Origin of the sequence: Streptomyces sp. NPDC050743 (assembly GCF_044456925.1) — a bacterium.
GTDB lineage: Bacteria > Actinomycetota > Actinomycetes > Streptomycetales > Streptomycetaceae > Streptomyces.
The window spans coordinates 55,706-102,028 of the sequence record NZ_JBITGJ010000027.1; the positions used below are offsets into that span (position 1 = coordinate 55,706).

At 71.3% G+C, this 46,323-nt stretch carries 48 protein-coding genes, 1 tRNA gene, 1 pseudogene and 1 riboswitch (1 of these 51 running past the window's edge); of the genes and pseudogenes, 23 read left to right on the top strand and 27 right to left on the bottom strand.

Going from position 1 to position 46,323, the window contains the following annotated elements; genetic code table 11:
• Nucleotides 1–522, top strand: partial view of a hypothetical protein gene (locus ACIBJF_RS24975; protein ID WP_399176810.1) — the 3' portion only. It extends 48 nt beyond the left edge of the window; only the last 522 of its 570 coding nucleotides appear in the window; its start codon lies beyond the left edge, outside the window; the stop codon is at nt 520–522.
• A gap of 12 nt (nt 523–534) precedes the next feature.
• On the opposite strand, the gene ACIBJF_RS24980 is transcribed toward ACIBJF_RS24975, so the two are convergent.
• The 3 genes from ACIBJF_RS24980 to ACIBJF_RS24990 form a co-directional block, all read right to left on the bottom strand.
• Nucleotides 535–1,659, bottom strand: coding sequence for an NADH:flavin oxidoreductase (locus ACIBJF_RS24980; protein ID WP_399176812.1), 1,125 nt, complete (start codon nt 1,657–1,659; stop codon nt 535–537).
• A gap of 114 nt (nt 1,660–1,773) precedes the next feature.
• A complete protein-coding gene (locus ACIBJF_RS24985; protein WP_399176814.1) occupies nt 1,774–1,986 on the bottom strand; it encodes a hypothetical protein in 213 nt (70 codons plus the stop codon).
• A complete protein-coding gene (locus tag ACIBJF_RS24990; protein ID WP_399176816.1) occupies nt 1,983–2,216 on the bottom strand; it encodes a hypothetical protein in 234 nt (77 codons plus the stop codon). The genes ACIBJF_RS24985 and ACIBJF_RS24990 overlap by 4 nt, the downstream gene beginning before the upstream one ends.
• A 115-nt stretch (nt 2,217–2,331) precedes the next feature.
• On the opposite strand from ACIBJF_RS24990, the gene ACIBJF_RS24995 reads away from it, so the two are divergent.
• Nucleotides 2,332–3,171 (top strand): Scr1 family TA system antitoxin-like transcriptional regulator, encoded by an 840-nt coding sequence (locus ACIBJF_RS24995; protein ID WP_399176818.1) that lies wholly within the window; start codon nt 2,332–2,334, stop codon nt 3,169–3,171.
• Entirely contained in the window at nt 3,155–3,367 is a 213-nt protein-coding gene (locus tag ACIBJF_RS25000) for a DUF397 domain-containing protein (protein ID WP_365327218.1), read from the top strand. The genes ACIBJF_RS24995 and ACIBJF_RS25000 overlap by 17 nt, the downstream gene beginning before the upstream one ends.
• 91 nt (nt 3,368–3,458) lie before the next feature.
• Here the strand turns inward: ACIBJF_RS25000 and groL are convergent, their stop codons facing one another.
• The 4 genes from groL to thrC all read right to left on the bottom strand — a co-directional run bounded on the left by groL (nt 3,459) and on the right by thrC (nt 7,691).
• Nucleotides 3,459–5,081 carry a chaperonin GroEL gene (groL, locus tag ACIBJF_RS25005; RefSeq protein WP_399176821.1) on the bottom strand — a complete coding sequence of 541 codons (1,623 nt, stop codon included), beginning with the start codon at nt 5,079–5,081 and terminating at the stop codon, nt 3,459–3,461.
• A gap of 325 nt (nt 5,082–5,406) precedes the next feature.
• Nucleotides 5,407–5,613, bottom strand: coding sequence for a cold-shock protein (locus ACIBJF_RS25010; protein ID WP_019057200.1), 207 nt, complete (start codon nt 5,611–5,613; stop codon nt 5,407–5,409).
• Nucleotides 5,614–6,044: 431 nt separating this feature from the next.
• On the bottom strand, nt 6,045–6,320 hold the full coding sequence (locus tag ACIBJF_RS25015) for a MoaD/ThiS family protein (RefSeq protein WP_399176823.1): 276 nt from the start codon (nt 6,318–6,320) through the stop codon (nt 6,045–6,047).
• A gap of 87 nt (nt 6,321–6,407) precedes the next feature.
• On the bottom strand, nt 6,408–7,691 hold the full coding sequence (thrC, locus tag ACIBJF_RS25020) for a threonine synthase (protein ID WP_399176825.1): 1,284 nt from the start codon (nt 7,689–7,691) through the stop codon (nt 6,408–6,410).
• 17 nt (nt 7,692–7,708) lie between these two features.
• A riboswitch (SAM riboswitch) is annotated at nt 7,709–7,849 on the bottom strand.
• Nucleotides 7,850–7,978: 129 nt separating this feature from the next.
• On the opposite strand from thrC, the gene ACIBJF_RS25025 reads away from it, so the two are divergent.
• Nucleotides 7,979–8,923 (top strand): glucosyl-3-phosphoglycerate synthase, encoded by a 945-nt coding sequence (locus tag ACIBJF_RS25025; protein WP_399176827.1) that lies wholly within the window; start codon nt 7,979–7,981, stop codon nt 8,921–8,923.
• A 74-nt stretch (nt 8,924–8,997) separates the two neighbouring features.
• Nucleotides 8,998–10,494, top strand: coding sequence for a trehalose-6-phosphate synthase (locus ACIBJF_RS25030; protein WP_399176829.1), 1,497 nt, complete (start codon nt 8,998–9,000; stop codon nt 10,492–10,494).
• On the opposite strand, the gene otsB is transcribed toward ACIBJF_RS25030, so the two are convergent.
• From otsB to ACIBJF_RS25045, 3 genes are all read right to left on the bottom strand, one after another.
• Nucleotides 10,482–11,315: a trehalose-phosphatase gene (gene otsB / locus ACIBJF_RS25035; protein ID WP_399176830.1), complete on the bottom strand. Its 834-nt coding sequence runs from the start codon at nt 11,313–11,315 to the stop codon at nt 10,482–10,484. The two genes, ACIBJF_RS25030 and otsB, sit on opposite strands and share 13 nt — an antisense overlap.
• 140 nt (nt 11,316–11,455) lie before the next feature.
• Entirely contained in the window at nt 11,456–11,680 is a 225-nt protein-coding gene (locus ACIBJF_RS25040) for a DUF3263 domain-containing protein (protein ID WP_399176833.1), read from the bottom strand.
• 34 nt (nt 11,681–11,714) lie between these two features.
• Entirely contained in the window at nt 11,715–12,977 is a 1,263-nt protein-coding gene (locus tag ACIBJF_RS25045; RefSeq protein WP_399176835.1) for an extracellular solute-binding protein, read from the bottom strand.
• A gap of 142 nt (nt 12,978–13,119) precedes the next feature.
• On the opposite strand from ACIBJF_RS25045, the gene ACIBJF_RS25050 reads away from it, so the two are divergent.
• From ACIBJF_RS25050 to ACIBJF_RS25065, 4 genes are all read left to right on the top strand, one after another.
• Nucleotides 13,120–14,112 (top strand): ROK family protein, encoded by a 993-nt coding sequence (locus ACIBJF_RS25050; protein ID WP_399176887.1) that lies wholly within the window; start codon nt 13,120–13,122, stop codon nt 14,110–14,112.
• A complete protein-coding gene (gene nagA / locus ACIBJF_RS25055) occupies nt 14,112–15,257 on the top strand; it encodes an N-acetylglucosamine-6-phosphate deacetylase (protein WP_399176836.1) in 1,146 nt (381 codons plus the stop codon). Before ACIBJF_RS25050 ends, nagA begins: the two co-directional genes overlap by 1 nt.
• Before the next feature lie 122 nt (nt 15,258–15,379).
• A complete protein-coding gene (locus ACIBJF_RS25060) occupies nt 15,380–16,297 on the top strand; it encodes a 1-phosphofructokinase family hexose kinase (protein WP_399176838.1) in 918 nt (305 codons plus the stop codon).
• A 135-nt stretch (nt 16,298–16,432) separates the two neighbouring features.
• Nucleotides 16,433–16,780, top strand: a complete 348-nt coding sequence (locus ACIBJF_RS25065; RefSeq protein WP_365327203.1) for a peptidase inhibitor family I36 protein — start codon at nt 16,433–16,435, stop codon at nt 16,778–16,780.
• Nucleotides 16,781–16,877: 97 nt separating this feature from the next.
• Here the strand turns inward: ACIBJF_RS25065 and ACIBJF_RS25070 are convergent, their stop codons facing one another.
• Nucleotides 16,878–17,786: a CBM35 domain-containing protein gene (locus ACIBJF_RS25070; RefSeq protein WP_399176840.1), complete on the bottom strand. Its 909-nt coding sequence runs from the start codon at nt 17,784–17,786 to the stop codon at nt 16,878–16,880.
• A 116-nt stretch (nt 17,787–17,902) separates the two neighbouring features.
• Nucleotides 17,903–19,558 (bottom strand): diguanylate cyclase CdgB, encoded by a 1,656-nt coding sequence (cdgB, locus tag ACIBJF_RS25075; protein ID WP_399176843.1) that lies wholly within the window; start codon nt 19,556–19,558, stop codon nt 17,903–17,905.
• A gap of 334 nt (nt 19,559–19,892) precedes the next feature.
• Between cdgB and ACIBJF_RS25080 the strand changes: the two genes are divergently transcribed.
• On the top strand, nt 19,893–20,465 hold the full coding sequence (locus ACIBJF_RS25080) for a flavin reductase family protein (protein ID WP_399176844.1): 573 nt from the start codon (nt 19,893–19,895) through the stop codon (nt 20,463–20,465).
• Between the two features lie 49 nt (nt 20,466–20,514).
• Nucleotides 20,515–20,979 carry a GNAT family N-acetyltransferase gene (locus tag ACIBJF_RS25085; RefSeq protein ID WP_399176846.1) on the top strand — a complete coding sequence of 155 codons (465 nt, stop codon included), beginning with the start codon at nt 20,515–20,517 and terminating at the stop codon, nt 20,977–20,979.
• A gap of 15 nt (nt 20,980–20,994) precedes the next feature.
• On the opposite strand, the gene ACIBJF_RS25090 is transcribed toward ACIBJF_RS25085, so the two are convergent.
• Both ACIBJF_RS25090 and arfB read right to left on the bottom strand, forming a co-directional pair.
• Complete coding sequence (locus tag ACIBJF_RS25090) at nt 20,995–21,855, bottom strand: sigma-70 family RNA polymerase sigma factor (protein ID WP_399176847.1); 861 nt, start codon at nt 21,853–21,855, stop codon at nt 20,995–20,997.
• Between the two features lie 146 nt (nt 21,856–22,001).
• Nucleotides 22,002–22,439: an alternative ribosome rescue aminoacyl-tRNA hydrolase ArfB gene (gene arfB / locus ACIBJF_RS25095; RefSeq protein WP_365327193.1), complete on the bottom strand. Its 438-nt coding sequence runs from the start codon at nt 22,437–22,439 to the stop codon at nt 22,002–22,004.
• A gap of 170 nt (nt 22,440–22,609) precedes the next feature.
• Between arfB and ACIBJF_RS25100 the strand changes: the two genes are divergently transcribed.
• From ACIBJF_RS25100 to ACIBJF_RS25110, 3 genes are all read left to right on the top strand, one after another.
• Nucleotides 22,610–23,185 (top strand): TerD family protein, encoded by a 576-nt coding sequence (locus ACIBJF_RS25100; protein ID WP_153543370.1) that lies wholly within the window; start codon nt 22,610–22,612, stop codon nt 23,183–23,185.
• Nucleotides 23,186–23,358: 173 nt separating this feature from the next.
• Entirely contained in the window at nt 23,359–24,315 is a 957-nt protein-coding gene (locus tag ACIBJF_RS25105; protein ID WP_399176850.1) for a GNAT family N-acetyltransferase, read from the top strand.
• Between the two features lie 7 nt (nt 24,316–24,322).
• A complete protein-coding gene (locus ACIBJF_RS25110; RefSeq protein WP_399176852.1) occupies nt 24,323–24,799 on the top strand; it encodes a hypothetical protein in 477 nt (158 codons plus the stop codon).
• A 9-nt stretch (nt 24,800–24,808) separates the two neighbouring features.
• Here ACIBJF_RS25110 and ACIBJF_RS25115 read toward each other — a convergent pair whose 3' ends face one another.
• A complete protein-coding gene (locus ACIBJF_RS25115) occupies nt 24,809–26,200 on the bottom strand; it encodes a M1 family metallopeptidase (RefSeq protein WP_399176853.1) in 1,392 nt (463 codons plus the stop codon).
• 77 nt (nt 26,201–26,277) lie between these two features.
• Between ACIBJF_RS25115 and ACIBJF_RS25120 the strand changes: the two genes are divergently transcribed.
• Nucleotides 26,278–26,778, top strand: coding sequence for a hypothetical protein (locus tag ACIBJF_RS25120; protein ID WP_399176855.1), 501 nt, complete (start codon nt 26,278–26,280; stop codon nt 26,776–26,778).
• Between the two features lie 3 nt (nt 26,779–26,781).
• On the opposite strand, the gene ACIBJF_RS25125 is transcribed toward ACIBJF_RS25120, so the two are convergent.
• Entirely contained in the window at nt 26,782–27,471 is a 690-nt protein-coding gene (locus ACIBJF_RS25125; RefSeq protein ID WP_399176856.1) for a pentapeptide repeat-containing protein, read from the bottom strand.
• 162 nt (nt 27,472–27,633) lie between these two features.
• Here ACIBJF_RS25125 and ACIBJF_RS25130 point away from each other — a divergent pair, with 162 nt between their 5' ends.
• The 3 genes and pseudogenes from ACIBJF_RS25130 (at nt 27,634) to ACIBJF_RS25140 (ending at nt 31,416) form a co-directional block, all read left to right on the top strand.
• Complete coding sequence (locus tag ACIBJF_RS25130) at nt 27,634–28,794, top strand: NAD(P)-binding protein (protein ID WP_399176889.1); 1,161 nt, start codon at nt 27,634–27,636, stop codon at nt 28,792–28,794.
• Nucleotides 28,795–28,842: 48 nt separating this feature from the next.
• A pseudogene (locus tag ACIBJF_RS25135) lies at nt 28,843–29,812 on the top strand (zinc-binding dehydrogenase).
• An 89-nt stretch (nt 29,813–29,901) separates the two neighbouring features.
• Complete coding sequence (locus ACIBJF_RS25140) at nt 29,902–31,416, top strand: MFS transporter (RefSeq protein WP_399176858.1); 1,515 nt, start codon at nt 29,902–29,904, stop codon at nt 31,414–31,416.
• On the opposite strand, the gene ACIBJF_RS25145 is transcribed toward ACIBJF_RS25140, so the two are convergent.
• Genes ACIBJF_RS25145 through ACIBJF_RS25155 form a run of 3 tightly spaced genes read right to left on the bottom strand, consistent with a single transcriptional unit; the run spans nt 31,405 to nt 33,985 of the window.
• Nucleotides 31,405–31,884, bottom strand: a complete 480-nt coding sequence (locus tag ACIBJF_RS25145; protein ID WP_399176860.1) for a GNAT family N-acetyltransferase — start codon at nt 31,882–31,884, stop codon at nt 31,405–31,407. The genes ACIBJF_RS25140 and ACIBJF_RS25145 overlap by 12 nt on opposite strands.
• A 30-nt stretch (nt 31,885–31,914) precedes the next feature.
• Complete coding sequence (locus ACIBJF_RS25150; RefSeq protein ID WP_399176862.1) at nt 31,915–33,321, bottom strand: NAD(P)/FAD-dependent oxidoreductase; 1,407 nt, start codon at nt 33,319–33,321, stop codon at nt 31,915–31,917.
• A 10-nt stretch (nt 33,322–33,331) separates the two neighbouring features.
• Entirely contained in the window at nt 33,332–33,985 is a 654-nt protein-coding gene (locus tag ACIBJF_RS25155; RefSeq protein WP_399176864.1) for a rhomboid-like protein, read from the bottom strand.
• Between ACIBJF_RS25155 and ACIBJF_RS25160 the strand changes: the two genes are divergently transcribed.
• A complete protein-coding gene (locus tag ACIBJF_RS25160) occupies nt 33,984–34,898 on the top strand; it encodes an aminoglycoside phosphotransferase family protein (RefSeq protein ID WP_365327171.1) in 915 nt (304 codons plus the stop codon). The genes ACIBJF_RS25155 and ACIBJF_RS25160 overlap by 2 nt on opposite strands.
• Nucleotides 34,899–34,940: 42 nt before the next feature.
• On the opposite strand, the gene ACIBJF_RS25165 is transcribed toward ACIBJF_RS25160, so the two are convergent.
• Nucleotides 34,941–35,017 (bottom strand) — tRNA-Thr (locus ACIBJF_RS25165).
• 206 nt (nt 35,018–35,223) lie between these two features.
• Here ACIBJF_RS25165 and msiK point away from each other — a divergent pair.
• From msiK to ACIBJF_RS25180, 3 genes are all read left to right on the top strand, one after another.
• On the top strand, nt 35,224–36,360 hold the full coding sequence (gene msiK / locus ACIBJF_RS25170) for a diacetylchitobiose ABC transporter ATP-binding protein MsiK (protein ID WP_351805349.1): 1,137 nt from the start codon (nt 35,224–35,226) through the stop codon (nt 36,358–36,360).
• A gap of 227 nt (nt 36,361–36,587) precedes the next feature.
• Entirely contained in the window at nt 36,588–37,049 is a 462-nt protein-coding gene (locus ACIBJF_RS25175; protein WP_399176866.1) for a hypothetical protein, read from the top strand.
• A gap of 107 nt (nt 37,050–37,156) precedes the next feature.
• Nucleotides 37,157–37,888, top strand: a complete 732-nt coding sequence (locus ACIBJF_RS25180) for a nucleotidyltransferase family protein (protein ID WP_351805345.1) — start codon at nt 37,157–37,159, stop codon at nt 37,886–37,888.
• Nucleotides 37,889–37,978: 90 nt separating this feature from the next.
• On the opposite strand, the gene ACIBJF_RS25185 is transcribed toward ACIBJF_RS25180, so the two are convergent.
• From ACIBJF_RS25185 to ACIBJF_RS25215, 7 genes are all read right to left on the bottom strand, one after another.
• The gene (locus tag ACIBJF_RS25185) at nt 37,979–39,679 is read right to left on the bottom strand and encodes a DoxX family membrane protein (RefSeq protein WP_399176868.1); all 1,701 of its coding nucleotides are present in this window, start codon (nt 39,677–39,679) and stop codon (nt 37,979–37,981) included.
• 137 nt (nt 39,680–39,816) lie between these two features.
• Complete coding sequence (gene rlmB, locus ACIBJF_RS25190; RefSeq protein WP_399176870.1) at nt 39,817–40,758, bottom strand: 23S rRNA (guanosine(2251)-2'-O)-methyltransferase RlmB; 942 nt, start codon at nt 40,756–40,758, stop codon at nt 39,817–39,819.
• Between the two features lie 93 nt (nt 40,759–40,851).
• Nucleotides 40,852–42,252: a cysteine--tRNA ligase gene (gene cysS / locus ACIBJF_RS25195; RefSeq protein WP_399176872.1), complete on the bottom strand. Its 1,401-nt coding sequence runs from the start codon at nt 42,250–42,252 to the stop codon at nt 40,852–40,854.
• Nucleotides 42,253–42,312: 60 nt separating this feature from the next.
• Nucleotides 42,313–42,717, bottom strand: a complete 405-nt coding sequence (locus ACIBJF_RS25200) for a PPOX class F420-dependent oxidoreductase (RefSeq protein WP_399176874.1) — start codon at nt 42,715–42,717, stop codon at nt 42,313–42,315.
• Nucleotides 42,718–42,808: 91 nt separating this feature from the next.
• Nucleotides 42,809–43,327 carry a 2-C-methyl-D-erythritol 2,4-cyclodiphosphate synthase gene (ispF, locus tag ACIBJF_RS25205; protein ID WP_399176876.1) on the bottom strand — a complete coding sequence of 173 codons (519 nt, stop codon included), beginning with the start codon at nt 43,325–43,327 and terminating at the stop codon, nt 42,809–42,811.
• Entirely contained in the window at nt 43,317–44,069 is a 753-nt protein-coding gene (ispD, locus tag ACIBJF_RS25210; protein ID WP_351805333.1) for a 2-C-methyl-D-erythritol 4-phosphate cytidylyltransferase, read from the bottom strand. The genes ispF and ispD overlap by 11 nt, the downstream gene beginning before the upstream one ends.
• 322 nt (nt 44,070–44,391) lie before the next feature.
• Nucleotides 44,392–44,874 carry a CarD family transcriptional regulator gene (locus ACIBJF_RS25215; RefSeq protein WP_003953493.1) on the bottom strand — a complete coding sequence of 161 codons (483 nt, stop codon included), beginning with the start codon at nt 44,872–44,874 and terminating at the stop codon, nt 44,392–44,394.
• Between the two features lie 616 nt (nt 44,875–45,490).
• On the opposite strand from ACIBJF_RS25215, the gene ACIBJF_RS25220 reads away from it, so the two are divergent.
• A complete protein-coding gene (locus ACIBJF_RS25220; RefSeq protein ID WP_399176877.1) occupies nt 45,491–46,168 on the top strand; it encodes a DUF461 domain-containing protein in 678 nt (225 codons plus the stop codon).
• Nucleotides 46,169–46,323: the final 155 nt, after the last annotated feature.

Sequence of the window (46,323 nt, forward strand, 5' to 3'; positions counted from 1 at the left end):
GGGGAGCACGGGGAGGCGTTGACCGCCGACACCCCGGACGCCCGGCTGCACGAGGTCAAGGCGGATCTGCGTCGGGCGCTCGACCTCGTGGAGGAGAGCGTCGGGAGCGGCGCGCCCAGCACCCGGTGTCCCGAACATCCGCAGGGGCCCGTCGACGAGAGCGCGCCCGATCTGTGTCTGCTCTGTGAGACCCGGCGCCGGGCCGCCCGCCGGTCGGAGTTCCAGGGCGCGAGGTCCGAACCCGCACCCGTCGCCACCGCGCCCTCCCGTTACGGGGTCCGAGGCGACCGGCCTCAGCCGCAGCAGCGGTGGCTGCCGGAGGCGTGGAACGGGCAGGAGTGGCAGTTGTGCGGGACGCCGAGGAGGGATCGGCGGGAGGCGGAGGCGTATCTCGCCGCCCAGCGGCGCGGGTCGCGGCCCGCGATGGCCTACCGGCTCGTGCACGAGTTCACCGACTACGAGGTGCTACGGGTGTGGGGCACACCCGTGCACGTCGACATCGAGCCCATGGGCAACCTGTAGGCCTCAGGCGTTTCAGCTGAGCGTCTTCAGCGAGGCCGCGTCGTACGGCTTCAGCTCGTCGAAGCGGTCGGCGAGCACCTTGGCCGCCCACTCCGGGTCCTGGAGCAGCGCGCGGCCGACGGCGACCATGTCGAACTCGTCGGCTTCCAGGCGGTCGAGGAGGTTGTCGATGCCCTTGACCTCGGAGCCCTGCCCCTGGAAGGCGCCCAGGAACTCGCCGTCGAGGCCGACCGAACCGACGGTGATGACCTGCTTGCCGGTCAGCTTCTTCGTCCAGCCGGCCAGGTTCAGGTCCGAACCGTCGAACTCCGGCAGCCAGTAGCGGCGGGTGGAGGCGTGGAAGACGTCGACGCCGGCCGCTGCCAGGGGAGTGAGGATCGCCTCCAGCTCCTCGGGGGTCTCGGCCAGACGGGCGGTGTAGTCCTGCTGCTTCCACTGCGAGTAGCGGAAGATGATCGGGAACTCGGGGGAGACCGCCTCGCGGACCGCCGCCACGATCTCCGCGGAGAACTGGGTGCGGGCCACCGGGTCGCCGCCGTAGGCGTCGGTGCGGCGGTTGGTGCCCTCCCACAGGAACTGGTCGAGGAGGTAACCGTGAGCGCCGTGGAGCTCCACGCCGTCGAAGCCGATGCGCTCGGCGTCCGCGGCGGCCCGGGCGAACGCGGCGATGACGTCGTCGAGGTCCTTCTGGGTCATGGCCTTGCCGGTGGGCTCGGCGTCCGCCGTCACCAGGCCGGACGGGCCCACCGCGGGGGCGTCCGGGTACGGGGCGTCGCCGTCCTTGCGGACCATGCCGATGTGCCACAGCTGCGGGACGATCGTGCCGCCGGCCGCGTGCACGTCCTCGGCGACCTTCGCCCAGCCCGCCAGCCGCTCCTCGCCGTGGAACCGGGGCACGCGCGCGCTGTTGCCGGCCGACTCGTGGCCCACGTACGTGCCCTCGGTGACGATCAGACCGACCCCGGCGGCGGCCCGGCGGGAGTAGTACGAGCGCACGTCCTCGCCGGGGATGCCGTCCGGGGAGAACATGCGCGTCATCGGCGCCATCACGATCCGGTTGGGGACGGTGAGACCGTTGAGGGCGATCGGACGGGACAGGACCTGGGCCGCGCGGGAGGCGGGCGTCGTGGCGGTCACGTGGGGGGCTCCTCTGAGTGACTGGATTAACCGGACGGTATGTGTGCACGCATTGTTGCAGCTCCTTAAGTAATCGCCTATGCACCGCCCCACATTCCGCACCGAAGGAAGCCTTTACGTGACGCCGCTCACACTGTTCCGGTTCAGTCGCCGCACCCGCTCCCGCAGCACCTCGTCCGGCGGCGCCTCCCCCAGCTCCCCCGGCGGACAGTCCCACTCCCGGCCACCGCCGATGGGCCGGAGCTGGACATACCCGCCCACGCGCCCCATGACCTCGCCGATCCGCCCGCTGCGCAGGTCCACGGCGTACACGGGTGCACGGCTCACGCGGCACCGCCCTGCGCGCGAACGGCCGCCGCCAGCCTCGAGGCGACGCCGATGTTGCAGCGGCCCAGGTCGACCAAGGCGTACGGATGCCCGTGGGCGCCGGTCACCGGGTCGATCCGCAGCGACGGCAGGACGATCCCGACGCCGCGCAGGGCTTCGCGCAGCCGCTCCACCGCTTCCTCGGCACTCCGGGCGGGCCGCTCGTCCGCCGCCGTTTCCTTCGTCTCCATTGCGCCAATTCCTCCACGCTGAGTGTTCGCGTTCACCACACAGCGTGGCCGTCAGCGCTCTAACCTGGCCAGAGAGGGCGCCCCAACAACCTCTGCTGTCAGACCAGGAGTTGCCATGGCAGGACCGAAGAACCTCGATCCGTCGTCATCGCCGCGCGCCTTGCTGGGCGCGGAGTTACGGCACGCCCGGGAGCGGAAGGGGCTGAGCCAGGAGCAGTTGGGCCAACGGCTGTTCGTGAGCGGGTCGTTCATCGGGCAGCTGGAGGCGGGGACGCGGCGGATGCAGCCGGAGTTCGCGCGGATGCTGGACGAGGTGCTGGAGACGGAGGATTTCTTCCAGCGGAACTGTGCGGCGGCCGCCAAGTCGAAGTACCCCGAGCATTTTGCGGAGGCGGCGGAGGCCGAGGCTGTCGCCACGTCGATCAGGCAGTACGCACCGCTGCTCATCCCAGGTCTGCTCCAGGAGCCGGCGTACGCACGAGCCGTGTGCCGGGCTTACCAGCCGACGGCACCGGACGCCGAGATCGACAAGCTGGTGACTGCCCGGATCGAGCGTGCCCGCATCCTCGACGATCCAACAGACCCGTTGTTGTGGGCCGTGATTGACGAGGCGGCCCTGCGTCGGGTGACGGGTGGGCGTGCGGTGATGGCGGAAGCTCTCCGTCACATCGCCGACTTGGCCCGCCGGGGGCGTGTCATCGTGCAGGTACTGCCGTTCGGCGCGGGGGCGCACGCGGCGATGGAGGGATCCATCAAGCTGATGGACTTCGAGGACGCTCCTCCACTGGTGTACTTCGAGGGAGTCGGCACTGGACGGCTGGAGGATGACCCGACCTTCGTCCGGCACCAGCGGTTCACATACGAACTCCTCACGGCCTGCGCTCTCTCTCCGGAGAACTCCCTGGCCCTCATCGAGGCGATGGCGCAGGATTACGCGCATGAGGACCATCCCTGAGTACGACCTGGACGCGGCAATCTGGCACAAGTCCAGCTACAGCGGCGGCAGCGGCGGAGACTGCCTGGAAGTCACCCACGCCTTCCCCACCCTCGTCCCCGTCCGCGACTCCAAAACCCCCCGCGGCCCGAAGCTCGTGTTCCGGCCCACGGCCTGGTCCGCTTTCGTCGATCACCTCAAGCGGCCCCACAGCTGAGTACTACGCCGACTGAAAACGCCCGAGGGCGGCACCCCCAGCCGGAAGCTGGAAGTGCCGCCCTCGGAACGGACAGGTGATCCGGGGAGGATCAGAAGTCCATGTCACCGCCCGGCATGCCGCCGCCGGCCGGCGCGGCGGCCTTCTCCGGCTTGTCGGCGATGACGGCCTCGGTGGTCAGGAACAGCGCGGCGATGGAGGCGGCGTTCTGCAGCGCAGAGCGGGTCACCTTCGCCGGGTCGATGATGCCCTCGGCGACCAGGTCGACGTATTCGCCGGTCGCGGCGTTCAGGCCGTGGCCCGGGGTCAGGCCGCGGACCTTCTCCACCACGACGCCGCCCTCGAGGCCGGCGTTGACGGCGATCTGCTTCAGCGGGGCCTCGAGCGCGATGCGGACGGCGTTGGCGCCGGTCGCCTCGTCACCCTCGAGCTCCAGCTTCTCGAAGACCTGGGAGGCCTGCAGCAGGGCCACGCCACCACCGGCGACGATGCCCTCCTCGACGGCCGCCTTGGCGTTGCGGACGGCGTCCTCGATGCGGTGCTTGCGCTCCTTGAGCTCCACCTCGGTGGCGGCACCGGCCTTGATGACCGCGACACCGCCGGCGAGCTTCGCCAGGCGCTCCTGCAGCTTCTCGCGGTCGTAGTCCGAGTCGCTGTTCTCGATCTCGGCGCGGATCTGGTTGACGCGGCCGTTGACCTGCTCGGAGGAGCCGGCACCGTCGACGATGGTGGTCTCGTCCTTGGTGATGACGACCTTGCGGGCGCGGCCCAGGAGGTCCAGGGTCGCGTTCTCCAGCTTGAGGCCGACCTCCTCGGAGATGACCTCGCCGCCCGTGAGGATGGCGATGTCGCCGAGCATGGCCTTGCGGCGGTCACCGAAGCCCGGGGCCTTGACGGCGACGGACTTGAAGGTGCCGCGGATCTTGTTGACGACCAGGGTCGACAGGGCCTCGCCCTCGACGTCCTCGGCGATGATCAGCAGCGGCTTGCCCGACTGCATGACCTTCTCCAGGAGCGGGAGCAGGTCCTTGACGGAGCTGATCTTGGAGTTGGCGATGAGGATGTACGGGTCCTCGAGCGACGCCTCCATGCGCTCCATGTCCGTCGCGAAGTAGGCGGAGATGTAGCCCTTGTCGAAGCGCATGCCCTCGGTGAGCTCCAGCTCCAGACCGAAGGTGTTGCTCTCCTCGACGGTGATGACGCCTTCCTTGCCGACCTTGTCCATGGCCTCGGCGATCAGCTCGCCGATCTGGGTGTCGGCGGCGGAGATGGACGCGGTGGAGGCGATCTGCTCCTTGGTCTCGACGTCCTTCGCCTGCTCCAGCAGGGCGGCGGAGACGGCCTCGACAGCCTTCTCGATACCGCGCTTCAGGGCCATCGGGTTGGCGCCGGCGGCGACGTTGCGCAGGCCTTCCTTGACCAGGGCCTGGGCGAGCACGGTCGCGGTGGTCGTACCGTCACCGGCGACGTCGTCCGTCTTCTTGGCGACTTCCTTGACCAGCTCGGCGCCGATCTTCTCGTACGGGTCCTCGAGCTCGATCTCCTTGGCGATGGAGACACCATCGTTGGTGATCGTGGGGGCGCCCCACTTCTTCTCGAGGACGACGTTGCGGCCCTTGGGGCCGAGCGTCACCTTCACGGCGTCCGCGAGCTGGTTCATGCCGCGCTCGAGGCCGCGCCGCGCCTCCTCGTCGAACGCGATGATCTTGGCCATGTGAAGTGGTCCCTCCAGGACTGGGGGTGATTCCTTCGGACCGCGCCCGCGCCCGCGACGGACGGCTCGCCGGCCTTGTGGTTCCTTGCCCCACCCGGCCTGCGGGCCTCACCGACCCGGTCCTTCACTGTCACTCTCACCTTCAGAGTGCTAACGCCAATGATTAGCACTCGGCATGGTCGAGTGCAAGCGCCTACGGCGTACGGCGCCCCCGTCAGCCGCCCGCGGACACGGGGACCCGGGCATGACGAAGGGCCCGCACCCCGAGCGAGGTGCGAGCCCTTCGAAGACGAACGAAAAACGTCGCTGCCAGTCGACGCGTGCTTCAGCTGGTCGCCAGCCGGACCATGTCCGCCTGCGGGCCCTTCTGGCCCTGCGAGATCTCGAAGTCGACCCGCTGCCCCTCTTCCAGGGTGCGGTAACCGTCCATCTGGATCGCGCTGTAGTGGACGAAAACATCCGCACCACCGTCGACCGCGATGAAGCCGTACCCCTTCTCCGCGTTGAACCACTTGACGGTGCCCTGAGCCATGCCTAACTCCCCTATTACTGGCCCTTGCACAGATCCACACTTCGCGGACCCGGGTCAGACCTCACCCCCCATCGGTCGGGGGCGTGCGCCGGAACGCGTCGACCGCGGCTGAATGTATCTGTCCAACTGCCGTCTGCAACAGGTCAATCGGACGAGAATTCTGGACGGGAACGGTCCGGAATGTGCGGAGAATTCGCCTGACTTCAGGGCAAGTCGGGCTCCAGAAACCCCCACAAAAGCCGCATATAACCCGCACACTTTGGCTACTTCTTGTCGGGCGTGCGGCATGAATACAGGGCCCCCGACCGGTGGTCCGAGGGCGCGTTCCCCAACTCTACCGCGCTCAATCACGCAGAATTGCCTCCTCCGCTTCTCTCACGGAGGAGGCAATTCGATGAACAGTACGTAACTGAAGTTACCCAAGGTAACGATCAGCCGCCGGCGACGGCCGGAATGATGGAGACGCCGACGCCGTCGGGGGTCGCCGTCTCCAGTCCCTGCTCGAAGCGGACGTCGTCGTCGTTGACGTAGACGTTGACGAACCGGCGCAGCTTGCCCTGGTCGTCCAGGACGCGCGCGGCGATGCCGGTGTGGTTCTTCTCCAGGTCGGCGATGACCTCGGCGAGGGTCGCGCCCTCGGCGGCGACCTCGGCCTGACCGCCGGTGTAGGTGCGCAGGATGGTGGGGATGCGGACGGTGACGCTCATGCTTGTGACCTCCGGTGAAGGTGGGCGCCCGGAAGGGGCGCGGGGCACTGCGCGACCAGCCCCCGCGGCCCGCAGACGAACAACGACTCAGACGAGACCGGCGTCTCGGAAGGACTCCAGGGTGGGCCGAATGGTGGCGGTCAGCCCGGTACCGGCCACCGCGTCCAGCGTCTTCAGGCCGTCGCCGGTGTTGAGGACCACCGTGGTCTTCGCCGGGTCCAGGACGCCGTCCTTGAGCAGCTTGCGGGTGACGCCGACGGTCACACCGCCCGCCGTCTCCGCGAAGATGCCCTCGGTGCGGGCCAGCAGCTTGATGGCGTCGACGACTTCCTCGTCCGTCACGTCCTCCACGGCACCGCCGGTACGGCGCGCGATGTCCAGGACGTACGGCCCGTCGGCCGGGTTGCCGATGGCGAGGGACTTGGCGATGGTGTTCGGCTTCTGGGGCCGGACGACGTCGTGCCCCGCCTTGAAGGCGGTGGACACCGGCGAGCAGCCCTCGGCCTGCGCACCGAAGATCTTGTACGGCTTGTCCTCGACCAGACCGAGCTTGATCAGCTCCTGCAGACCCTTGTCGATCTTCGTGAGCTGGGAGCCGGAGGCGATCGGGACCACGATCTGGTCGGGCAGCCGCCAGCCGAGCTGCTCGCAGATCTCGTACGCGAGGGTCTTGGAGCCCTCCGCGTAGTACGGCCGCAGGTTGACGTTGACGAAGCCCCAGCCCTCGCCGGCCGGGTCGCCGATCAGCTCGGAGCAGAAGCGGTTCACGTCGTCGTAGTTGCCCTCGATGCCGACCAGCTCGCCGCCGTAGACCGCGGCCATGACGACCTTGCCCTGCTCCAGGTCGTGCGGGATGAACACGCAGGAGCGGAAGCCGGCGCGGGCCGCGGCGGCGCCGACGGCACCGGCGAGGTTGCCGGTGGAGGAGCAGGACAGGGTGGTGAAGCCGAAGGCGCGGGCGGCCTCCAGGGCCTGGGCGACCACGCGGTCCTTGAAGGAGTGGGTCGGGTTGCCGGAGTCGTCCTTGACGAACAGGCCGCCGGTGACGCCGAGTTCGGCGGCGAGGTTGTCGGCCTTGACGAGCTTGGTCCAGCCCGGGTTCAGGTTCGGCTTGTCGGCCACGTCGGCCGGGACGGGCAGCAGCGGCGCGTACCGCCAGATGTTCGCGGGGCCGGACTCGATGCGGCGGCGCAGCTCTTCGGTGTCGTAGGCGGAGAAGTCGTAGGCGATCTCCAGCGGGCCGAAACACTCCTCGCAGGCGAACACCGGGCCGAGGGGGACGCGGTGACCGCACTCGCGACAGCTCAGGGCCGCGGCGGGACCGAGGTCGACGGTGGAATCGGTGGAGCTTGCAACTGTCTGCACAGCCATGGAGGCGAGGCCCTTTCTCCTCATCTTCCTCACGACGCATCTCGCCGTGAGACGGATTTGGCACCTTCCCTGGCCGGGAGCCTCGCGTGAACGAGTTCGACTCAGGGGGGTTGCCGGGGCTTCATCGGGCCGTGTCCCTCTGCCCCTCTGGATGAGCGGTATGCAGTTGTGAGCGCGCGGTCGACCCCGACATGCGATGGTCACCGACGTTGTTCAAGACTGTAACCGAAGGCCAGGACAGTTGAGATAGTCGTCCGAACCGCGAGACACGTGAGGAGCCGCTGACTGTGCTGGAAGAAGTCGAGCGCTGGCTGGCCACCCGTTCCTGGTCGGTGACCGATCGCCCGCTGCACAAGATCCTGGCGGCCAAGCAGCGCACGGGCCAGTCGGTCTCCGTCGTGCTGCCCGCGCTCAACGAGGAGGAGACGGTCGGCGACATCGTCGCGGTCATCCGGCACGACCTCGTGGAGCGGGTCCCGCTCGTCGACGAGATCGTGGTGGTCGACTCCGGCTCCACCGACCGCACCTCGGAGGTCGCCGCCGCCGCGGGCGCGCGGGTCGTCCACCGGGACGAGATCCTGCCCCGCATCCCCGCCGTCCCCGGAAAGGGCGAGGTGCTGTGGCGCTCGCTGCTGGTGACCGGCGGCGACATCGTCTGCTTCATCGACGCGGACCTGAGGGAGTTCTCCTCCGACTTCGTCTCCGGGATCGTCGGCCCGCTGCTCACCGACCCAGGGGTGGACCTGGTCAAGGGCATGTACGACCGCCCGCTCGCCGGGACCGCCGGCCAGGGCGGCCGGGTCACCGAGCTGATGGCCCGCCCGCTGCTGAACATGCACTGGCCGCAGCTGGCCGGATTCGTGCAGCCGCTGGGCGGCGAGTACGCGGCCCGGCGCTCGCTGCTGGAGCAGCTGCCGTTCCCGGTCGGGTACGGCGTGGAGCTGGGCATGCTGGTGGACGCCCTGCACCTGGTCGGTCTCGACGCGCTGGCCCAGGTGGACGTGGGCGTGCGCAAGCACCGCCACCAGGACGGGCAGGCGCTGGGCCGGATGGCCGCGGCGATCTACCGCACGGCCCAGCTCCGGCTGGCCCGCGGCCATCTGATCCGCCCCACCCTCACCCAGTTCGAGCGCGGCGAGGACGGCTTCGAGCCGCGCACCTACTCGGTGGACACCGAGGAACGGCCGCCGATGGTGGAAATCGCGGAATATGCCGAGCGCAAGGTGGCGTGAACCGGTCGTATACGGCGGCGTGCCGGGCGTGGCCGTACGTTTGAGCGTTTCCGGGCCGGGCTAGGTTGAGGACCATGGCTTCCACGCAGGGTGCTGCCGAGAAGGCTCGGGTGCTGGTCGCGTCCAATCGCGGCCCGGTTTCGTACGCGGTGGACGAGAAGGGCTCGCTGCACGCCAAGCGGGGCGGCGGCGGGCTGGTGTCGGGGCTGTCGGCCATCGGGTCGGGCGCGGACTCGCTGTGGGTGTGCTCGGCGCTCGGCGACGGGGACCGTGCGGCCGTACGGCGCGCGGGCGACGGGCTGCTGCCGGACGAGGACACCGGCGGGCAGCGGGTGCGGATGCTCGACATCGACGCGAGCGTGCACTCCGACGCCTACAACGGCATCGCCAACTCGGTACTGTGGTTCGTCCACCACATGCTGTACCAGACCCCGCTGGAGCCGGTCTTCGACGCGGAGTTCCGGCGGCAGTGGGCGTCGTACGAGGCCTACAACCGGGCGTTCGCCGAGGCGCTGGCCGAGGCGGCGGCCGAGGGGGCGACGGTCCTGGTGCAGGACTACCACCTGTGCCTGGTGCCCGGGATGCTCCGCGGGCTCCGCCCCGACCTGCGGATCGGCCATTTCTCGCACACCCCGTGGGCGCCCCCCGACTACTTCGAGCTGCTCCCGGGGGACATCCGCGAGCGGCTGATGGCGGGCATGCTCGGGGCGGACCGGGTGGCGTTCCTGACCCGGCGGTGGGCGACGGCCTTCCAGAGGTGCGCGGAGGGGCTGGACGCCGAGCGCTACCTGGTGGCCTGGCCCTCGGGCTCCGCCCGGCACGTCGAGCACCTGCGCGAGGGACGTCGTCGTACGTACATCGGCGTGCACTCCCTCGGCGCCGACGCCGACTTCCTGCGGGCCCGCGCGCACCAGCCGGACGTGGAGGAGCGGATGGCGGCGCTGCGGGAGGAGATCGGCGAGGGCCGCAGGACCGTCGTCCGCGTCGACCGCACGGAGCTGTCCAAGAACATCGTGCGCGGACTGCTGGCGTACCGGCAGCTGCTGGAGGAGCACCCCGAGTGGCGGGAGCGGGTGGTGCATCTCGCGTTCGCGTATCCGTCGCGGCAGGACCTCGGCGTGTACCGGGACTACACGGCCGCGGTGCAGCGGGTGGCCGAGGAGATCAACTCGGCCTACGGCACGCCCGGTTGGACGCCGGTCGTGCTACACGTCAAGGACGACTTCGCCCGCTCCCTGGCCGCGTACCGGCTCGCCGACGTGGCGCTGGTCAACCCCATCCGGGACGGCATGAACCTGGTCGCCAAGGAGGTGCCGGTCGTCTCCGACGAGGGGTGTGCGCTGGTGCTGTCGCGTGAGGCCGGGGCGTACGAGGAGCTGGGCGCCAACGCGTTCGTGGTGAACCCCTACGACGTGCTGGAGACCGCGCGGGCCCTGCACGAGGCGCTGTCCCTGCCGCCGGAGGAGCGGGCGGACCGCACCAAGAGGCTGGCGGCGGCGGCCACCGCGCTTCCCCCGGCCCAGTGGTTCCTGGATCAGCTGCGAGCGCTGGAGGAGCTTCAGTCCAGCTGAGCGGCGAGGGTCCGCAGTAGGTCTACGACACCGGCCGGGCCGTCGACCACCATGTCCGCGCGTTCCGCCAGCTCGGTGACCTCCGTGCTGCCGCTGCAGACCAGGAGGCCGGGCACGCCCTCGGCGCGGAGGTCGTCGACGGCGGCGAAGGCCGGGAGGTCGCCTAGGTCGTCGCCGGCGTAGAGGACGGACTCGGCGCCGGTCCTGCGGACGTGGTCGGTGAGGGCCACGCCCTTGTCCATGCCCGGTGGGCGCAGCTCCAGGACCAGGCGGCCGGGTTCGACGATCAGGCCGTGGCGGGCGGCGAGGTCGGTGAGGGGGCCGCGCAGGGCCTCGAACGCGGCCTGCGGGTCGTCGGCGCGGCGGGTGTGCACCGCCACCGCCCGGCCCTTCTCCTCGATCCAGGTGCCGCGCCGGGCGCCGGCGCGCTCCAGCACGCCCGGCAGTTCGGCGCGGGCCGCCGCGACGCCGGGGTGCGGGGGCGGGGCGGTGACGGTGGCGGTGACGGCGTCCCAGCGTTCGGCGCCGTAGTGGCCGAGGACGGTGAGGTGCTCCAGGCCGGGCACGCCGGCGAAGCCGCCGTAGCGGACCGCGACGGCGGCGGGGCGGCCGGTGATCACGGCGACGGACGCCACCTTGGGGGCCAGGGCGGCGAGTGCGGGTACGGCCTCGGGGTGGGCGCGGGCCTGCTCGGGGTCGGCGACGATGGGGGCCAGTGTGCCGTCGAAGTCCAGACCGACACTCGCCGCGGACGGCTTCGCCAGGAGCGCGGCGAGTCCGTCCCGGCCGGGCTGGGTCCGCGGGATCGGCAGAGGGTCCATACAGCGACACTATCCAGGCTCGGCCGGACTCACTCCTGGGACTCCGCTTGCCCACCCACCCGGCTCGGCCGGCTGGACGGGCACCCTGCCAGGCGCGCCCGCCCCGGCCGGCACCGGCGCCGGGCCCCCGCACAGCCGGTTCAGCGCTCCGTCCGTCGGGAGTCCCGTACCCGGCGCAGGCGGTTGACCGTCACCGGGTCCGCCGCCAGCGCCCGCTCGTCGTCCAGCAGTGCGTTCAGGAGCTGGTAGTAGCGGACCGGGGACAGGCCCAGTTCCTCGCGTATCGCTCGTTCCTTGGCGCCGGGGCCGGGGAAGCCGCGGCGCTCCAGGGCGAGGATGGCTCGTTCGCGGGGGGCGAGTTCCATGCGGCCACCGTAGCGGTGCAGTCCGACAGGGCGCTCAGTTCGTCGCGCCGCTGTCCGCCGCCGTCGCCGTCGTCTGGAGGCGGGTCAGGACGCCGGCGGGGTCGCCGCCGGGGGCGACGGCCTGGCCGATGTTCTGCTTCACGGCCGCGCTGACCGACGCCCAGGAGGTCTTGCCGACGGGGTACAGCTCGGAGGTGGCCAGCTGGTCGAGGAAGGGGTGCAGGGCCTTGTCGGAGGCGGAGTCCGACGCGCTCATCGCGTTGGACGCGGAGCCGGTGACCGGAAGGAGGCCGTACTCGCGGGAGAAGGCCAGGACGTTCTTCTCCGTGTAGACGAAGTTGAGGAAGTCGCCTATCTGGTCGCGGTGCCCGTTCTGCTTGAAGGCCATCATCCAGTCGGCGACGCCCATGGACGCCCTGGCCGTGCCGGTGCGCCCCGGCATCGGGACCATGCCGAACTTCACGCCCTTCTTCTCGGCCTGCTGGATCAGCGTCGGGTGCCCGTTGAGCATGCCGACCTGGCCGTCGGCGAAGGCGGCGAAGGCGGTCGCGCGGTTGAGCTTGCCGGGCGCGACCGGCCCGGTCAGGCCCTTGCCGACCAGCTCGTCCTTGAGCCAGGTGAAGGTCTGGACGTTCGGCGCGGAGTCGATGGTGTAGGTGCCGATGTCGTCGGTGTAGCCGTTGCCGCCGTTGGTGGGGCTGCTGCCGCTGAGCAGCCACTGCATGGTCTCGGCCTGGGCCTCCTCGGGGCCGAGCGGCAGCGCGTAGGGGTACTTCACGCCCTTGTCCTTGAGCGCCTTGGCGTCGGCGGCCAGCTCGTCCCAGGTGGTGGGCGGGGTGATGCCGGCCTCGGCGAACAGGGTCTTGTTGTAGAAGAGCACGCGCGTGGAGGCGGCGAAGGGGATGCCGTACTGCGTGTGGTTCCACTGCCCGGCCTCGGTGAGCTGGGAGAGGAAGTCGGCCTGGGTCCGGATGGAGAGCAGGTCGGAGGCCGGGTAGAGCTTGCCCGCGGCCGCGTAGTCGGCGTAGGCGCCGATCTGGGCCAGGTCGGGGGCGTGGCCGGCGGCGACCATGTCCTTGACCTTGGCGTCGACGTCGTTCCAGGAGTACACGCTGACGTCGATCTTCACACCGGGGTGCTTGGACTCGTACTCCTTGGCCAGGTGGTCCCAGTACTTGCGGGAGCTGTTCGCGGCGGAGTCGCCGTAGTCGGCGGCGACGAGTCTCAACGTGACGTCGGAGGAGCCCGTGTTCCCGCAGCCGCCGAGGACCGCCGTCATGCCCAGTGCGGACACCACCGCGATCGTTCCTGCCGTACGCCGACGCACCCTCAAAGCCCCAACCCTGCTGTCTGACCGTTCAATATATGGACACATAAGGTCTACACCACGTGAGTGGACTAGACCTCTCACGGGTGGGAGGGCCACACTAGGGCCCGTGGTGAGACATGTCATCGCCCTGGACGTGGGCGGTACCGGGATGAAGGCCGCCCTCGTCGGCGACGACGGCGAGCTGCTCCACCGTGCCCGCCGCGCCACCGGCCGCGAGCGCGGTCCGGACGCGGTGGTCAGGACGATCCTCGACTTCGCCGCCGAGCTGCACGCGTACGGCGTGGAGCGCTACGGCGAGGCCGCCGCCGCTGCCGGCCTCGCGGTCCCCGGCATCGTCGACGAGCAGCGGGGCATCGCCTCCTACGCGGCCAACCTCGGCTGGCGGGACGTACCGCTGCGGGCGCTGCTCACGCAGCGGCTCGGCATCCCCGTCGCCCTCGGCCACGACGTGCGCACCGGCGGTCTCGCCGAGGGCCGGATCGGCGCGGGCAAGGGCGCCGACCGGTTCCTGTTCGTGCCGCTCGGCACCGGGATCGCGGGCGCCATCGGCATCGACGGCCGGGTGGAGGCGGGCGCGCACGGCTTCGCGGGCGAGATCGGCCACGTCGTCGTACGGCCCGGTGGGATCGCGTGTCCCTGCGGGCAGCGCGGCTGCCTGGAGCGGTACGCCTCCGCGTCCGCCGTCAGCGAGGCCTGGGCGGCGGCCGGCGGGGACCCGGACGCGGACGCCGCCGACTGCGCCAAGGCCGTCGTGTCCGGCGACCCGAACGCCGTCCGGGTCTGGCAGGAGGCGGTCGACGCGCTCGCCGACGGCCTGGTCACCGCGCTCACCCTGCTGGACCCGCGCACCCTGATCATCGGTGGCGGTCTCGCCGAGGCGGGGGAAGTGTTGTTCCAGCCCCTGCGGGACGCCGTCCGGCGCCGGGTCACCTTCCAGAAGCTGCCGGGCATCGTCCCGGCCGCGCTCGGGGACACGGCCGGCTGCCTGGGCGCGGGCCTGTTGGCCCGCGACCTCCTCGACGCCGACGGACCCGTCCGCACCGACCCCGGCCCCGACTCCACCGACCCCGACTCCACCGACCCCTCGGAGGTAACTGCCTGATGGCTCCCAGCTTGGTTCTCGCAGGTGCTCGGGTGGTGCTGCCCAGCGGGGTCCTGGACGACGGGCGCGTGGTCGTCGAGGGTACGAAGATCGCCGCTGCCGCTCCCGGGAACGCCGAGGTGATCGACGTGACCGGCCACTGGCTGGTGCCGGGGTTCGTGGACATCCACAACCACGGCGGCGGCGGCGCGTCCTTCTCCGGTACGGCCGAGCAGATCCTCACCGCGGTCCGCACGCACCGGCTGCACGGCACCACCACCCTGGTGGCCTCCACCGTCACCGACGAGATGGACCTGCTGGTCCGCCAGGCCGGGCTGCTGAGCGAGCTGGCCGAGCAGGGGGAGATCGCCGGTATCCACTTCGAGGGGCCGTTCATCTCGCCGTGCCGCAAGGGCGCGCACTCCGAGGAACTGCTGCGCGACCCGGACCCGGCCGAGGTGCGCAAGCTGATCGACGCGGCGCGCGGCAAGGCCAAGATGGTCACGCTCGCGGCGGAGCTGCCGGGCGGCACCGACTCCGTGCGGCTGCTCGCCGAGCACGGCGTCATCGCGGCGATCGGGCACACGGACGCCACGTACGAGCAGACGGTCGAGGCCATCGACGCGGGCGCCACGGTCGCCACCCACCTGTTCAACGCGATGCCGGCCCTGAACCACCGGGCGCCGGGCCCCATCGCCGCCCTGCTGGAGGACGAGCGGGTCACGGTCGAGCTGATCAACGACGGCACGCACCTGCACCCGGCCGCGCTGGAGCTGGCCTTCCACCGCGCGGGGGCGGACCGGGTCGCGTTCATCACGGACGCGATGGACGCGGCCGGCATCGGCGACGGCCGTTACATGCTGGGCCCGCTGGAGGTCGAGGTCAGCGAGGGCGTGGCCCGGCTGGTGGAGGGCGGCTCGATCGCGGGCTCCACGCTCACTCTGGACCGGGCGTTCAAGCGGGCGGTGACCATCGACCGGTTGCCGGTCGAGGACGCCGTACAGGCCCTGTCGGTCAACCCGGCCCGTCTCCTCGGACTTTCCGACCGCATCGGCTCGCTGGAGCCGGGCAAGGACGCCGACCTGGTGGTTCTGGACGCGGACTTCGACGTCAAGGGCGTGATGCGGCAGGGCGAGTGGGTGGTGATCCCGCCCCAACTGGCCTGATCTGCCCCTCTTTTCCGTGGACGGCGACCGACTCGTGACTGGGCCGGCCGCCGTCTGTTTGGCATGATCGTGCCCCCGGACACCGATGACAGGCGCATGGACTTCGAGGGAGGTCGGCCCGGGTGATCCTCACGGTCACGCTGAACACCGCTCTCGACCTCACCTATCGCGTGCGGTCGCTACGGCCGCACGCCTCGCACCGGGTCTCGGAGGTCGTGGAACGGCCCGGCGGCAAGGGCGTGAACGTGGCCCGGGTGCTGGCCGCGCTCGGTCACGAGGTGACGGTCACGGGGTTCGCGGGCGGCGGCACCGGGCGCCTGATACGCGAGCAGCTGGCCGGCCTCCCCGGCCTGACGGACGCCCTCGTCCCCGTCTCCGGGGCGACCCGGCGCACGATCGCGATCGTCGACGAAGTCTCCGGCGACACGACCCAGTTGAACGAGCCCGGCCCGCACATCGCCCCGGCCGAGTGGGGCACGTTCCTGGACCGCTACGAGGAACTGTTGCCGTCCGCCTCGGCAGTGGCCCTGTGCGGCAGCCTGCCGCCGGGTGTACCGGTGGGCGCGTACGCGAACCTGATCCGTGCCGCGCGCACGGCCGGGGTCCCCGTCCTGTTGGACACCAGCGGCGAAGCCCTGCGCCGAGGCGTCGCTGCCCGCCCCGACCTCATCAAACCGAACGCCGACGAACTGGCCGAACTCACCGGCTCCCACGAGCCGTTGCGTGCCACCCAGGACGCCCGCAGAAGGGGCGCACACGCAGTCGTGGCATCCCTGGGCCCCGAGGGCCTGCTGGCCGCCACCCCCGAGGGCCGCTGGCGCGCCACCCCGCCCACCCGCGTCCACGGCAACCCGACGGGCGCGGGCGACTCGGCGGTGGTCGGCCTGTTGAGCGGACTCGTCGAACAACTTCCGTGGCCGGACCGCCTGGCCCGTGCGGTCGCGCTGTCTGCGGCGACCGTACGGGCGGCTGCGGCGGGCGAGTTCGACTGCGCGGCTTACGAGAAGCTCCTGGCGCGAGTGTCGGTCACGGCGGTGTGAAGGCTGTGCATCCCTTGCCGGATATGCCCACCTGGCAGTTTGGCCGAGAACCGATGCCCCCTCGTGACAGCCGAATATCGTCTGATCATCTGTTCGCTGCATCGACCGAAGCGAACAATTCAGAATCGGGGACCTGTGAGCGTACTCAAGAAAAGCCTGACAACGATCGCCGTGGCCGGCGCATTGCTGGGCGGCACCTTTGCCACACCGGCCGCGGCGGCCGATCCCAACACCTGCCCGAAGGGCAAGTTCTGCGGATGGTCAGGGACGAACAGGACCGGGACCAGGACGGTCTACTCCGAAACGCCCGGCTGTATCCCTCTCGACCACATCGCCCGGTCCGTCTCGAACCAGACTTCTTACACTCTGGTCTTCTGGAAGGCCACCCTCGGCTGTGCCACCGGCACCAAGCTGGTCACTCTGAAGCCGGGCACCTACTCGGACAACCCCGGCAGCGCCAACTCGGTTGAGATCTACGGCTGAGGTACGCCAAAAGCGCTTAACCTGAGGTTCACAATGCTCGACAGCCGCCGGATCAACGCCTCCGGCGGCTGTCACGCTTGAGGGATCACATCGGCCTCTACTTGGTGATGTAGAGCTGGTCCAGGACGGCGTTGCACTGGTTGCCATCGTTGCAGGCGATCTGGATCGTGTTGGTGCCCTTGTTGAGGTTCACGTTGGCCCAGGTGGTCTGCCAACCGTTCTCCCAGTCGCCCTGCGGGAGGTTGCCGAAGTTCTTCATGTTCAGGGGCCGCTGGTCTGCTTTGCCGTTGACCACCAGTGTTGCGGTGGCGTCCACGCCCGGGATGCCGTAGCGCACGTACAGCCGGTAAGAGCCGGCCTCCTCGACGCCGTTGACCGTCCACGTGACCGTCGCCCCCACGTGATTGAAACCTGTCACGTAGGCGCCTCCCTTGGCCTTCGCCCCCTTGAACTCCGACGCCGTCGTCACACCGGGCCCGAGCTGCAGGGCGCTCGCGTCGGTCTTGGGAAGCTCACCGCTCGCCGCCGAGCCGCTGCTCGACGGGCTCGGGGACTGGCTCTGGGACTGGGTCGGGGTGCTGCCCGCCTGGTTGTCGGTCTTGTCGTCCGAGTTGTCGTTGAGCATCGACACGCCGATGCCGATGACGACCGCGGCGACCACCGCGATCGCGCCGATCAGCAGGCCCTTGGTGTTCGGGCCGCGGCGGCCGGGAGCCGGCGGTACCGGCTGACGGGTGGTCGGGGCACCGCCGGGGAGGGTCTCGGGGGCCTGGTAGTAGGCGTTCGGCTGGCCGTAGCCGGCCTGCTGCTGGGGCACGGCCTGGCCGTAGCCGGCCTGCTGCTGGCCGTACTGGCGTTCGCCGACCGCCCGCACCCTGCTGACCGAGTTCGGGTAGCCGTAACCGCCGGACGGCGGCTGGGCCCCTCTGGCCTGACCGTCGGCGTAAAGATAGCCGAACGGGTCGTCGTCCTCGGGCGTGCTCGGGCCGTTTTCGCCGGGCGTCATCCCTTGGTCTCCTCAGCGGTGCGGGCGGATGCGATACAGGTCTGGAAAGGCGAGCCTACCCGCTCCGACTGAGCCAAACGGGTGACTCGCACCGCATCAACTCGCTGACCTGGGGATCATCCGGCGCGCCGGTGCTGTTTGGGACGAGATCGTTTCTCTACGTACATCCGCTCGTCAGCGGACTTCAACACTTCGTCCGCCGTCATGCCGCAGTGCGCCCACCCGATGCCGAAGCTCGCGCCCACCCGGACGGCGCGGCCCTCGGCCCGGATCGGCTGGATGATCTCGTTGCGCAGCCGTACGGCGAGGTCCTGGGCGTCGGCCCGGCCGAGGCCGTCGGCGAGGATCACGAACTCGTCGCCGCCGAGGCGCGCGACCGTGTCGCCGTCCCGGACCCCGCGGGACAGGCGCCGCGCCACCTCGATCAGGACCGCGTCGCCCGCGTTGTGCCCGAACCGGTCGTTGATCGACTTGAAGCCGTCGAGGTCGCAGAAGAGCACCGCGAGCCCCTTGGCGCCGTCGTCGCGGTCGTCCTCGGGGGCGACGGTGTGGACGTGGTGGTCGAAGGTGTCGTATGCCTCGGTGCCCGGCCGGAAGTCGAAGCCGTGGCTCGTGGGGACATCGAAGGCGGGGTGGCCGTAGGCCGCGTCCAGCGACTCCAGATCGCCTGCGTGGGCCGGGCGCCGGCACAGCCGGGCGGCCAGGCGGGAGCGCAGCTCGGCGGAGTTCGGCAGGCCGGTGAGGGAGTCGTGGGAGGCGCGGTGGGCGAGCTGCAGCTCGCGGCGCTTGCGCTCCTCTATGTCCTCGACGTGGGTGAGGAGGAAGCGGGGGCCGTCGGCGGCGTCGGCGACGACGCTGTTGCGCAGGCTCACCCAGACGTACGTGCCGTCGCGGCGGCCGAGGCGCAGCTCCGCGCGCCCGCCCTCCGCCGAGGTCCGCAGCAGCGTGCCGATGTCCTCGGGGTGGACGAGGTCGGAGAAGGAGTAGCGGCGCATCGCGGAGGCCGGGCGGCCCAGCAGGCGGCACAGGGCGTCGTTGGTGCGCAGGATGCGGCCGTGCTGGTCGCCGCCCATCTCGGCGATGGCCATGCCGGAGGGGGCGTACTCGAAGGCCTGCCTGAAGCTTTCCTCACTCGCCCGCAGGGCCTGCTGCTCGCGCTCCAGGCGGACCAGGGCGCGCTGCATGTTGGCGCGCAGCCGGGCGTTGCTGATCGCGATGGCGGCCTGGAAGGCGTACATCTGCAGGGCCTCGCGGCCCCAGGCGCCGGGGTGGCGGCCGTTGCGCGGCCGGTCGACGGAGATGACGCCGAGCAGCTCGCCGCAGGAGCCGCCCGAGACGCCCGGCGTGTACATGGGGGCGAAGAGGCGGTCGGAGGGGTGCCACTCGTCCTCGAAGCGGGGTGCCGGGCCGTCCGTGAACCACTGGGGGACGTCGTCGTCGTCCAGCACCCAGCCCTCGGTGTGCGGTATGAAGACCAGGTCTCCCCAGCGCTCGCCCATGCTCAGCCGCCGGTCCCAGGACTCGCGGGAGCCGACCCGGCCGGTGATCAGGGCCTCGGCGGCGGAGTTCCCGGCGAACGCGGCGACGACGAGATCGCCGTCCTGGCGCACGAGGTTCACGCACGCCATCTCGTAGCCGAGGGCTTGTACGGCGCCGTCGGCGACCGTCTGCAGTGTGTCCGCCAGGCTGCGTGCCGTGTTCATGTCGGCCATGACCTGGTGCAGCTGTCGCAGGGACGCAAGACGGACATACGGCTCCGACTCGGTCTCCATGCTCGCCCTCCCCCCGAGACCTCGCGGCGAATCAAGGGTTGTCTTCGGCGCTTCTTAGGGTGCCTCTTACGGTGCGTTTCAGTTTCCCCGCCACTGAATCACAGCGCGCTGCCCACTCGGTACACAGGGTCAACAATTCCTGGCCCTTGTGACTCAAGTCACAGGCGAACGTGAGCAATTGAGTGGAGTTTCCGCGTTTTCCACGTGCGTTTACTGAACGCAAGCTTTTGGGTCTGTTCACATCATGCACACAACGGTCCTCCGTTGGTCCTAGGACCCGGCTAGGGCGGAGGCCCGATGCGGCCCGTGCGGGGCGGAGACTAGCGTTTCGGGCGTGCTGAAGACTCCCTCCCCCACCGCCCCCGTCGCTTCCGGGCATGCTGAGGGGGTGAGCAACGACGAGTTCCGGGCCGCGATGTCCCGGCTGGCCGCCGGAGTGGTCCTGGTGACCGCGCAGGAGCCGCCGCTGGACCCGGACGACCCGGACGCGCCGGGCATGGAGGACGTCGGCATGACCGCCACCGCGTTCATGTCCGTCTCCCTCGACCCGCCGCTGGTCCTGGTGAGCCTGCGCACGGGCTCCCGCATGGACGACCTGCTCGACGAACAGCCCCTGTGGGCGGTGTCGGTCCTCGCCGAGAGCCAGCGGCACGTCGCGGGCCGCTTCGCCATGCGGGGCCGCATCAGCGACCGGCTGCTCTTCGAGGACATCGCGTACGTCCGCGGCGAGGCCACCGGCGCCCCCCTGGTGGGCGGCGCGCTGGCCACGCTGGAGTGCCGCACCGAGCAGCGGGTGACGGCCGGCGACCACACCCTCGTCATCGGCCGCGTCCTGACCGCGAGCGTCCCGAGCGCGGAGGGCGGGCCCCTGCTGTACTTCCGGGGCCGGTACCGGCAGTTGGGGTGACCCCGATATTGCCTGGCCCGGCGGCGGCCGCCACGCCTACCGTGCCCGGATGCCCACCCTGCACCTGCACGACATCACCCCCCGCAACTTCGAGGCCGCCATCGGCATCCGCATCCGCCCCGACCAGGAGCACGCGGTCGAGCCCGTGGTGAAGTCCCTCGCCGAGGCGTACGTCCACCCCGCCGGTGTCGCCTGGCCCCGCCTGATCGTGGACGGCGACCGCCCGGTCGGCTTCCTGATGGCCTTCTTCGACATCGACTGGCACGGAGACGGCAGCGTGCGCCGCTCCGGGCTGTGGCGGCTGAACATCGCGGCGGAGGAACAGGGCCGGGGCTACGGCCGCTTCGCCGTCGACTCGGTCGCCGCCGAGATCCGCCGCCGCGGCGGCAAGGAGCTGTACGTCACCTGGCACCCCGGCCCGGACGGACCCGAGGACTTCTACCTCCGCCTGGGCTTCCGCGGGAACGGGGAGACGAGCGGGGCACAGACGGTGGGGGTGCTGGACCTCCGGTGACGCCCGGCGGCTCGGCTACACCGGCTCGATGGTCAGCTCGGCCAAGTCCTCCGGGTTCGTCAGGATGTCGATGGCCGTGATGCGGTCGGCGGCGAAGGCGAACGTCAGGACGCGCTCGACACGGCCGCCGGCGTACACGACCAGCCCTGTCGCCCCGTCGACCAGCGCGGGACGCGCCACGCGGGCCAGATGGGCGAAGCTCTTCGCACCGGAGGCGACGCCCACCGCACCGGCGGCCACACCCGCCTCGCTGCGCGCCACCACGTCCGGGTCGAGCACCGCCAGCAGGCCGTCGAAGTCCCCCTCCCGCGCGGCCGCCAGGAAGGCGTCGACCACCTCCCGCTGCCGTACCAGGTCGGCCTCCGGCGCCTCCGCGCCCCGCACCCGGCGCCGGGCCCGGCTGGCCAGTTGCCGCGCGGCGGCCGGGCTGCGCCCGAGGATCCCGCCGACCTCCTCGAACGGCACCCCGAACAGGTCGTGCAGCACGAACGCGAGCCGCTCGGCCGGCGAGAGCGTGTCGAGGACGACCAGGAGCGCCATCCCGACCGAGTCCGCGAGCACGGCGTCCTGGGCCGGGTCCGGCTCGGCGGAGGCTCCGGGACGCCAGGTGTCCAGGGGCTCCTCGCCGCGCGAGCGGCGGGAGCGGAGCATGTCGAGGCAGACCCGGCCGACGACGGTCGTCAGCCAGCCCCCGAGGTTGTCCACCTCACGTGTGTCGGTCCGGCTCAGCCGGAACCAGGCCTCCTGCACCGCGTCCTCGGCCTCCGCGGCCGAGCCCAGCATCCGGTAGGCGACGGCCCGCAGATGCCCCCGGTACGCCTCGAACCGCTCGGCGAGAAAGTGGTCGTCGCGGTACTGCCGCTCGTTGTCGCTCATCGGGTTGCCCGGCCTCTCCGTCGCCTGGTGGTCCGCTCCCTCACTGACCCACTGACCCACTGACGAACGGCAGGCCCCGGATGTGACGCCTCAGGGCCGCACGGCGGGCCGTACGGGTGACGGGCGTCGCCCCGCGCCCGAAGGGCTCACGCCCAGTCGCGGCCCGAGCGGCCCCGCTTCGTCTCCGAGCGCTGCTTCTTCTGCCGCAGCCGGCGTTCGTTGATGCCGCGCGGGATCCGGGTCGGCCTGCGCGGCTTGGGCGGGGGCGCGCAGGCCTCCGCGAGGAGGGCGGCGAGGCGTACGGCGGCGGTCTCGCGGTTGCGCCACTGGGAGCGGTGCTCGGAGGCCCGTACGGTCACCACGCCGTCGACGAGCCGGCCCGCGAGCCGCTCGAGCGCCCGCTCCTTCCAGACCGCGGGCAGCGCCTCGGTACGGGCGAGGTCGAAGCGCAGCTCCACCTGCGAGTCACTGGTGTTGACGTGCTGTCCGCCGGGCCCGGACGACCTGGAGAAACGCCACATCAGCTCGGCCTCGGGAAGGGAGACGGAGCCACGGATGACGTAAGGACCGGACATGCCCTCCATGTTCCCGGCACCGCCCGGTCCGCGTCACCTGGATTTCCGGGCCCGGATCTCCCCGCTCGGTAAAAAAGGTAAAGGGCTCCGGAACCACCAGGACCCCCTCGACGTTCTTCCCGGTGACGGTAGCTTCAAGGGCACTGCACCACACATATCCAAGGGAAGGGACTCCCAACATGGCTGTAAGCCTGTCCAAGGGTGGCAACGTCTCGCTCACCAAGGAGGCTCCGGGCCTGACCGCCGTCACCGTGGGCCTCGGCTGGGACGTCCGCACCACCACCGGCACGGACTTCGACCTGGACGCCTCCGCCATCGCGGTCAACGGCCAGGGCAAGGTCTACTCGGACGCGCACTTCGTCTTCTTCAACAACAAGCAGACCCCGGACAACACGATCGTCCACACCGGCGACAACCGCACGGGCGAGGGCGCCGGCGACGACGAGGCGATCAACGTCAACCTGGCCGCGCTCCCGGCCGACATCGACAAGGTCGTCTTCCCGGTCTCCATCTACGACGCCGAGAACCGCGGCCAGAACTTCGGCCAGGTCCGCAACGCCTACATCCGCATCGTCAACCAGGCCGGCGGCGCCGAGATCGCCCGCTACGACCTCTCCGAGGACGCCGCCACCGAGACGGCCATGGTCTTCGGCGAGCTGTACCGCAACGGCGCGGAGTGGAAGTTCCGCGCGGTGGGCCAGGGTTACGCCTCGGGCCTGGTCGGCATCGCCCAGGACTTCGGTGTGAACGTCTGACGGACGCCGGGCGGCGGGCGGCGGGCGGCGGGCGGCGGCCTTCGGTCGCCGGGCCTCCGGTCGTGGTGAGCGGCGGCCTCCGGCCGCGGTGGACCAGCGGCCGGAGGCCGCCCGGCCGTCCCGGTGGCGAAAAACCGGGGTGGGCAGGGAGTCTTCGGGGATAGCTTGCCGCTGTGATCCTCGAACCTCTGTCCCCCGGCCGGGACTTGCCGCCGCCGCTGCTGGCCGAGCTCACCGCGCTCTACGCCTCCAACCGCGAGTTCCACCGGCTCAGCGGCGACTTCCCCGACCCGGACGACGTACGTCCCGAGCAGGTCGCGGCCGCGCTGGCCGAGGACCTGGCCGTGCCGGGCGCCGAGGTGCTGCTCGCCCGCACGGAGGAGGGGCGGCTCGTCGCGCTCGCGGGCACGCTCGCCCACCACCCCGACCCCGCCGATCCGGATCCGTGGATCGGGCTGCTGATGGTGGACGCGGCCGAGCACGGGAAGGGTCACGGCCGGGCCGTCGCGAGCCTCGTCGAGGACCGTTTCCGCGCACAGGGCCGCCGCAGCGCGGTACGGCTCGCCGTCCTCGCCAACAACCCCAAGGCCCTGGCCTTCTGGACCGCCCTCGGCTACGAGGTGATCGGCCACCGCCCCGACCGTGCCCTCGGCCGCCCCTGCGCGGTGCTGCGCAAGGTGCTCGGCGGGCAGTCCCGCACCCCGAGGAAGGCGGCCCGGATCGCCGTCGTCGACCCGGACGGCGCGGTGCTCCTCTTCCGGTACGACAACATCGAGGTCGGCGTCCACTGGGCGCTGCCCGGCGGTGGCCTGGAGCCCGGCGAGTCCCCGCGCGAGGGCGCCCTCAGGGAACTGGCCGAGGAGACCGGCTGGACCGGCCTGGAGCCGGGTCCGCTGCTGTGCACCTGGGAACACGACTTCACTCACACCAGCACACCGGTCCGCCAGCACGAGCACGTCTACGTCACCCGCGGCCCGCGCCGGGACCCGGCCGGCCCCGGCCTCGCCGCCGCGCACGCCGCCGACGGCATCCTCGCCTGGCGCTGGTGGACACGGCGGGAACTGGCCGGGGCACCCGAGCCGGTGTGGCCGCCGGGACTCGCGGGACTGCTGGACGCGTGGGAGGACTGAGCGGGCGGTGGAGTGGACGACACTGGCCGGCACCGGACTCGGCGCCGTCGTCGGGGTCGGCTCGACCCTGCTCGCCGACCGGGTGCGGTGGCGGCGCGAGACCGGTGAACGGGACCGGCGCGAACGCCGGGAGCTGTATGTCACCTGCCTGACCCGGTACCGGCTGGCCTACGAGGCCATGCACACGGCCGCCACCGCCCACCGGGACGGGCCCGCCGACCGGCGGGACGCGGCCGTGCGGGAGGCGTTCCGCGACTCGGCCTGCGACGAGGTCCGGGAGAACCTGCTGATCTGCGCACCGGAGCAGATGGCGGACGTCGTCGAGGATGTGTACGCCTCCCTGCGGGAGCTGCTGGAGGTGTTCGCCGCGGGTGATCCGGCGCTGGACACACCGGAGTTCCAGGAGCACCGGCTCAGGCACGCGCAGGCCGTGTGGGCGGCCCGGGCGGCGATGCGAGCGGCACTGGAGCGGGGAGCCCGGTAGCCGCGCCCGTCACGGATGGGCCGGCTTGCCGTCGCCGTACAGCCAGTCCTTCCAGATCTCGGTGAAGTCCTTGTGCGGGGCCTTCTTCTCCACGTACGCGGTGAAGTCGGCGGTGCTCGCGCTGCCGTGGCGGTGGGCGGCGGCCCAGCCCTGGATGATGTCGTAGAACGTGTCGTCGCCGACCTTCTGCCGGATCTTCTGCAGGACCATCGCGCCACGCTCGTAGACGGGGCTGTCGGAGATGTGGGCGGCGCTCGACGGTTTCGCGGGCGGGAAGGCCCAGATGGCCTCGTCGTCGCCGCGGTACAGGTCCATGAAGTGCTTCTGCACGCTGTCGCCGCCGTGGTCCTCCTGCCACAGCCACTCCGCGTAGGTGGCGAAGCCCTCGTTCAGCCACATGTCCTGCCAGGACTTCGGGGTGACCGAGTCGCCGTACCACTGGTGGGCGAGCTCGTGCACGAGGGTGCCGGTGTCCGGGGCGCCGGGGAAGACGGGCCGGTTCTGGGTCTCCAGGGCGTAGCCGGCGTCGTCGGGGCGGTCGACGATCGCCCCGGTGGAGGAGAAGGGGTACGGCCCGAAGTTGGTCTCCTCCCACTCGATGATCTCGGGGAGCCGTGCCAGCACCTTCTCGCTTGCCTTCGCCTGCGTGGGGTCGACGGCGGTGAGGATCGGCAGTCCGTGCGGGCCGGTGCCGCGGGTGAGGTCGAAGTGGCCGACGGCGACGGTGGCGAGGTAGCTCGCCATGGGCTGGGGGGTGTGCCAGTGGAAGGTCGTACGGCCGCCCTTGGTGTACTGGTCCGCCAACTCGCCGTTGGAGACGGCCTGCAGGCCCTTGGGGACGGTGACGGTGAGGTCGTAGGCGGCCTTGTCGGAGGGGTGGTTGGCACCGGGGAACCAGGCCATGGAGCCGACGGGTTCGCCGAGGGCCAGGGCGCCGTCGGCGGTGGGCAGCCAGCCCTCCTTCGAGCCGTCGGGGTCGGTGAGGGTCTGCGGGGTGCCCGCGTAGCGGACGGTGGTGCGGAAGGTCTCGCCGCTGCTCAGGTCGTCGTGCGGGCGGACGGTGAGCTCCTGGCCGGCCCGGTTGAAGCGGGCCTTCTTGCCCTCGACGGTGACCGAGTCGACGTGCAGCCCGGCGAGGTCGAGGTCGAAGGCGGACAGGCCCTGGGTGGCGCGGGCGGTGATGACCGCGGTGCCGGTGAGACGGCGGGTGGCGGGGGTGTAGTCGAGGGTGAGGTCGTAGTGCTCGACGTCGTAGCCGCCGTTGCCGGCCTTCGGGAAGTAGGGGTCGCGTACGCCGGAGCCACCCGGGGTGCCGTGCACACCGGCGTCGCACGCGGTGCCGGTCAGGGCGAGGGCGAGCAGGGCCGCGGTGGCCGGCACAAGGCGTACGGATCTGGACATGCCAGTGATCTTAAGTGCCGGGGTTCGCGTGATCCGAGTGTCCGGGGCCGCTGCCGAAGCGTGACACCATCTCTGACGTGCTCGACATCGGCTACGCCCTCTCCAACCGGTTCCCGGACCCCCCGCAGACCGACTACCGCCGCGCGGACGTGCGCGCGCTGCGGCACGACCTGTTCTGCGGTGACGTGTATCTCGCGGACACGAAGACGGACCGGGAGCTGTCCACAGCCTGGGGATGGGTGCCGGTGCTGGACTTCGCGTGGGCGCTGTGCGACATCGCCGAGCGGCTGGACCGGGACCCGATGGGCTCCCGCGCCGCCCGGCCGCAGCGGGCGGAGCTGGACTTCACCGAGTCCACCGACCGGATGCTGTTCGAGCGCCGCTTCGGCTGGGTGGACATCACCGCCGACTGGGTGCCGGCCGAGGAGTCCCCGCTGTCCTTCTCCCACGCCGAACTGCGCCGCGAGGCCCGCGACTTCCTGCACGACCTGATCGCCGACCTGACCGACCTGCATGAGGACCTGTCGGAGAACCCGGCCATCTGGACGCTCCAGGCCCGGTTTCCCCGCATGCCGTAGGGCCTACTCCACCCGGATCCCCCACTCCGCCGCCAACAGCGGTGCCAGATCCAGCAGTTGCCCGGTGCTGATCACCGCCCCCGACAGCCGGTCCAGCCCCCGCACGATCTCCAGCGGCGCCGCCCCGCGCAGGTCCACGTCCGTCAGTGTCGCGCTGCCGAAGTCGGCCTCTCTGAGGACGCAGTCGACGAACTCCACCCGCTCCAGGGTCGCGCCCGCGAAGTCCGGCTCGACCAGGACGCAGGACTCGAAGACGACGTCCTTCAGGCGGGCCTCCCGCATGTTGAGGTAGTCGATCTTGCCGCCGCGGACCACGACCCGCTCCAGGACGGCGCCGTGCAGCTGCGTGCCGCCCAGCCGGGCGTCGATCAGCTCGACGTCACGGAACGTGGACTCGGCGAGATGCGTGCCCACCCCGCGCGGCCCGGTCAGGACCGAGTCCAGCACTCTGGCCCGGCCGAGCGCCGTACCGTCCAGCACGCAGCCGGTCAGGGCGCAGTCCATGAACCGGGCGCCCACGCCGTCCTGCCCCGTCAGGTCGGCGTCCTGGAAGTCCAGCCCGTCGTAGTCCCCGTCCGGCTCCAACTCGCCCTGCGGCCACGGCCGAAGGGGCGGCAGCCGCAGCTCCGGCCGTCGCGCGCCCCGCACCCCTGCCCGGCCCGCCGCACGGCCGCCCGTCGCTCTCCTCGCCATGCCCCCATGCTGCACCCCGCCAATGACAATCCCCCTGACCTGCGCAAACCCCGGCGATGTCACATCCGGGGCCCGTCAAACAGTCCTAGTTACGGACCGACAGCCGTACGCACGGACCAGGTGTACCGATCCGAGGGAGGGCCCCACCTCATGCACCGCCCCATGCACCGCATCACCGTCGTCGGCGGTGGCTTCGCCGGACTCACCGCCGCGATCACCGCCGCCGAGGCGGGCGCCACGGTCACCGTGTACGAGGCCCATCACACCCTGGGCGGCCGGGCCCGCACCGCCGAGGGCCCGTACCGCACCAACGAGGGCCCGCACGCCCTCTACAGCGGCGGCCCGCACTGGACCTGGCTCCGGCAGCGGAACCTGATCGGACCGCTCGCCCCGGTCCCGGCCCTGGAAGCGGCCCGGCTGCGGCTGCGGCACCACGGCGCACTGCGCCGCACCCCGTCCTCCAGCATGCTGAAGCTGCTGCGACCCGGCATCCGGCAGGCGCCCGTCGACACCGACTTCCTGAGCTGGGCGGCCGGTGTCGCCGGCGAGGAGGGCGCCCGCGCCGCCGCGCACTACGCGGCCGTCGCCCTGTTCCACCACGACCCCGGCGCCCTGTCCGCCGCGTTCGTGCAGGAACGGCTGCGCCGGGCCACCAAGCTGCCGCCGGAGGCGCACTACCCGGTCGGCGGCTGGGCCGGCCTGATCGACCGGATGGCCACCCGGGCCTGGAAGCTGGGCGTGCGCATCGAGACGCTGTCCCGCGTCGACGCCCTGCCCACCGACACCCCCGTGATCCTCGCCACCTCGCTGGCCGCCGCCCGCCGGCTGCTCGGCGACGACTCGCTGACCTGGCCCAGCGGCCGTACCGTCCTGCTCGACCTCGCCGTCCGCACCCGGCGCGGTGACCCGTTCGTCCTCTCCGACCTCGACGCGCCCGGCTGGCTGGAGCGGTGCACGGCACCGGATGCGTCCCTCGCCCCGGCCGGGGAGCAGCTGATCCAGGGCCAGTTCCCGATCAGGCCGGGCGAGTCCCGGGCCGACGGTCTCGCCCGCGCCGAGGAACTGCTCGACCTCGGCTTCCCGGGCTGGCGGCAGCGGCTGACCTGGCGCCGGGAGGCGGTGGCGGACGGCCGTACCGGGGCCGTCGACCCGCCGGGGACCAGCTGGCGGGACCGGCCCGCCGTGGACCGCGGCGACGGGGTCTATCTCGCCGGCGACCAGGTGGCGGCGCCGGGTGTGCTGTCGGAGGTGTCCTTCAACAGCGCGGTCACCGCCGTGTCCCTGATCCTCGGCCGGCCCGTCCTTGACCTCAAGCGCGCTTGAGGCCGGAGCGTGGAGCCGATGAGACAGCCGTCCTCCTGGGGGGTCACCATGCACGCCGTCCGCATGTACGCCTTCGGTCCCGCCGAGAACCTCCGCTACGAGCAGGCCCCGGACCCGGTCCCCGGCCCGGGCCGGCTGCGGATCGCGGTCGCCGCGGCCGGGGTGCACCTGCTCGACGCCGCCCTGCGCGCCGGGCACCGAGGTCCGCTGCCCGAGCGGCCCGCCCTGCCGACCGTGCCCGGCCGCGAGGTCGCCGGGGTCGTGGACGCGCTCGGCGACGGCGTCGACGGGCTGTGGCTCGGCAGGCGGGTCGTGGCCCACCTCGGCTTCGCGCCAGGAGGGTACGCCGAACTCGCCGTCACCGACGTCGACCGGGTGCACGAGATCCCGCGGAACCTGGACTTCGCCGCCGCCGTCGCCATGATCGGCACCGGGCGTACGGCGCTCGGCATCGTGCAGTTCGCCGAGCCGGGCCCGGACGACGTGGTCGTCGTACCCGCCGCCGCCGGAGGCATCGGCACCCTGCTCGTGCAGCACGCCAAGAACGCCGGCGCCACCGTGATCGGACTCGCGGGCGGCCCGGAGAAGACGGCCCGGGTCCGGGCGAACGGCGCCGACCTCGCCGTCGACTACACCGACACCGCCTGGCCCGCGAAGGTCCGGGCCGACCTCGGGGCCAGGCCTGCCTCGATCGTCTACGACGGCGTCGGCGGCGAGGCGGCCCGGCAGGCCGTCGCCCTCCTCGGACCCGGCGGGCGACACCTGGTCTTCGGCTGGTCCGCGGAAGGCATCGGGGAGGGCAAGGGACACCTCGTCGAGGGCGTCTCCCAGTCCGTGCTCGGCCCCGAGATGCTCCGCAGGGCAGGCGGACTGCACGCGCTCGAACTGCGCGCTCGCCGAAGCCGCCCACGGCCGGCTGCGCCCCGCCGTCACCCGCTTTCCTCTCGCGGACGCGCCCGCGGCGCACCGCGCACTCGAGAACCGCGGCACTATCGGAAAGGTGGTACTGGAGCCATGAAACGCCTGACGAAAACCACGGCGAAAGCCCCGAGCAGCCGGAACGCGCACACGGATGCACTACACCCCGATTCGTGGTCTTCTGGCCAGATGAGCAACGGCCGAACGGGTGCGACCGGAACCCCCCGAGAGGCCCCCGAGGCGACCGATCCGCACCGCTGGTGGGCCCTCGTCGTCATCGCCCTCGCCCAGCTGATGGTCGTCCTGGACGCGACGATCGTGAACATCGCCCTGCCCTCCGCCCAGCGCGCCCTGCACATGTCCGACGGCAACCGGCAGTGGGTGATCACCGCCTACACCCTCGCCTTCGGCGGCCTCCTCCTGCTCGGCGGCCGCATCGCCGACCTCGTCGGCCGCAAACGCACCTTCGTCCTCGGACTCGTCGGCTTCGCCATCGCCTCCGCGATCGGCGGCGCCGCCACCAGCTCCGGCATGCTCTTCGGCGCCCGCGCGCTCCAAGGCGCCTTCGCCGCCGTCCTCGCGCCCTCCGCGCTCTCCCTGCTGACCACGACCTTCACCGACCCCCGCGAACGCGGCAAGGCCTTCGGCGTGTACGGCGCCCTCGCCGGCAGCGGCTCGGCGATCGGGTTCATCGTCGGCGGTCTGCTCACCGAATACCTCAACTGGCGCTGGTGCCTGTACGTCAACGTGCCCATCGCGGTCCTCGCCGTGTTCGGCGCCTTCGCCCTCCTGCACGACCGTCCCGGCCACCGCGAGGCCGGCCTCGACGTCCCCGGCGCCCTGTTCGGCTGCGGCGGCCTCGTCGCGATCGTCTACGGCTTCAGCGAGGCCGAACCGCGCGGCTGGACCGACCCGCTGGTCCTGGCCCTCTTCGCGGCCGGGATCGCCCTGCTCACCACGTTCATCTGGTGGCAGAACCGGGCCCCGAGCCCCCTGCTGCCGCTGCACATCATCAAGGACCGCAACCGCGCCGGCTGCTTCCTGACCATGATGCTCGCGACGATCGGCATGTTCGGCCTGTTCCTGTTCATGACCTACTACCTGCAGATCATCCTCGGCTACTCGCCGGTCAGGACGGGCCTCGCCTATCTGCCCCTCACCGCCGCGATCATCACCGGCTCCACGCAGATCTCCGCCCGGCTGCTGCACCGCGTGGCCCCGCGCATGCTCATGGCCCCCGGCATGGTCCTCGCCGCGGGCGGCATGATGCTCCTGACCCGCATGACGGTCCACTCCTCCTACACGACCGACATCCTGCCCGCCCTGCTCCTGATGGGCCTCGGCATGGGCCTGACCTTCATGCTCGTGTTCGCCACCGCGACCACCGGCATCGCCCCCCGCGACTCCGGCGTCACCTCGGCGACGGTCAACACCTCGCAGCAGGTGGGCGGCTCGATCGGTACGGCACTGCTCAACACCATCGCCACCACCAGCAGCGCCGCCTACATCACCGCCCACCTGCGCACCGGCGCGCCCAAGGCGCTCGTGGTCCCGGCCGGTGTCGTCCACGGCTACACCGTCGCCATCTGGTGGGCGGCCGGCGTGATGCTCCTGGCAGGGCTGACGGCAGGCCTGCTGGTCACGGCCAAGGCCCCGAAACACGGGGCGCCGGCCGACGCCCCGGTGCCCGAGTCAGTGACCTGACCCCAGGGCCGCGAGCGCCTCGTCCGTCAGCCGGTACACCGTCCACTCGTCCTGCGGACGCGCGCCCAGGGCCTCGTAGAAACCGATCGCGGGCCGGTTCCAGTCCAGCACCGACCACTCCAGCCGCCCGTACCCGCGCTCCACACAGATCCGCGCCAGCTCCGTCAGCAGCGCCCGCCCGTGCCCGCCGCCCCGGGCACCGGGCCGGACGTACAGATCCTCCAGGTAGATCCCGTGCACCCCGCGCCAGGTCGAGAAGTTCAGGAACCACAGCGCGAACCCCACGGCCTCCCCGGTGGCGTCGTCCACGGCCATGTGCGCGAACGCCGCGGGCCGCTCCCCGAACAGCGCCTCCCGGAGCTGCTCCTGCGTCGCCTCGGCCTCGTGCGGGGCCTTCTCGTACTCGGCCAGCTCACGGACCAGGGCGTGGATGACGGGGATGTCGGCGGGTATCGCGGGACGAATCATGCGGCGAGACTAACCGGTGTCACCGCCCGCTCAGTGCCGCCCCGCCACCCGGTCCGCCACCTTCGCCAGCCGCGAGGACTCCGTTCCCGGGCGGAGCCGTTCGCGCAGGTCGGCGGTGCGGTAGGTGGCGTACATGCCGTGCACGCCGAGCCAGCGGAAGGGTTCGGGTTCCCACTTGCGGACCTTGTGATTCACCCAGGGCAGGTCCGTCAGCTCGGTGCGGCCGCCCTGGCCGGAGTCCTGCTGGACCAGGTCGCGCAGGGTGCGGGCGGCCAGATTGGTGGTGGCGACACCGGAGCCGACGTAGCCGCCGGCGAAACCGAGGCCCGTCGAGCGGTCGAGGGTCACCGTGGCGCACCAGTCGCGGGGTACGCCGAGGACGCCCGACCAGGCGTGCGTCACCCGGACCCCGGCCAGCGCCGGGAAGAAGCGGGTCAGGATCTCCCGGAGGGCTTCGACGGTCGCCTCCTGCGTGCGGCCGTCGTTGTCCGTCCTCGATCCGAAGCGGTACGGCACGCCCCGGCCGCCGAGTGCGATGCGGCCGTCGGCGGTGCGCTGGGCGTACATGTAGGCGTGGGCCATGTCGCCGAGGGTCTCGCGGCCGTCCCAGCCGATGGACGCCCACTGGTCCTCGGTCAGCGGCTCGGTGGCGATCATGGAGGAGTTCATGGGGAGCCAGGTGCGCCTCAGGCCCTTCAGGGACGCGGTGAAGCCCTCCGTGCAGCGCAGGATGTAGGGAGCGCGGACCGTGCCGTAAGGGGTGACGGCGTGCTTGGGGCGGATCTCGGTCACCGGGGTCGACTCGTGGATCGTGACGCCGAGGGCCTCCACCGCCGCCGCGAGGCCCTTGACCAGCTTCACGGGATGCAGCCGGGCGCCGTGCGGGGTCCAGGTGGAACCGACCGCGTCGGCGACGCGGATGCGCTCGGCGGTCTGGCGGGCGCCGTACAGTTCCCGGTCCTTCTCGCCGTACGACAGCTCGTGCTCGTGGAAGGCCTTCAGGCGGGCCAGTTGGGCGGGTGTGGTGGCCACTTCGAGGACGCCGCCCTGGTGGACGTCGGCGTCGATGCCCTCGGCCTCGGCCGCCGCGATCACCTCGGCGACGGTGTCGTTCATCGCCTTCTGCAGGCGGATGGCGGCCTCGCGGCCGTGCAGCCGGGCGTACCGGTCGCGGCCGGCGATGCCGTTGTAGAGCCAGCCGCCGTTGCGGCCGGAGGCGCCGTAGCCGCAGAACTTCTGCTCCAGGACGGTGATGCGGAGGAAGGGGGCGGCCTTCTTCAGGTAGTACGCCGTCCACAGGCCGGTGTAGCCACCGCCGACGATCGCGACGTCGGCCGTCGCGTCCCCGGGCAGGGGCTCGCGTACCGCGGGGAGGCCGTCGTCCGCGTACCAGAAGGAGATCCCGCCGTTGACGACACTGCTTGCCGAGCTGCTCATGGCCGGGACGTTAACCCTTCAAAGCGGCCAGTGTCTCCTTCGGATTCCATGCTTTTCCGCAGCCTCTGGTCAGGGGGTAACAGGCCAGTCCGATCAGTACGGAGACGAAATGGCCGAGTTCGGTGAAGGTGCGTCCCGCGGCCAGGGGCAGGGTGAAGACGGGCAGGATGACCAGGAGATACCCGTACCGCCAGGGGGAGGCGAAGCGGTAGGTGAGAACCCCGATGACGCCGGCCAGGGCGTAACTGACGCCGATGTCGAGGGTGTTGACGGCCGAGTGCGGGGCCATGCCGTCCCGGATGGCCTTCAGCAGGGCGCCTTCGCTTATGAGGGTGGCCAGGACGTGCGCCAGGGCGCACACCGCGAACCAGCGGGCCGTGCCGAGCCAGCGTTCGGCGGGCGCCTGGAACACGGTGTACAGCAGGACGTAGGGGAGCCAGCGGCCGCTGTCGATCCACATGGCGCTGGCCACGAGGACCCGTACCGGATTGCGCGACAGTTCGTGGATGTTGGTCGACCGCTGCCGCAGGAAGTGCTGCTCGAACTCCGGCGACATCTGGTGCAGCGCGACGGTCGTGACGAACAGGACCGCCAGCCACACATACGTGCCGGGAGCGCTGCGGATGTATGCCCACACGTAGCCGAGGCCCCGGTTAATTCGCATGAGCCGATTCACGCACGCCAGTATCGTCCGGTCCGTGATTGACATCCCCGGCGATCTCGCGGAGGCCCAGGAGACGTACAACGGTGCGGCGGGGCGGGCGTTCATCGCCGGGCTGCCGGATCTGGCGGCCGCGTTCCTGGACCGGTGGCGGCTGCGGCTCGACGGGCCGTCCATGAACGGTGTCAGCGCGCTGGTCCTGCCGGTGGTCCGGGCCGACGGCGGCCGCGCCGTGCTCAAGCTGCAGCTCCCGGACGAGGAGAGCGAGGGGGAGCCGGTCGCGCTGCGGGTGTGGGACGGCGACGGGGCCGTACGGCTGCTGGACCACGACCCGGCGACGGGCACCATGCTCCTGGAGCGGCTCGACGAGTCGCGGATGCTGTCCGCCATGGCCGACACGCGCGCGGCCGTCGTGGTCGTCGCACGGCTGCTGGACCGTCTGACGTCCTTCCCGGCGCCGCCGGGCATGCGCCGGCTCGGTGACATCGCCGAGGCCATGCTGGAGCAGACCCCGTGGGCGCTGGAGCGCATCCCCGACCCTGGGGCGCGCCGGATCGTCGCCGACTGCGCGGCCGCGGTGCGCGAGGTCGTCGCGGAGCCCGGTGACCGGCTGCTGCACTGGGATCTGCACTTCGAGAACGTGCTGGCCGCCGACCGCGCCGAGTGGCTGGCCATCGATCCCAAGCCGCTGGCCGGCGACCCGGGCTTCGAGTTGTGGCCGGCGCTGGACAACCGTTTCGAGGCGGCCGAGGTGCGCCGGCGCTTCGACGCGATGACGGAGGTGCTCGGTCTGGACCGGGAGCGGGCGCGCGCCTGGACGCTGGGCCGGCTGCTGCAGAACGCCCTGTGGGACGTGGAGGACGGCCGGCCGCTCGAGGACCGGCAGCTGGAGATCGCACGCCGGCTCCGCACGTGAAAACGCCGCCGACTCGGGGAAACCCCAGGTCAGCGGCACTTTTGGAGCCCCCTGTCGGATTCGAACCGACGACCTTCGCTTTACAAGAGCGGTGCTCTGACCAGCTGAGCTAAGGAGGCGTGCACCCGGGTGCTCGTGCAGTGTACCCAGGTCCGCGACGGGTCCTGTCGAAAATTTCCGCGAAGTTCACAGTCGCCGAGGTACTGACAGGCCGGTGAACGCCAGGTACCGTCCTGAGCCAGTTCACTCGTGTGGACTACACCAACCACCTTCCTACAACGGATCGTCCGGCACGTTCCTGCCGGTAGAAGGGGGCCCATTCACCATGGCCACTGTCACGTTCGACAAGGCGACCCGGATCTACCCGGGTTCCACCAAGCCCGCCGTCGACGGTCTCGACATCGCGATCGAGGACGGCGAGTTCCTCGTCCTGGTCGGCCCGTCGGGTTGCGGAAAGTCCACCTCGCTGCGGATGCTCGCGGGCCTGGAGGACGTCAACGCCGGCGCCATCCGCATCGGTGACCGCGACGTCACGCACCTGCCGCCCAAGGACCGGGACATCGCCATGGTGTTCCAGAACTACGCCCTCTACCCGCACATGACGGTCGCCGACAACATGGGCTTCGCGCTCAAGATCGCGGGCGTCAACAAGGCGGAGATCCGGCAGAAGGTCGAGGAGGCCGCGAAGATCCTCGACCTCACCGAGTACCTGGACCGCAAGCCGAAGGCGCTCTCCGGTGGTCAGCGCCAGCGTGTCGCCATGGGCCGCGCGATCGTGCGTGAGCCGCAGGTGTTCCTCATGGACGAGCCGCTGTCCAACCTGGACGCCAAGCTCCGCGTGAGCACCCGTACGCAGATCGCCTCGCTGCAGCGCCGCCTCGGCATCACCACCGTCTACGTCACCCACGACCAGGTCGAGGCCATGACGATGGGCGACCGTGTGGCGGTCCTCAAGGACGGTCTGCTCCAGCAGGTCGACTCGCCGCGGAACATGTACGACAAGCCCGCGAACCTCTTCGTCGCCGGCTTCATCGGCTCCCCGGCCATGAACCTGGTCGAGGTGCCGATCACCGACGGCGGCGTGAAGTTCGGCAACAGCGTCGTCCCGGTCAACCGGGACGCCCTGACGGCCGCCTCCGACCGGGGTGACCGCACGGTGACCGTGGGCGTCCGGCCCGAGCACTTCGACGTGGTCGAGCACAACGGCGGCGCGGCCGCCTCCCTGACCAAGGACAGCGCGGACGCGCCGGCCGGTCTCGCCGTCTCCGTGAACGTCGTCGAGGAGCTCGGCGCCGACGGCTACGTCTACGGCACCGCCGAGGTCGGCGGCGAGGTCAAGGACCTGGTCGTCCGCGTCAACGGCCGTCAGGTCCCGGAGAAGGGCTCCACGCTGCACGTGGTGCCGCGGCCGGGCGAGATCCACGTGTTCTCGACGTCCACGGGTGAGCGTCTCACCGACTGAGCGCGTTCACACGGACTGAGCTGCGCGTTCGCGCGGAGTTGACGAAAGGGGCCCTGCGGAGTGCCGCAGGGCCCCTTTCGTGCGGTTCACGCGTCCGGATATACCCCGGCACAGCCATCATTTCGGGCGGGGTGCGTCAACCCCTTACCCAGAAAGTGGCGCCATCTCATCCCCCGAAGGGGTGACTAAATGTCGCCAAATCATTACCCCGCGCTACCCTCACACGCGTGAAGCACTCCACCACCCCACAGACGCGACGCGGCCACCGGGGCGGCCCTGCCCGCCGGATCGGCCGCACTCTCGCCCTCGTCCTGCCCGTCGTCCTGGTGCTCTCGGGAACCCTCGCGGTGACCCGGGTCAACTGGACGGGAAGCCCCTCCAGCTCGGTGCTGGCCGCCTCGGACATCTCCGCGGCGGGGGTTTCCACCAAGACGGTCTCCCGCGCCCCGCAGGACGTGCTCCGCGACCAGCTGATGAGCGAGCTGCAGGACAAGAACCCCGGTGTCGTCCTCACCCACCTCCAGCAGGCCGTGAACGGACACCCCGCGCTGGCCCGGCACTGCTCCGCCATCGCCCGCGCCCTGGGCCAGGCCGCGGTGCGCATCTACGGCGCCTCGCGCGCCCAGTCCTTCGCCCGCCCGGTGTGCGACACGTCGTTCGCCTCGGGCGTGCTCGCCGCGCACAGCTGAACACCGGGGGACGCCCGGAAGCCGGTGACCGCTCCTTCGGGTAACGGGTCCCCAAGGAGCGCGCCGCCGGCGGCCGGCCCCGGCGGGGCGCCACGTACAGTGCGGTCATGACCCATCCCAACGCCGCGTCGCGCCCCACCCAGGCCGTGATCCTGGCCGGTGGCCAGGGCTCCCGGCTGCGTCCCTACACCGACGACCGGCCCAAGCCGATGGTCGAGATCCCCGGCACGGGCACTCCGATCATCGGCCACCAGCTGAACTGGCTCGCCGAGGAGGGCGTGACCGACGTGGTGGTCTCCTGCGGCCATCTCGCCGACGTCCTGCAGAAGTGGCTGGACTCCGCCGACCTGCCCCTCTCCGTCACCACCGTCGTGGAGACCGAGCCCCTCGGCCGTGGCGGCGGCCTGAAGTACGCCGCCGCGCATCTCCCCCGCCCCGACCGGGCCTGGTACGCCACCAACGGCGACATCTGGACCCGCTTCTCCCTGCGGGACATGGCCGACTTCCACACCGAGCGGGACGCCGTCGCGACCCTGGCTCTGGCGCGGCCGCGCATCCCCTGGGGCGCGGTGCAGACCGACGGGTTCGGGCACATCACCGACTTCATCGAGGCTCCGCCGTCGACGTTCGAGATCAACGCGGGCGTGTACGTGTTCTCGCCCGAGTTCGCCTCGCTGCTGCCGGAGCGGGGGGATCACGAGCGGACCACGTTCCCCGGGCTGGCCCGTGAGCGCAAGCTCGCCGGGTTCCCCATTCCGCAGGGGGCGTACTGGCGGGCCATCGACACGGCCAAGGATCTGACCGAGGCGGCCAAGGAGCTCGCCGCGCTGGGGCGGTAGCCCGGCGGGTTGCGCCCTCGCCACGCACGAAGGCCCCGTACCTTTCGCGGTACGGGGCCTTCCGCTCGCCCTGCCTGCCTGCCGGACGAGCTAGCCCAGCAGGCCGCCCACCAGGCCCGGCTGGCCGCTGGACGAGGAGCCGCCCGAGCTGCCGGTGCCACCGGAGCTGGACCCGCCGCCGGAGCTGGTCGGGCCCGCCGTCGTGCTCGGGGCGCCGCCGGTCGGGGAGGACTGGCGGGGCGGAATCTGGCCCGAGGTGCCCTGGGTCTGGCTGGGCGTCGTGGTCGTACCGCCCGCGGTGCGGGTGGCGCCCGGGGTCGCCGCCGCGCCGGAGGGGCTCGCGCCGGCCGTGGCGCCGCCTGAGGGCGAGGTGGAGGCCGCCGGGGTCTTCTTGTGCCGCGCGCCGGGCTGCTGCGGGACCGGGGAACCGGGGAGGTTGTTGCGGGGGGCCTCGCCCGGGCCGGGGACGACGACACGGCTGGAGTCGCGCACGGCGCCGCCGAGCAGCGAGCCCACGAGCAGGGCGACGCCGACCGTGATGGCCGTGATCAGGGCGCCGCGGCGCAGGACGTAGCGGCGCAGGTCCCAGATGTCGGCGCGGGGGCCGAGGCGGCGCCAGGCACCGGCGGCGAGGCGGCCGTCCACGGAGTAGACGGGGGCGCCGGCGATGATCAGCGGGGACCAGGCGGCCAGGTAGATGATGTCGGGGGCGTCGTAGGCGGGGACCGTCTTCCAGCTGACCGTGACGATCAGGGCGGCGGACAGCAGCGCCCCGACGACCGCGGCGACGCGCTGCCAGCAGCCGAGGACGGTCAGGACGCCGACGACCACCTGGAGGAAGGCGATGACCAGGCCGGAGCCGACGGGGTGGTGCAGGGCGAACTGGCGCAGCGGCTCGGCGACGTCCCAGGGGTGCAGGGTGTTGAGCCACTTGACCATCGAACCGCGCTTGCCGCCGTCGAAGTAGACGGGGTCGCACAGCTTGCCCATGCCGGCGTAGATGGAGATGAAGCCCAGGAAGATGCGCAGCGGGAGGAGGACGACGCCCAGGTTCATCCGGCGGCCGGGGTAGTAGGCGTGCCGGGCCGGGTCGTCCGCGTGGCGGCGGGTGGAGCGCGGGGCGTCGGGGTCGGCGTAGTCGTCGTACGTGCCGTAGTCGTCGCAGTCGCCGTACTCGCCGTCGCCGTAGCCGCCGTAGCCGTCGTGGCCTTCGTAGGCCCCGAAGTCGGCGTCGGTGCAGGGGGGTTCGTCGTAGGCGCCGCCGACCGTGCGCATGTGCGGCAGCAGGCGGGTGCCGTCGGTGTCGGGCGCCGTGCGCTGGTGGCCGACGACCGGGGTCTCGACCGTCCGGTCCAGGTCGTCGTAGGCGTAGCCGGTCCCGAGGCGTGGGATGACCTGCGTGGCGCCGGGCTCGGGTTCGTCGATGTGGCGGACGCTGCTGCCCCGCACGGCCTGGAGGAGCCGGTGGGCGCCGGTGTCGTCGGGGGCGGACCTGCCGCTCCACACGACGGGGCGGCGGCGGCCGGCGGCGGCGCCTGGCCGGCCCGCCGTGCCCAGGACGGGCATCCGGGCGGCGTCCTGGGCGCTCGGATGCCGGGCGATCCGCGGGGAGGGGCCGCGCTTCGCCGACGCGCCCAACTGCACGCGGAAGCTGGCGTGATTGACGATGACCTGCGCCGGATCGCTCGGCACCTTCACCATGCTCAGCGCGGGAGCGTCGTCGAGCCCGGACTGGAATCCCGACGCGCGTCCCCCCGTGGGTGTGCGGGGTGTTCTGGTGTCCACACTCATCTAACCGAGTGACGTGGAGTTAGGACACTGCTCTGACCGGGCGGATGTGTCCGGACCCCGTCAAAGCAGTCTCGAACGCCACATGGACCCCAGAATTACCCCGCAAGGGTGAAATTCCGGACGGGTGTTCCATCCCGTCAGGCGCGCCTGCGGGCCGCCTCGTACAGCACGATCCCCGCGGCCACACCGGCGTTGAGCGACTCCGCGCCGCCCGGCATCGGGATGCGGACGCGGAAGTCGCAGGTCTCGCCGACCAGGCGGGACAGGCCCTTGCCCTCGCTGCCGACGACGATGACGACCGGGCCGTCCAGGGCCTCCAGATCGCCGAGTTCGACCTCGCCGTCCGCCGCCAGGCCCACGACCGTGATGCCGGCCTTCTTGTACGCCTCCAGGGCGCGGGTCAGGTTGGTGGCGCGGGCGACCGGGGTGCGGGCGGCCGTGCCGGCGGAGGTCTTCCAGGCGCCCGCGGTCATGCCGGCCGAGCGGCGCTCGGGCACGACCACGCCGTGGCCGCCGAAGGCGGAGACCGAGCGGACGACCGCGCCGAGGTTGCGCGGGTCGGTGACGCCGTCCAAGGCGACGATCAGCGGGTCCTCGGACTCGTCGTAGGCGGCGTCGGTGAGGTCCTCGGGGTGCGCGTACTCGTACGGCGGGACCTGGAGGACGAGGCCCTGGTGGTTGAGGCCGTTGGTCATGCGGTCCAGCTCGGGGCGCGGGGCCTCCATCAGGTTGATGCCGCCGCGCTCGGCGGCGAGCTGGAGGGCCTCGCGGACGCGCTCGTCGTTGTCGATGAACTGCTGGACGTAGAGCGTGGAGGCGGGGACGCCCTCGCGCAGCGCCTCGACCACCGGGTTACGGCCGACGACCAGCTCGGAGGCCGACTTGCCGCTGCCCCGGCGCTGCGCCGGGCGGCCCTGGGCGCGGCGGGCCTTGGCCGCGGCGGCGCGCTGCTTGGCGTGACCCTTGCGCATCTCGGCGGGCGGGGTCGGGCCCTTGCCCTCCAGGCCCCGGCGCCGCTGGCCGCCGCTGCCGACCTGCGCGCCCTTCTTGCCGGACATGCGGCGGTTGTTCGCGGCCATGACCTACCTGTTCTCTGCGGAAAAAGTGTGCGTACGTCTATGCAGTGTGCCGCCCGGGGGGCCGGGCGGCACAATCGATCAAGGACCGGGGGCCTACCGGGACCCGAGGGTCCAGCGCGGGCCCTGCGGGCTGTCCTCGATGACCAGGCCCGACTGGCCCAGCTGATCGCGGATGGCGTCGGCGGTGGCCCAGTCCTTGCGGGCGCGGGCGGACTCGCGCTGGTCGAGGACCAGGCGGACCAGGCTGTCGACCACGCCATGCAGGTCCTCGCCCTTGTCCGCCTCACCGGCCCAGTGCGCGTCCAGCGGGTCGAGTCCGAGGACGCCGAGCATGGCCCGTACCTCGGCGAGGCGGGCGACGGCGGCGTCCTTGTCGTCGGCGGCCAGCGCGCTGTTGCCCTGCCGGACGGTGGTGTGCACGACGGCGAGGGCCTGCGGGACGCCCAGGTCGTCGTCCATCGCCTCGGCGAAGGCGGGCGGGACCTCGGCGGCCGGTTCGACGGTCTTCCCGGCCAGCTCGGTCACGCGCTGCAGGAAGCCCTCGATCCGCGCGAACGCCGACTCGGCCTCGCGCAGCGACTCCTCGCTGTACTCGATCATCGAGCGGTAGTGCGGAGTGCCGAGGTAGTAGCGGAGCACGATGGGCCGCCACTGCTTGGCCATCTCGGACACGAGGACGGAGTTGCCCAGCGACTTGGACATCTTGTCGCCGGCCATGGTGACCCAGGCGTTGTGCACCCAGTACCGGGCGAAGTCGTCGCCGTAGGCCTTGGCCTGGGCGATCTCGTTCTCGTGGTGCGGGAAGATCAGGTCGAGGCCGCCGCCGTGGATGTCGAAGGCGCTGCCCAGGTACTTGTGCGCCATCGCCGAGCACTCCAGGTGCCAGCCGGGGCGGCCCTCTCCCCACGGCGTCGGCCAGGTCGGCTCGCCCGGCTTCGCCGCCTTCCACATGGCGAAGTCGCGCGGGTCCCGCTTGCCGGTCTCGCCCTCGCCGGAGGGCTGGAGCAGGTTGTCCAGCTCCTGCCGGGACAGCTCCAGGTACCGCGGGAAGGACCGTACGTCGAAGTAGACGTTGCCGTCGGCCGCGTAGGCGTGACCGCGCTCGATGAGGCGCTGCATCATCTCGACCATCTCGGTGATGTGGCCGGTGGCGCGCGGCTCGTACGTCGGCGGCAGGCAGCCGAGGGCGGTGTAGCCCTCGTTGAACGCGCGTTCGTTCTCGTACCCGATCGACCACCACGGCCGGCCCTGCTCGTGGGCCTTGGCGATGATCTTGTCGTCGATGTCCGTGACGTTCCTGACGAACGTCACGTCGTAGCCGCGGTACTCGAACCAGCGGCGCATGATGTCGAAGTTCAGGCCCGACCGGATGTGCCCGATGTGCGGTGCCGCCTGCACGGTGGCGCCACACAGGTAGATCGAGACGCAGCCCGGCTTGAGCGGGGTGAAGTCACGGATCTGCCGGGCGCTGGTGTCGTACAGGCGAATGGTCACCACTCCAGGGTAGTGGGCGCGAGGGGGTGCCTCATGCCCCTTCCCCACAATGCCGGGGCGTCAGAGCGTGCCGACCACCTTCTGCGGCGTGATCCGCACGGCCACCCGCTGGGCGTCCTGACCGGCGTCGGGGTTGAAGTCCGCGTACTTCTGGCCGGTGTACTTCTGGCTCAGCGCGTCGATGAGTTCCTGGCCGCCCTCGGTGGTCAGCTGGGCGGTGCCGCGGATCTCGGCGTACTCGTAGGGCTGCTCGGGGTTGGTGACCACCACCGTCACCCGGGGGTCGCGGTCCAGGTTCTTGTACTTGCGGCGGTCGACGGTGGTGGAGAACAGGATGTCGTCGCCGTCGCGCTTCACCCAGACCGGCGACATCTGCGGGCTGCCGTCGGGCTGGAGGGTGCCGACGACGATGAACACCTTGCCGTCGAGCACGGACTTGAGCTGGTCGGACAGTACGGCGGACATGGGCACCCTCCGGAGTCCAGGGATCACTGGTGGTCGTGTGGGTACCCTCGCACGCCCTCGGCTCACCCGCACCACGAGCAAAACGGCGGCTTCAGCCGGTACGGACCACCAGTGCCGTGGCGATCGCCATCAGTCCCTCCTCGCGGCCCGGGAAGCCGAGGCCGTCCGTCGTGGCGCCCGAGACGGAGACCGGCGCGCCGGCCGCCTCGGAGAGGATCTTCTGCGCCTCGTCCCGGCGCTTGCCGATCTTCGGGCGGGGGCCGATCACCTGGACGGCGACGTTGCCGATGGCGAAACCGGCCTCGCGGACGATCCGGGCCGCCTCGGTCAGGAGGGTCACGCCCGAGGCGCCGGACCACTCGGGGCGGCCGGTGCCGAAGTGCTGTCCCAGGTCACCGAGGCCGGCGGCGGAGAAGAGGGCGTTGCAGGCGGCGTGGGCGACGACGTCCGCGTCGGAGTGCCCCGCCAGACCCGTCCCCTCGCCCTCCCACTTCAGGCCCGCGCACCACAGCTCGCGGCCCTCCTCGAAGGCGTGGATGTCGGTGCCGATGCCGACCTGGGGCAGGACGCCGCCCGGCGGTGGCCGGAAGTCCGATGCCTCAGAAGCCATCGTTCAGCCTCCTGCGGGCCAGGACCGCCTCGGCGAGGACCAGGTCGAGGGGCCGGGTGACCTTGAAGGCCTCTTCGTGCCCGGGGACGGCCACGACCGTCAGGCCCAGCTGCTCGACCATGCTCGCGTCGTCGGTGACGTTGTCGGTGACCGTCTCGTGGGCGCGGATCAGGGTCGCGCGGTCGAAGCCCTGGGGCGTCTGGACGGCGCGCAGACGGGCGCGCTCGGGCGTGGCGACGACCGGCTCGGGCGCGCCGGCCTCGGTGGCGGGCTCGACCTCCTTGACGGTGTCGGCCAGCGGGAGCGCGGGGACGACGGCGGGGGCGCCCGCGCGTACGGCCTCGATGACGGCGTCGACCGTGTCGACCGGGACGAGCGGGCGGGCCGCGTCGTGGACGAGGACGACGCCGTACTCGGGGGGCAGGGCGTCGAGGCCGAGCCTGACCGATTCCTGGCGGCTGTCCCCGCCGGGGACGACCAGGAAGTCGGTGCGGTCGGGCAGGGCGTGCGCGTCGAGCAGCGACTTGACCTCGGCGGCGCCGTCCGGCGGGGCCACGACGATCACCAGGGACACATGGCGGGACGCGGCGAGCGCGCGGACCGCGTGGATGAGCATGGGCGTGCCGTTCAGCGCGCGGAGCGCCTTGGGGGCGCCCGGGCCGAGGCGTACTCCCCGGCCGGCGGCGGGAATCACGGCGGCGACGGGGGTCTGCGCGGGCGAAGGGCGCGATTCGTCAGACATCGGTTCCTGTCAGGTTTGTGTGCTCGACCTAGGTGGGTATGGCCTGGAGGAGTGCCGGGCGCGACGCCTTGACCGGACCCTTTCCGTGACCCTGGTCGAGCCATCTGCCCGGGCCCGGCACATCAAGTATCGGGGGGTTTCCCTGAGTGTGCGGCAGGCGTTTCGGCGCCCCGTTTCCGGTTGCCGAGGCGGCGCTGCGGCTTTGCGGCTTTTCCGGGGACGAACATGCCGCAGCGCCCGGCGACATGTTCAGTGTCATCGGGCACCGCGGCATTTCATTGTGCTGAGCGTGACGGAAGCGAAGGTTCGCTGCCGTGACGCGTCAGGAAGCGAGCACCTCGTCGAGCAGGGCCTCGGCCTTGTCCTCGTTCGTGTTCTCCGCGAGAGCCAGCTCGCTCACCAGGATCTGGCGGGCCTTGGCGAGCATGCGCTTCTCACCGGCGGAGAGCCCTCGCTCCCGCTCGCGACGCCACAGGTCACGCACGACTTCCGCGACCTTGATGACATCGCCGGAGGCGAGCTTCTCCAGGTTTGCCTTGTAACGGCGCGACCAGTTCGTGGGCTCCTCGGCGTACGGCGCGCGCAGCACCTCGAAGACCCGGTCCAGCCCGTCCTGACCGACCACATCACGCACGCCCACGAACTCAGCATTGTCCGCTGGCACACGTACCGTCAGGTCACCCTGGGCGACCTTCAGCACCAAGTAGGTCTTGTCCACGCCTTTGATCTGGCGAGTTTCGATGGCCTCGATCAGCGCGGCCCCGTGATGGGGATAGACCACGGTGTCGCCAACCTTGAACGTCATGTGACAGGTACCCCTTCCGTGGCTATCCAGGGTAACACGGATACGCCGTCTTCTGAATGGCGTTTTCGCAGGTCAGGGCATATCTCGGGGCTTGACAACTGCGACAGGAACGTGCTGCGAGGGGTCTGCGGAACCGGGAATTCGCAGGTCGGAGGGGCTCTTCGGGCGAGGTGAAACGCGCACGTTACACACTCTGCGAGCCGTCTCCAAGTGGACTAACGTCCCGATTTGTCCACTTCCAAGCGTACGACTTCCGCTACTCCGTTCGGTGGCCCGAGGGCCCGATCCGGGCCGATTCCGGAATTGATCAACCGCTGCCGGGAGCGGCGCGCGTGATCAATATCGAGGTGGTCATCGAGGGGATCGCGCATTCCTTCACGGAAATTTTGCGAGTGGTTATGTGAATGGCGGACGAGCGCTCGGCAAAGTGACTGGAGGGTCAGTTGTGACAGGAGTGACGAAGCGTCGCGGTACCCCCAGCCGGAGGCAAGCGGGGTGCTTGGGGAGGGTCGGGTGCGGCGGCTCGGGAACGGCTCGGTAACCTAAGGCCGCTGACAGACACTTAGGGTGGCTTTATAAGGGGAGCCGCCCGCGCGTTCAAGGAGTTGCCGCCGCCGTGAGCAGCAGCCTTCGACGCGGCGCCCTCGCCGCCTCCGCCATCGTCTTCTCGATCGCCTCGCTCGCCGCCTGTGGCGCCGGCAACAACTCGCAGACCCTGGGGATCAAGCCGGACAACGCCGCGACCTCGGTCGGCAACATCAAGGTCCAGAACGCCACGATCATCACCCAGCCCGACCTGAAGGCGACGGGTCCGGCCGTGATCTCCGCGACCCTGTTCAACGCGGGCGGCAAGGCCGAGACCCTGCAGTCGATCACCATCCCGGGCAGCACCGAGTCCGTGAAGCTGACCCCGGCCACGGGCGGCAGCCTGACCGTCCCGGCGCACGGCTCCCTGCTCCTCGGCGGCAAGGGCAACGCCTCCGCCGAGATCCCGAGCGGCCGCGAGGCCGTCCAGGACGGCAACGCCCAGAAGGTCACCTTCACCTTCAGCAGGACCGGTGCGGTGAGCCTGCGCGCCTTCGTGGTGCCGGCCGCCGGCTACTTCGACAAGTGGGGCCCGAGCGAGATCCCGTCCGCCTCGGCGACGGTCACCGGGGCCCCGGGCGCCACCGCCTCCGGCAGCGCCAAGCCGGGCAAGCACGGCAAGGCCACCCCGTCGGCGACCGCAACCGACACCGCGACCACGGGCGCGACCCCGACCGACTCGGCCTCCCAGTCGGCCGCGGGCCAGTGAGCAACCGCCACTGAGCAGCCGTACGACGAAGGGGGGCCCCCCCCCGGGGGGGGGGCGCCCCCGGGGGGGGGGCCGGGGTCAAAGCCGGGTTAGGCGTTAGGCGCGGACTTGTAGGCCACGCCCCCGGCCGTGACCAGGGAGGGCGGGGGGGCCCG

Coding starts and splice junctions, on each gene's coding strand:
- ACIBJF_RS25085 (WP_399176846.1), top strand. CDS start 20,515: ATGCCCACCCTGCACCTGCACGACATCACCCCCCGCAACTTCGAGGCC.
- ACIBJF_RS25070 (WP_399176840.1), bottom strand. CDS start 17,786: ATGACGCCCGGCGAAAACGGCCCGAGCACGCCCGAGGACGACGACCCG.
- ACIBJF_RS25100 (WP_153543370.1), top strand. CDS start 22,610: ATGGCTGTAAGCCTGTCCAAGGGTGGCAACGTCTCGCTCACCAAGGAG.
- cdgB (WP_399176843.1), bottom strand. CDS start 19,558: ATGGAGACCGAGTCGGAGCCGTATGTCCGTCTTGCGTCCCTGCGACAG.
- ACIBJF_RS25185 (WP_399176868.1), bottom strand. CDS start 39,679: ATGAGTGTGGACACCAGAACACCCCGCACACCCACGGGGGGACGCGCG.
- ACIBJF_RS25215 (WP_003953493.1), bottom strand. CDS start 44,874: ATGACGTTCAAGGTTGGCGACACCGTGGTCTATCCCCATCACGGGGCC.
- ACIBJF_RS25015 (WP_399176823.1), bottom strand. CDS start 6,320: ATGAGCGTCACCGTCCGCATCCCCACCATCCTGCGCACCTACACCGGC.
- rlmB (WP_399176870.1), bottom strand. CDS start 40,758: ATGGCCGCGAACAACCGCCGCATGTCCGGCAAGAAGGGCGCGCAGGTC.
- nagA (WP_399176836.1), top strand. CDS start 14,112: ATGGCTCCCAGCTTGGTTCTCGCAGGTGCTCGGGTGGTGCTGCCCAGC.
- ACIBJF_RS25030 (WP_399176829.1), top strand. CDS start 8,998: ATGGCTTCCACGCAGGGTGCTGCCGAGAAGGCTCGGGTGCTGGTCGCG.
- ACIBJF_RS25130 (WP_399176889.1), top strand. CDS start 27,634: ATGCACCGCATCACCGTCGTCGGCGGTGGCTTCGCCGGACTCACCGCC.
- thrC (WP_399176825.1), bottom strand. CDS start 7,691: ATGGCTGTGCAGACAGTTGCAAGCTCCACCGATTCCACCGTCGACCTC.
- ACIBJF_RS25145 (WP_399176860.1), bottom strand. CDS start 31,884: ATGATTCGTCCCGCGATACCCGCCGACATCCCCGTCATCCACGCCCTG.
- ACIBJF_RS25180 (WP_351805345.1), top strand. CDS start 37,157: ATGACCCATCCCAACGCCGCGTCGCGCCCCACCCAGGCCGTGATCCTG.
- ACIBJF_RS25160 (WP_365327171.1), top strand. CDS start 33,984: ATGAGCCGATTCACGCACGCCAGTATCGTCCGGTCCGTGATTGACATC.
- ACIBJF_RS25155 (WP_399176864.1), bottom strand. CDS start 33,985: ATGCGAATTAACCGGGGCCTCGGCTACGTGTGGGCATACATCCGCAGC.
- otsB (WP_399176830.1), bottom strand. CDS start 11,315: ATGGACCCTCTGCCGATCCCGCGGACCCAGCCCGGCCGGGACGGACTC.
- arfB (WP_365327193.1), bottom strand. CDS start 22,439: ATGGAGGGCATGTCCGGTCCTTACGTCATCCGTGGCTCCGTCTCCCTT.
- ACIBJF_RS25010 (WP_019057200.1), bottom strand. CDS start 5,613: ATGGCTCAGGGCACCGTCAAGTGGTTCAACGCGGAGAAGGGGTACGGC.
- ACIBJF_RS25090 (WP_399176847.1), bottom strand. CDS start 21,855: ATGAGCGACAACGAGCGGCAGTACCGCGACGACCACTTTCTCGCCGAG.
- ACIBJF_RS25140 (WP_399176858.1), top strand. CDS start 29,902: ATGAGCAACGGCCGAACGGGTGCGACCGGAACCCCCCGAGAGGCCCCC.
- ACIBJF_RS25115 (WP_399176853.1), bottom strand. CDS start 26,200: ATGTCCAGATCCGTACGCCTTGTGCCGGCCACCGCGGCCCTGCTCGCC.
- msiK (WP_351805349.1), top strand. CDS start 35,224: ATGGCCACTGTCACGTTCGACAAGGCGACCCGGATCTACCCGGGTTCC.
- ACIBJF_RS25200 (WP_399176874.1), bottom strand. CDS start 42,717: ATGTCCGCCGTACTGTCCGACCAGCTCAAGTCCGTGCTCGACGGCAAG.
- ACIBJF_RS24990 (WP_399176816.1), bottom strand. CDS start 2,216: ATGGAGACGAAGGAAACGGCGGCGGACGAGCGGCCCGCCCGGAGTGCC.
- ACIBJF_RS25040 (WP_399176833.1), bottom strand. CDS start 11,680: ATGGAACTCGCCCCCCGCGAACGAGCCATCCTCGCCCTGGAGCGCCGC.
- ispD (WP_351805333.1), bottom strand. CDS start 44,069: ATGTCTGACGAATCGCGCCCTTCGCCCGCGCAGACCCCCGTCGCCGCC.
- groL (WP_399176821.1), bottom strand. CDS start 5,081: ATGGCCAAGATCATCGCGTTCGACGAGGAGGCGCGGCGCGGCCTCGAG.
- ACIBJF_RS25125 (WP_399176856.1), bottom strand. CDS start 27,471: ATGGCGAGGAGAGCGACGGGCGGCCGTGCGGCGGGCCGGGCAGGGGTG.
- ACIBJF_RS25150 (WP_399176862.1), bottom strand. CDS start 33,321: ATGAGCAGCTCGGCAAGCAGTGTCGTCAACGGCGGGATCTCCTTCTGG.
- ACIBJF_RS24995 (WP_399176818.1), top strand. CDS start 2,332: ATGGCAGGACCGAAGAACCTCGATCCGTCGTCATCGCCGCGCGCCTTG.
- ACIBJF_RS25000 (WP_365327218.1), top strand. CDS start 3,155: ATGAGGACCATCCCTGAGTACGACCTGGACGCGGCAATCTGGCACAAG.
- ispF (WP_399176876.1), bottom strand. CDS start 43,327: ATGGCTTCTGAGGCATCGGACTTCCGGCCACCGCCGGGCGGCGTCCTG.